Below are 57,671 nucleotides of genomic sequence, written 5' to 3' on the forward strand. Positions count from 1 at the left end.
CGGTATAAGGTGTCACCGTGAATTTACCAGCCTGGAAATCCAGCACAATTTTGTACATCCCATCTGCTGTCGGACCCGGGAAATTGCTGCTGAGGTTGAATCCGAAATCTCCGCCATCAGACAATCCGGGTTTGGTATTATCTGCCACAGAGAATTTATTATCCCAGCTTCCGTTTACCGGGAGTATCAGGTATTGTTTTCCTCCTTTCATGTTGAACACTCCGGCCCAGGTGGTTTCATCCAGGCGGGCGAACTCCTGGCTGGGTGCGGGCACCGGGTTGGTCCAGCCGCCTTCCGTAGCATCACCCACGATGAATAGTTTGCCGGATACCGGCAACGCCACTTTCGGAGGAACCTTGTAGGGCGTCATTTTCATGGCGATCACATTGGAGCCAAGCTGTTCATTATTGTTCGCGTAGGATGATGTCAGCCTTACTTCCATATCATATGGCACATTAAAGCTGAATCCCTTTGCGAGCAGGATCTCATTGATCTCTTTTGCAAGGAAAGAAGTGGACAATGCGCCACTAACAACGCGTGAGGCTGCGGTAGCGAAGTTCTTTCCCGCCTGGTCGATCTCGATCAGGTACTTATATTTAGCGGTATCAGTTGCATATTTCGGGCTGGACCAGTTAAGGGTCAAGGCAGTCGTCAGTGAGTCCGAAGGTGCCGGTGCAATGGTTGTGGCCGAAGCGGTTAGGACAGGCGCCGTTCCGTTAGCGTAAACCGGCAGGTCGTCTACTTTCTCGCAGGCTGTAAACAGGGTAGTCAACAGCGTGGCAAAAAAGAAAAGTTTTGAAAAATATTTCATGGCATCAATGCTTTTAAGTTGGATGGATTACTGTTTTACCACGGTGAATTTTCCACGCTGGAAATCGACTGTGATTTTATAGGTGCCTGCAGCTGCCGGGCCAGGTATGTCCTTGGCCTGCTCGCGGTTGAAATCACCACCGTTTGCCAGTCCGGGTACAGTATCATCAGGTACATTATATTTGGCCCATTCACCGTTTTTCGGAATCAGCAGATAGGCGCCTCCTCCTACCAGGTTGAGGGTGAGTTCATACAAAGTTTCACTCAGCTGGGTAAACTGCTGTGTTGGTACCGGAACGGGGTTGGTCCATCCGCCGGGTGTGGCGCTGCCCACAATAAACAGTGTGCCGGTGGCCGGAGGAGTAACCTTGGGGGGAATCGCATAAGGCGTCACCTTCATCTGGAGCGTGTTGGAATATAACAGAGCAGCGGAGCTACCCAGGGTAGATTTTATACGCGCTTCGATATTGTGTTCAATTTTAGGCAAAAGCACCAGTGTATTCAACAGGAGATCATTCAATTCCGACACTTTGAAGGTTTTGCTGAGGTCCTTGCTGATGGCAACAGAAGCTTTATTGGGATTGGTAAAATTCGAACCCACCGTATCTATCTCCAGCACATAGTTCACATCCTGGGAACTGATGCCTGTGGTGAATTGATAATTGGGGTTGGTCCAGCTGAATTTTAGCGCCTCCTTATCAGCATTGATAAAATCCAGCACAGGCGCTGCCGTGGATGCTGCCAGGACAGGTGCGGTACCGCCCTCGTAATATATTTTGTTCTCATCCTTCTTGCATGACCAGATAGCGGTCGTGGCAGCAAGTAAGAACATAATCCGGGTTAACAATTTCATATCTGAAATGATTTTGATGGTTAGCAATTAGAATCCGGTATTCTGACTCAGGTTCGGGTTGGCTGTTCTGTTGGCAGCCGGGATGGGGAACAGGTTATATTTACTGTCCACTGCGGTTCCGGAAGAAACCCCTCCCTTCCAGGGCCAGAGGTATGCACCTGTAGTGAGCATTCCATAGCGGATCAGGTCTGTCCTGCGGTGACCTTCCCAATACAGTTCCCTTCCTCTTTCATCAAGGATGGTCTGCAGCGTAAGGTCAGAAGCGTTCAGCCTGCCCACATCATTCGGACCATAGCTCTGACCATAGGCACGGAAACGGATTCTGTTCATATAGCCCAGTGCGGTGGTAATATCGCCACCACCACCCTGCAGATGGGCTTCCGCATAGATCAGGAACATCTCAGACAGACGGAAAACCGGGAAATCAACATCGGCAAAATCACGGTTCACATCATTGGTTGGCTGACCGTCTGAACGGATATTGATGTACTTACGTACATGCACACCCTGGCTGAACTCACTCACATTGGTAATATCAGCATTATTCAGGTTGGTGAACATCGCACGCCTGTCTGTAGCGCCGGTTTTATCAGCAAACAGGTTCACAAATGCCTTTGTTGTGCGATAACCATACCAGCCACCACCCACTCCATAATCATTGTGATCATCACCTGCAGCTGCATGCACAAAGAAGGTAGTATTGCCATAACTCTGTGTTTTCAGGCCATCACAATTGATCACATACATGAATTCATTGGCAGCTTTTTCATTATCGGCCATAAACACCTGGCGATAATCGGGATGCAGATCATACCCCGCATCGATCACCTTCTTGGCATAGGTCAGCGCGTCGGCATATCTCTCTGTTCCGGTATAGATTTTAGCATTCAGGTACATCCTGGCCAGCAGGGCCCAGGCAGCTCCCTGGTCAACCCGGCCATATTCCTGCGAACGGGCAGCGGCCAGTTCCGTATCGATTTCCTGCAACTCCTTTTCAATATAAATAAAGAGGTCACCGCGTTTGATTTCAACCGGCAGGTCTGTACCAATCTTATTCTCTTCCGTAATAAAAGTAGAGTAACCAAACAGGTCCATCATTACCCAGTAATTGAACGCACGAAGGAAGCGCACTTCCGCCCTGGTACGGGCAATTTCCTCAGCTGCAGCGCCGGTAATGCCACGGCCTGAAACTTTTTCGGCTGTAGATTCACGTAAGTACTCATTCGCAATGGTGATATTATACACCGGCCTGGCATACATACCCCTCAGGAACGGGTCATCACTGTTCCAGCGCAGGGCATGAAAATCATGGATGGTCTGGTCATTCCAGGAAACGATGGCCTCATCGGTGGGCAGTTCCTGCGCATTGAAAAATCCGCGGATAAAAGGAGACTGGGATCCTTCGTCAAGGCCCTGGATATCGGATTGTCCGGCAGGTCCCTGGTTACCGGTAGTAGCCATATTGCCATAAATCTTGGCCAATACGCTCTTATACCCCTCGGCTGTGGAATATACTGTTTCGGGCGTGAGGTCATTGGTTGGGAAGAGATCCAGTTTCTTGGAACAGGATGCTACCACCACCGCAGCCACTGCAACTATTGAGAGTTTTTTAATTATATTTTTCATACTGCAATCATTTGTGGATTAAAAGTCAATGTTCGCACCAATGGAGAAAATCCGGGGGCGGGGATAAATAGTATTATCAATACCCTCGTTCGATAATTCAGGATCCAGTCCCTTGTACTTGGTGATCACGAACACGTTCTGAACGCTGGCCGACAAGCGGAGGTTGGCCCTGTTATCGAGGATCTTGCCAACCGTATAACCCAGGTTTATATTATCCAGCCTGAGGAATGATGCGTTCTGCACGTAATAGTCCGACAGGTACTGGTTGTTATAAAACTTCGTATCAAAATAGTTGGTGGTAGTATTCTGGATAAAATTGATCGGGTTCTGGATATTGCGGAAGGATGCACGCTCGGAGTTAACGTTGCTGTAGGCATAGTTTCCGGCCATACCATGTGCAGCCAGTCCAACTGAAAACTTCCTGTAAGAAACCGAAGTGCTGAAACCGAAGAGGAAATCAGGCGCATACTGTTTATACAGGGAGCGGTCGGCCGCATCAATTTTACCATCGCGGTTCTGGTCTTCATACAAACCTTCAATCGGCAATCCGGTTTCCGGATCATATACCTGCTTGTAAACAAAGAAGGTATAAGGGCGATAACCCACCACATGTTTCTGGATGGTATTACCGGTACCGCCACTGATTCCACCCACATCTATTCCGGTGAAATTCGGATCCTCCTGCTTCAGCAGGTTGGTGATTTCCGATTTCTGGTAAGTAACGTTAAAGCCCAGGTCCCAGGTAAGATCCTTGGTACGAACCGGCACGGTATTAAGCACAAATTCAACACCCCTGTTTTCAATATTACCCACATTGGTGGTAAGCAGGTTCACAAAGTTCGAACCGGGGGCAACTGGAACCTGGCTGAGCAGGTCTTCTGTTTTCTTCATATAGAAGTCAACGGAACCAGACAAACGGTTATTGAAGAACCCGAAATCGAGGCCAATGTTATTGGTGGTGGTGGTCTCCCATTTGATATTGGGATCATAACCGGCAGGGCGCAGGTAACTATAGAACACATTACCGAACATGTATTGCGCGGTAGGCGTACTTCTTGAATACCTGGGCAGGTATCCATAATAGTCACCGATATCCTGCTGACCGGTGATACCCCAACTCGCACGCAGTTTCAGGTCATTCACCACATTGCTGTTGGCAAAGAAATCCTGGTTTATGCGCCATGCCAGCGCCACTGCAGGGAAATAACCGATGCGATTGTCCGGTGAGAACTTGGAGCTGGCGTCTCTCCTGATGGAGGCAGTCAGCAGGTACTTACCGGCAAGGGTGTAGTTGATGCGTCCCAGGTAAGATTCCAGCCGGTACCTTGGTTCATCGAATTTGAAATTCGGTGTGGTACCCGGAATGATTTTACCATCCTGGCCATAAGACGCGAAATTATTATTGTGAGACAGGAAGTCCTGGTAGCTATGACCGACCAGCACATCAAACTTGCTGTTGATGGCATCCAGTTCCTTTGAATAGAACAGCGACACATCTGCCAGCTGGTTGCGCTTCCACTGCTCATAATGCGTGAAGCGACCCTTGGTCTTGTAGTTGGTGGCAGACAACTGGTTGATATTATCATTACCCTGTCCGTCACTGTATTCAACACCCAGGTTTACCAGCACATGCAGGTCGGGGAAGAAATGCAGTTTGTAATCAGCCTGAACGTTTCCGATGAAGCGGAACACATTGGAAGTATTGCTGCGCAGTCCGAGCAAACCAACCGGGTTCCTGGTAGCCAGGTCAATCGGGTTCTGGTCTACCTGCAGCCACTCGAAATAATTACCAAACTTATTGTTGGAATAAACAGGCTTGGTAGGATCGAAAGTAACTGCGGCACCAATAGCGCCTTCGTCTGCGAAGTTGTTGGCAGTATTGGCGGTGCGGGCCGCGATGTTCAGGGAAAGGTGGTTGTCGAAGAACTTGGGACTCAGGTTCAGCGAGGTGGAGAAACGATCGAACTCATTTGTTTTCAGCACACCTTCCTGGTTCAGGTAACCCACAGAAAAACGATAGGGTATTTTCTTCACAGAACCACTAACACTGAAGTTGTTGTCAAAGCCTGTAGCATTCTGGTATATCTCGTCCTGCCAATTGGTATTGGCTGTGCCCAGCAGTTTAATATAACTTTCTGTACCCTGTGCCTTCACCAGAGTGCGGAGTTCATCAGCACTTAACACATCTACCTGGTCAGTCACCTGGCCAACAGACAGCATGGTGCTGAAATTGAATTTCGGCTTTCCGCTGCTGCCTTTTTTAGTGGTGATGATAATTACACCATTGGATGCCCTTGAACCATACAAAGCCGTAGCGGACGCATCTTTCAGTACGCTCATGCTTTCAATGTCATTCGGGTTGATGGTGTTCAGGATATTGTTGGAACCAGCAACACCACCGCCATCAGTTGGTACCCCGTCGATCACGATCAACGGGTCATTGTTGGCATTCAGGGAAGCCCCGCTTCGTACGCGGATCTTACTGCCGCCGCCGGCTGCACCACCACCTGTGGTAACCTGCAGACCAGCAACCTTACCCTGCAGCAACTGCTCGGGTGAGTTTTGCACACCTTTCTGAAATTCTTTTGGACCAATCGCTGTAACAGAGCCGGTAAGGTCTGATTTCCTTCTTGTTCCATAAGCCACCACTACCACTTCTCCCAGTGCTGCATTGTCGTTCACCAGCGTGATGTTGTAGGTATCGCTTTCTGTGATGGCAATTTCCTTCCCGGCATATCCCACAGAGGAAATTACCAGTGTTTTAGCGGAAGCAGGAACGGTAATGGAGAAGGTTCCATCCGTTCCGGTTTGCACACCAGCATTCGTGCCTTTAATAATTACAGAAGCCCCGATGAGCGGGTTCCCATCTCTGCTGTCTGTAATTTTTCCCGAAATGTTTCTGGTTTGTGCATAAACGCCCTGCTGCATTATTGTCATGAACAATAACGGCAAGGCAATCGTAAGCAGACGTTTCAAGGACATAATCAAAAATTGAGCGTTTATAATAGAAGAATCGTTTCCTGTCCTGTTATGTGTACTTTTTACATATTAATGATGTGTAAAAAGTACACAAACTTAGCTAGTTTTTTATAATGTTGTTAATAATCTGTAAACTTTTTTTGGTGGTCGTTCGGGTGTTTAAGCGGCAGGTGAAAGGGTGCGGGGATGGTTGTACAAAATCTCAACCTATCAAGACAGCCGGACGATCAGATATGCTGCTCTAGCTGACTTTTTTTGCCTTTTTTCCGAATTTGGCCTGGTTGAATTTGTACAGTTTACCGGGGCGGTGCGGCACATCTTCCTCATATTCATTGAGATCTATGAGCCAGTCCATCATGAAGAATTTTTTCCGGAAATTCCGCCTGTCCAGCTTGATGTTCAGGATGGCTTCATACAGGCTCTGCAGTTCGCGGAGGGAGAATTTCCTGGGGAGAAGATTGAACACTACCGGGTGATCCTCCACGATCTCACGCAGCCTTTCCAAGCAGGTGGTCAGGATCTCAAAGTGATCAAAGGCCATCTCTTTGATATCGTTAACCGGGTGCCAGTGTAATTCATTATCATTAAGCTTGAGCTGGTAATCCTTGATATTCACCAGCGAAAAATAGGTAGTGGTAATTACCCTTCCTGCAGGGTGGCGGTTCACTTTACCAAAAGTATGCACCTGTTCCAGGTACACATCATCGAGGCCGGTACGCTCTTTCAGGATGCGGTAAGACGCTGAATCAAGGTCTTCATCAGGGCGCACAAGATCTCCCAGCAGGGACCATTTTCCCTTATATTCCTTGATATTACACTTGATTACCAGTACTTTCAACTCACCATCTTCAAAACCAAAAATCACACAGTCTACGGAGAGGGCAATCCTGAAATAATCCTTGTCACTTAATTCACCCAGGTGGCTGAACCTCGAAATGTGCTTCATATCCGGCAATTTACTGAACCATCAGTTTTATTATCTTTCTTTTTCCATTTACCTGTAACTGCAGGAGGAAAATCCCTTTCTGCAGGCTTTCCGCCACACCGGGCCTCAATCTTGCCTGGTGCGCTCCCCTGCCCCTGTTCCCCTGCGGCATTTCATCGATTATCCTGCCGTTGATATCCATCAGGGTAAAATGCACCGCGCCGGCTTCCGGCAATTCATACCGGATCACCGAGCCCGAATTGACAGGGTTGGGATTCACCCGCAGCCGGTACACATCGCTGACTTCAATATCCCTGACAGGTGTTGGCGGGGTGCCGTTCAGGTTGCGGTTCAGGTAAACCCTGTATCCGCCGGCAGGCAAAGTTATCGTTTGCGCGCCACCGGTAGCCCCAATGGGTTCGCCGCTTATCAGGTCAAACCAGATGCCGGCCGAGGGGAAGCTTACCTGCATGGTTGACAGGCTGGTCCCGAAATTTCCTACCACAACCAGTTTGGAACTGTCGCTGGTAAGACGGAACCACTTCATGGCGCCGGTCAGGTCATGATCCACCGTTGCGCCGGCAAACAGGTCGTCGTAATATTCATTTTTACGCAGTTCCAGCATTGCCTTGTACACATTGCGCAGCTTCACGCGGCTGGCATTCGTGTAGTAATCCCACTTAATGGGTTTCTGGTCGGTGCGGCAACTGTTGTTGATCGTACCATTTCCGCAATAATTGATGCTGTAATCATACCCCAGCTCGCCAAATTGCCAGATCAGCTTGGGTCCGGGCATGGCTAGCAAAAACGCAGCTGCCATTTCATTCCTTTGCAGGGCCGTAGCCTCATCGCGGATATTGTAACCGCCGTTTGACGCTCCTTCATTTTTGCATTTCACCATGGAACGTTCTTCATCATGGCTTTCCATATAACTGATCAGGTGGGGTTTGTTCCAGTTGCGTACAGTATGCAGGGCTCCGCTGAAATTGGAATTGCTGACCTGCCCTTTTGCCGCTTCCGTGAAATTGTAATTCATGTTGCCCCATAGCATCATACCGTAGTCGGCCAGTTCGATTTCCTCATTGTTTACACCCAGGTGTTCCAGGATCACATAAGAACCCGGCGATTTCAGCTGCAGGCTGTCATAATAGGCTTTCCAGATGGCCACCCGGCTGGCATCATATGCCGACCATGCATTCACATCACAATTGCCGCCATTGTCATCGCAGGTTTTTTTCTGGGTGAATCCCTTCGACAAATCAAAGCGGAAGCCGTCCAGTTTGTATTCCTGCAGCCAGAACGCGCAGACATTGCTGAAAAACCTCTTGGTGTCGGCACTTTCATGATTCATGTCATAGCCCACATTGAATGCATGTCGGGCAACGGGATTGAACCAGGGATTATTGGCTGCCGGCTTGCCGCCCGCACCATCAAAATATAACTGCACCATGGGCGACAGTCCGAAAGAATGGTTCAGCACCATATCCATAATGACTGCAATCCCGTTCTTATGACACTCATCAATAAACGCTTTCAGTGTGTTTTTCGGGCCATAAAATTTATCTGCAGCGAAATAGTAGGAGGGATTGTAACCCCAGCTCAGGTTTCCTTCAAACTCGTTGAAAGGCATGAGGTGCAGGGCATTTACGCCAAGGGATTTGAAATACCCGATGGAATCCTTCAGTGTTTTCCAGTCATGCTTTTCAAGGAAATCACGCAACAACACTTCATAAATAACCAGTTTTTTCTGGTCGGGTCGCTGGAAATTTGTCACCTGCCAGTTGTAGGCTTCCTGCTTTGTCTGCAATACACTCACCACGCCACTTGTTTTACCCGTCGGGTAGGCCTTGAGGTTAGGATAGGTGGAAGCATCAATATACTGGTCATTCCAGGGATCCAGTACTTTCTCGCAATAGGGGTCGCCGATGCGCAGGCTGCCATCCACCAGGTACTGGTAGGCATATTCGGTACCCGCTGTCAATCCCGTGATCCGAAGCCAGAAATATTTTCCATCGGCCGTTTTATTCATCTGGTAAGCCGTGGTTTCTGTCCAGTTATTAAAATCGCCAATCAGGTTGACCCGGGCTTTCCCCGGCGCATACAATACAAGGGTGGCGGCCGTTCCGTCGTTCTCATAATTGATGCCTTCTTTCACCCCTGCCGGCAATGGGGAGACCGTAACAGGCGGTGCGATATATACTTTGAAACTGTCTCCCACCGTGGTGGCGCCATCATTGGAACTGGCAACAAAAACATTTTCACCAGTAGCCGTAATGGTAGCGGTTCCGGCAATACTTCCGGCATTGGCAGCGGTCTGTACAGTGGTCCCGTTCAGCTTTAGCGTGAGACTGGCATTTTTGGCCGAGACGGCTTCCAGGCTGATATTGCTGCCCACTCCTGCCGTTAACGGAAGCAGGAAAGGCGTATAACGCGGTTCAAACTCAGGCGAGGTGAAACGGATCGCATTGGCATTGGCGGGATAAATCTCCCAGTAAATATTCCCCTGGTCAACCCCCAGGTCAGAGGCCTTTCCTTCCAATGCGTTTCCGGATGGATTGTAGCTGCGGAAGACCATCGCGATCTTTTTGATGGTTTCGCCGGCAGGAACATTGTAGAAGGTCCGGAGATTGGTAATCCTGTACTCAAATTTATTATTGCCCAGCGCTGTCAGCTTATAAGCGGGCGTATTGCTGTTCCATGTCATGGGAACATATTTCCAATCGCCCGGACCGGTGCTTTTATCCGTGATCACACCGGTATGGATATACACATCGCCCGTATAGTTTTGCAGACCCTTATTGCCTTTGGCAGCGTCGAACAGGATGGTGACCTGGTCCCCTTCCTTTGGAAAAGCAGGACTAACTGTAATCAGTTGTGCAGAAACATTCAGGCACACCAAAATAAGAAGCAGCAGGAAGAAATTTTTTTTCATGGCAGCAGGCAATAATGTGTTAAAAATACACATTAAATGCATTTGTACAAATTTTGTTGTCGGGACTGCTCCTGTATACGGGTAAGCCGGCATTTTAGCGGCATTTGAATGCAATTTATAAGGTGCCTGTTCCGGCATTGCCACATGCTTTATTTTTACACCCGGACCGCAAGACTGCCGGTTCCCAAAACAACCTTATGTATACAGCTGAACAGACCAGGGAATTACAGAAAGATACGCAGCACTTTGTGAAATTACAGCCGGATATCCCGGCTTCCGAAATTGAAAAACTGCGGGAAGTATTGCGTTTTCATGAATACCGGTATTATATCCTCGATGAACCGCTGATTGCGGATTATGAGTACGACCAATTGTACAAGGCATTGGAGCGGATCGAGAAGGCAGACCCGGCCCTCATTACGCCAGACAGTCCCACACAGCGGGTAGCCAGTGGGCTGACGGCAGCTTTTCCGACCGTATCACACCTGGTGCCGATGTTGTCACTGGACAATTCCTATAATGCCGAAGACCTGGTGGACTGGGATCGACGGGTAAGGGAGGGCTCCGGTGTGCAGGAAGTGGAGTACAGCGTGGAACCAAAATTTGACGGGGCAAGTATTTCGCTGATCTATGAAGATGACCTGCTGGTGCGCGGGGCAACCAGGGGAGATGGTGTGCAGGGGGATGATATCACGACCAATATCCGCCAGATCCGCTCTGTACCGCTGTCCGCAAAGTTTTCAGACTATGGCATCCAGCAGATTGAGATCCGCGGGGAAGTGCTGCTGACCAAAAAACATTTCAAGGCCTTTAATGATAAACTGGCGGATCAGAACCTGCCGCCGCTGGCCAATCCCCGCAATGCAGCATCGGGGTCGCTTCGCCTCAAGGACCCGGAGGAAGTACGCCGCCGCAACCTGGAAGCATTTCTTTACCATGTCAGTTATCATATCGGCCGGGGACATACGAACCAGGCTCTTATGACTCATACCGGGAGCTTGAAAATGTTGTGGGATCTGGGTTTCAGGAGTCCGGAGAAGGAAATAAAAATATTTAAGGGGATTGAAGGAGTGATCAGATGGTGTCATGAGTTTGAGGCAGGGCGCGATGACCTTCCCTATGAAATTGACGGGATGGTGATAAAGGTGAACAGGATTGAATTGCAGGATAAACTGGGCATGACCACACACCACCCGCGCTGGGCCATTGCCTACAAATTCAAGGCAAGGCAGGCGACCAGCCGTTTGCGCGCGGTGGAATTCCAGGTGGGCCGCACCGGCGCCATTACACCCGTGGCCAAAATTGATCCGGTTCATATCGGTGGTGTGATGGTAAGTTCCATTTCGCTTTTCAATGAGGATGTGATCCGTGAAAAGGACCTGATGATTGGTGATATGGTGCTGGTGGAGCGTGCAGGAGATGTGATTCCCTACATTGTGAAATCGCTTCCCGAATTGCGTAACGGCGATGAACACCCGATCCATTTCCCGCATAAATGTCCGCAGTGCCATTCGAAACTATTCCGCGAGGAAGGGGAAGCCGTCTGGCGTTGCGTGAATATTGACTGTCCGGCCCAGGTAGTTGAGCGGATCATCCACTTTGTATCCAAGGATGCGATGGATATCAGGAGTTTCGGGGAAGCCAATGTGCGTAAATTCTATGAAATGGGCTTCCTGACAGATATTCCGTCGATTTACCGGCTGCCTTTTGACAAGATCCGGGGGCTGGAAGGTTTTGGGGAGAAATCCATCACCAACTTGTCTGGTGCCATTGAAAAATCACTCGGGCAGCCGCTTCACAGGCTGATTTTTGCCCTAGGGATCCGGTATGTGGGTGAGACTACCGCCAAAACCCTGGCCCAGTCTGTGGACCACCTGATGGACCTGGCAAAACTGGACCTTGAGGAACTGCAGCAACTGGAAGATGTGGGCATAAAAGTAGCTACCAGTATTCACCAGTTTTTCAGGAACGAATCCAACCTGAAACTGCTGGCGGAGCTGGAAGAACTGGGACTGAACCTGAAAAGCGAAAAGAAGGAAAAGCTGTCTGGCGGCTCTCTGGGAGGGCAAACCTTCCTGTTCACGGGAACGCTTAACCGATTAAAACGGAGTGAGGCGGAGGAGATGGTGGAGGCGCGTGGGGGAAAGATTCTGGGAGGTGTGAGCAGCAAGCTGAATTACCTGGTTGTAGGCGAAGACGCGGGTTCAAAACTGGAAAAAGCGAAGAAGATACCCCAGATCCATATTATCAGTGAGGAAGATTTTTTAAAATTGATCGGTAATGAATAAACGCATAATGTTTTTGTCGAATATCTTTTCGTAACTTTAGAAAAACAGGGAACGATGATTAAATCATTATCAGGCGAAGTTTGGAAGCCACTACAATTTCCGGGATGGAAACATCTTCGCAAACAATATGCATTGTCATCCAGTGGCCGTGTTGCCAGCTATTCAGAGTCTGTCAATGAAGATGGCAAGTTGCTGAACGGATCTCTAACAACGGGTTATAAGACCCTGAACCTGCACAGGCCGGGGAATAACGGTACTTTGTACATACACCGTGAGATTGCCCGTCTGTTTCTGAAGAAACCTTCGAACAAGCACAGGTATGTGATTCATATCAATCACAACAAGACCGACAATTCAGTTAAAAACCTGAAATGGGCCACCCTTGAGGAAATGATAGAGCACCAGCAGGGAAGTCCCGCCAAGGTTGCCTACAAAAAAGTGCAGGCCAACAGGGCTACCGGTCTGAAGTTGAATGCCACACAGGTGAAATCAATCAAAAAGACCCTGGGCAGTAAAAAACGTACATTAACCATCCGCCAGCTGGCTGAAAAGTACGGAGTCAGTGAAATGACCATGTACCGCATCAAGAGCGGCGAGAACTGGGGTAAAGTCAAAGTATAGGAAATTGAATTTAGGCGTCTTACGTTGGGGTATGGCGTCTGACGTTGGGGTATGGCGTCTGACGTTTGAGATCCGTGAATTCATTAATTCTAAACGTCAGACGCCTAAAATCTCTAAACGTCAGACGCCTAAAATCTCGCACGTCAGACGCCTTTTTCATTACCCAAACATTCTTGCTGGTAAACTGTTTTACCTTTACCACGCAAAACGAATACATGGCATATACCTCGCTGGAAGAATGTTTGATTGATCTCGAAAAAAACGGGCAACTGGTCAGGATCAAAGAAGAAGTAGACCCCTATCTTGAAATGGCGGCCATCCATTTACGGGCCTATGAAGCAGGAGGACCCGCCCTGCTCTTTGAGAAGGTGAAAGGCAGCCGCTTCAGGGCAGCATCCAATATATTCGGTACACTGGAAAGAAGCAGGTTCATCTTCAGGGATACACTGGCTTCAGTACAGCAATTGATCGAACTGAAAAACGACCCGGTAAAAGCCATTAAGAGTCCATTTAAAAATGCCGGTGCCGGCCTGGCAGCCATCAAGGCGTTGCCGCTGAAAAATCCTTTTAATAAGCCTGTATTACACCAGGAGATCAGGATCTCGGACATTCCCCAGATCCATCACTGGCCCATGGATGGCGGCGCATTTGTGACCCTGCCGCAGGTCTATACCGAAGATATTGATCAACCCGGCATCATGAAGGCCAACCTCGGCATGTACCGCATCCAGTTATCTGGCAACGATTACAGGCAGGATGCGGAGATCGGTCTGCATTACCAACTGCACCGGGGCATCGGGATACACCAAACCAAGGCCAATAAAAAGGGACTGCCACTGAAAGTAAGCGTGTTTGTGGGTGGACCTCCCTCCCATACCGTATCTGCGGTGATGCCTTTACCCGAAGGCATCAGTGAGATGACATTTGCCGGCGTGCTCGGCGGAAGACGCTTCAGGTACAGTTATGAAGACGGGTTCTGCATCAGCACCGAGGCCGATTTTGTGATCACGGGAGAAGTTTATCCGGGTGAAAACAAACCCGAGGGTCCATTCGGAGACCACCTTGGTTATTACAGCCTTACCCATCCTTTTCCATTGATGCGGGTACACAAAGTATATGCAAGAAAAAATGCCATCTGGCCCTTTACAGTGGTGGGAAGACCACCCCAGGAAGATACCAGTTTCGGCCAGTTGATACATGAAATGACCGGGGCAGCCATCCCGCAGGAAGTACCCGGACTCAAAGAAGTACATGCCGTAGATGCTGCGGGTGTTCACCCACTGCTACTGGCTGTAGGAAGTGAGCGCTACACACCCTATATGCCATCCAGACAACCGGCGGAACTGATTACCATTGCCAACCATGTATTGGGAACGGGGCAGCTCAGCCTCGCGAAATTTTTATTTATTGCTGCCGATGACGAAGGCAGGCTTAATACGCACCATGTTCAGGAATACCTGGAGTTTGTATTGCGCAGGATACACCTTGACCGCGATATCCATTTCCATACCAATACCACCATTGACACACTCGATTATTCGGGCACGGGACTGAATACCGGAAGCAAAGTGGTTTTCGCTGCCTATGGCGAGGTGATCCGTGATCTTTGCACCGAATTGCCCAATGCAATAACCGGATTGCAGGGAGTGGAAGATATTCGGTTAATCATGCCCGGTATAGCCGCCATACAGACAGGAAAATATCGCGATGAAAACACCACCCTGGCGGAGCTGGATCGCCTGAATGAACAGCTAAAAAACAAATTGGATGACCTGAAGGGTCTTCCCATGCTGGTTTGGTGTGATGACGCGGCATTCACAGCTGCCAGTCTCAGGAATTTTCTGTGGGTAACATTTACCCGCAGCAATCCTTCCCATGATATTCATGGTATCGAAAGTTTTATTTCGCATAAACATTGGGGTTGTAGAGGACCGGTGCTGATCGATGCCCGGATAAAACCGCATCACGCACCGCCGGTGGAAACAGACCCTGCGGTGGAAAAGAAAGTGGACAGACTGTTTGCCAAAGGGGGAAGCCTCTATGGTCAATGGTGAATGGTGAATGAAATTATAATTTATACAAGATATTGTTATGTTACAGTCTTCAACCATCAGCTTTTTAAGGGGGCTGAAAAAGAACAACAATAAACCCTGGTTTGATGAAAACCGGTCTAAATACGAAGCAGCAAAAAAGGACTTTGAAGCCCTGGTACAGGCTGTCATTGATGCATATGCGAAATATGACCTTTCCCTGGGTGGACTGAAGGCAAAGGAGTGCATGTTCCGGATCAACCGCGATGTCCGCTTCAGCAAGGACAAATCCCCCTACAAGACCAATTTCGGCGCCAGCATCAACGCCGGCGGAAAAAAATCCGTGAAAGCAGGTTACTATATCCATATTGAGCCGGGCGACAGTTTCGCCGGTGGGGGAATCTATATGCCCATGCCGCCTGAGCTCAGAAAAGTACGCCAGGAAATAGAATACAATCCGGATGAATTCAAGTCCATCGTTGAAAGCAGGAAATTCAAAACAGTATTCGGCCCCTTAATGGAAGGCGACGGAATGAAATTAAGCCGGGTGCCGCAGGGTTTCGACAAAGATTCACCAGTGGCCGGCTACCTTATGTTCAAAAGCTATGTAGCCGGCACATCCCTTCCCGATGAAACCCTTACGGAAAAGAAACTGGTCAAAACAATTACTGATTCATTTATAACCCTGCAACCGATGATTGAGTTTATTAACAGGAGTTTCGATTAACTGAATCAGCCAGCAAAAATATACGCACACCCTTTCTCATGCGCCCTTCCAAGTGCCCATACGCCGGATGGAACAGGCTGGATTCCCGGCAACAGTGCCGCCTTCCATTCTTTTTTAACATCATCCGCGTTCATGTTCATCTTGGAGGCTGCAGCCGCGCTGAATACCGTCATGGCCATGTCGCAGACACAAAACATAACACCGGCATCCTGCAGTTCATTGATACCAATCGAAACCTCTCCCACACCAGGAACCTTGAAAGCACCCGGACCGGGTTGCCAGAACGGATTTTGCGTTGCTGGCTGATGAGTTGCGGGATCCTTTGCGTCAAAGAGTTCGCCGAACTTATACTTTGACCAAACCTGGTTATCCATGGCATATCCAATAGCACTATGCCTCAATACCACCACCACGCCACAATCATTCTCGGGAGTACCCGTCATGGAATTGGTCAGTAAAAAAACCCTGGGCCATGCAAACGGATATATTTCATGCGGCTGGGTCACATCAAATACTACCCGATGTTTTCCTTTGATGTTGTTAAACCATAGGTCGGGATCATCAGAAGTAAATGGGACAATATTATCTGCTGCTGCCTGCAGGCTCATTGGAGTTGCAATACCGGTCATACTGATCGCAGCCACTCCGGTGGCCAGTGATCCCAAAAAATTTCGCCGGCCATTTTGCTGGAGGTTCTGATTCACTGACATAACAATTGATTTAAGTGAAGAAATTGAGTTGGTTATTAGAAAGAACCACATAAGTTACGAAATAAAATGCAGACTGGTAGCGGGTTTCAGCCCATCCGGATGTGCCGTTTGAATCACCTGATCTTTAAACAGAATGATCGGCCTGAAGTAAAAAACAATAAATTATAAAACTAAACTTGAGACTATGAAAAAGCTTCTGCCAGTTGCTTTACTGCTATTGGTATGCACATCAGCATTGTTGGCACAAACCAATTCATACAAAATCCTGTTCGACATTACAAGCAAGGACACTGCCGATCACCAGACAGTGATCAGGCATATCAGCGGAATGAGTAAAGCCTACCCGGATGCAGAACTGGAAGTGGTCATTTATGGCGGGGCATGGCCAATGGTGGTCAAAGAAAAATCAACAGTAACAGAATCGGTTCTATCCCTCTGCCGCAATCAAAACGTTCATTTCAAACTTTGTGAGGAAACCATGAAACGTCAGCGGATCGATAAGAACCTGTTGATACCTGGCGTGCAGACTGTACCGGATGCCATCATCGAACTGGTAACAAAGCAGGGACAAGGCTGGGGATATATTAAAGAATCGCATAAATAAGTTTGTGGTTTGAAGTCAGACAGGGATATCCGACTACAAACCACAAACAGCAAAATTTAAAGGAGACCTTTTGCCGCCAGGTACTCTGCTATCTGCACGGCATTCGTGGCAGCACCTTTGCGGAGGTTATCACTGACGATCCACATATTGAGCGTGTTGGGCTGCGATTCATCGCGACGAAGGCGGCCTACAAATACTTCATCTTTTTCATGCGCATCCCTGGGCATGGGGTATTGCGCATTCGCAGGATCATCCACCACTACCACACCGGGTGCAGCAGAAAGCAGGGAACGAACTTCAGCAAGGTCAAAATCACGCTCAAACTCAACGTTCACGCTTTCACTGTGACCACCCATTACAGGGATACGAACAGTTGTAGCAGTAACAAGAATGCTGTCATCGCGCATGATTTTTTTGGTTTCGTTCACCATTTTCATTTCCTCCTTGGTATAGCCATTATCGAGGAATACATCGATCTGCGGAATCACATTAAGGTCAATGGGATATTTGTAAGCCATCTCACCTTCCACTCCCTTGCGTTCATTCATGAGCTGGTCTACTGCCTTAACTCCGGTACCGGTCACACTCTGGTAGGTTGATACCACCACCCTTTTGATGCCGTACTTCTTGTGAAGAGGATTCAGGGCCACCACCATCTGAATGGTAGAACAGTTAGGGTTGGCAATGATCTTATCATTGGCGGTTAACACATCGGCATTGATTTCCGGTACCACCAGGGGTTTGGTGGGATCCATGCGCCAGGCAGAGGAGTTATCAATTACGGTGATCCCTGCCTCAGCAAATTTCGGAGCCCACTCCAGTGAAGTGCTTCCGCCGGCTGAAAACAGCGCCACATCGGGTTTTGCTGCAATAGCGTCTGTCATGCTTACCACCCTGAATTTTTTTCCCATGTACTCCACTTCCTTTCCAACTGATTTTTCAGAGGCTACGGGAACCAGTTCGGTTACGGGGAAATTACGTTCTGCCAGAACCTGTAACATTTTGGTGCCGACAAGACCGGTGGCACCGACAACTGCAACTTTCATTTTCGTTTGCTTGCTTTTGGTTTAAAAAAAAAAGCCTTCCACTTGGGGAAGGCTTAAGTCTATTATGAGTACATACACGACTATTACACACCTTCCTGGTTCAGGAGCTGTTTCTTAATCTTAATTGTATGTTTCGTCATTTTCATGGTGAACAAAATTACGGTCCCGGGTTTTTTCACCCAAATATTATTTGGGTATTGCATATAAATTTTTACCGGAGTAGTTTTCGGGAATGGTGAAGTCAGGACTTCTGTGTGTATTGTTGCTTTGTGCTGAAAGCCTTGCTGCGCAAAGGTTTTCCGTGGTTATTACCGAACTGATGGCGGATCCGGTTCCCTCAGTCGGATTACCTGCGGAAGAATATATAGAGCTAACGAATGTTAGTGGCCGGTTGATAGATCTTTCCCGCTGGCGACTCACCAATGGCAGGACCACCGGGCAATTTCCGGACAGTGTCTTTCTTTATCCCGACAGCATCCTGATCCTATGTGCCAACAGGGCCTACCCATATTTTCAACCCTATGGCCGCGTCATTATACTGGATCGATTTCCGGTGATCTCCAACAGCGGTGACACGCTGGTGTTACAGGATGCAAATCTTGAAACGGTTCATGCAGTAGCCTGGCATCCCTCCCTGCTACCCGAAGGGAAAAATGATGGCGGCTGGAGCCTCGAAATGGTAAATAAAAATTTGCCCTGCAGTTTCCGGCAAAACTGGAAAGCCAGTGAAAATACTTCAGGTGGAACACCGGGAAAGCCCAACAGCCTGGATACGGCAACCGCAGTGGTGACGGTTTCATTACTGGTTCATGCCCACTGCCCCGACCCCTACCGGGTGGTGCTGGAATTTGATGATGCCATCGATCCAAATGCCGCGGGCAATATAAGCCTCTATGAATCCGACCTCGCGCCGGTCATAGTTTCTGCGAAAGCGATTCCCCCGCTGTTTCACCAGGTCGAACTGCAACTTGCCGATTCCCTGAAAAAAGGAAACATTCACTGGCTCAGCGCCGCCAAAGTACCGGCCTGTGACCTTCACCCGTCGGGTGCCACCCGACGGGTGAAGGTGGGACTACCCGCTGAGCGTCCGGAAGGACTGGTCATCAATGAACTGATGAATAACCCGCCGGCAGGCGGGGCAGATTATGTTGAACTCTTTAATGCAGGCTCCGCGGCCGTCAACCTGCAACAACTGTCCTTCGGCAACCGCAACAGCAGGGGTGAGATCGCTTCCGTAAAACAGCTTGCAACAACTCCCCGTTACCTGTTTCCGGGAGATTATATTGCCCTGACCACAGATCCTGGCTGGCTGCAGCATCAATACCATACGATTGATCCGTTTGCACTGTTGCAGTCCGGCAGCCTCCCCTCCTGGCCTGACCAGCGGGGACATGTATTATTACTAAACCAGGATAACCAGGTCATGGATGAACTACCCTATGATGAAAGCTGGCATTTTGAACTCGTGCGCAATCAGGAAGGAGTGGCACTGGAGAGAACCGATCCCGCTAAAAATACCAGCGAACGGACCAACTGGCATTCTGCGGCTATGCATGCAGGTTATGGAACCCCCGGTTATAAAAATTCACAGTCACTGGAGGGTTCAGGTAAACCGGCAGCGGTATGGCTGGAAGCCCCCTATTTTTCGCCCGATGGTGATGGTCAGAATGAATCCTGCAATATACAGTACCGCTTTCCGGTACCCGGTTATGTTTGCAGCATCAGGATTTATGACCGCACAGGACAACCGGTGCGAAACCTTGTCAGCAATGGGCTTTGCGGCACAGCCGGACAGTTTGCCTGGGATGGCAGAAATGACGGTGGAAAGCTTTTACCCGCATCCATTTATATACTGGTAACGGAAACCTTTCACCTGTCGGGAAAAACAAAGCGTTACCGGATCCCGGTAACGCTTGCAAGACCATTCAGGTGATAATGTATAAGGTGCGATGGCCCGAACGATAGCGGTTTACCTTAACCGTTACCGTTAGAAAGTTTGATATCGAAATTCACCAGGTCAACGAATTGCTGAACCCTTTGTTCTATATCGGCATCAGATATTTCCTTCATGCGGGTGGTTCCGAATTTTTCCACACAGAAAGATGCCAGCGCGGAACCCTTGATGACGGCGTTTTTCATGTTCTCAAAAGAGATGTCCTTCGTTGCGGCGAGGTGACCGATGAAACCACCGGCGAAGGTATCGCCGGCACCGGTTGGATCAAATACGTCTTCCAGGGGGAGAGCGGGTGCAAAGAAAACATTGTCGCCGTGGAACAGCAGGGCACCATGTTCACCCTTTTTGATCACGATGTATTTGGGACCCATTTTACGGATCTCCTTAGCGGCTTTCACGAGGGAGAACTGTCCGCTCAGCTGGCGCGCTTCACTATCGTTCACCATCAGCACATCCACTTCCTTCAGCACGGCTTCCAGGTCTTCCATGGCGGTGTCCATCCAGAAGTTCATGGTATCCATGACAATCAGTTTAGGGCGTTGCTGCAGTTGTTTGATCACGCTCATCTGCAGGCTGGGCATCAGGTTACCGAGCATCAGGAATTCTGATCCCTGGTAGTTGTCGGGTACTACCGGCGAGAAATTGGCCAGCACATTCAACTGGGTGTCGAGGGTATCGCGGGAGTTCATATCCATGTGATATTTTCCCGCCCAGAAAAATGATTTCTCCTCCTGCTTAACCTGTACTCCGCTGAGTTGAACCCCACGGGCTTCCAGTGCATCCAGCTCTTCCTTCGGGAAGTCGTAGCCAATCACAGACAACTGGTTCACGGGACGCACAAAATTGGATGCTGCCCAGGCCACATAGGTGGCAGACCCACCGATGATCTTACCGCTCTTTCCAAAAGGAGTTTCAATGGCATCGAAAGCCATGGTTCCAACGACAATTAACGACATATTTGAGATTGTGGTTTGTAGATTCTGGTTTGGGTTTGTTCAAACCGGGGCAAAACTAGCCGATTTTTACATAAAGACCGCGGGAATTGGCGCATGACTTTTGTGCTAACGCTTGTTCGTTTGTATATTTGGGCTATGGCCAAGATCAAGAGCAAAACAAACGGCACCAAAAAAGAAGTGATAGTGGAAGCTGCCACCCGGCTTTTCCGGGAAAAGGGCTTCAAAGCTGCCTCCATGCGGGATCTCGCAGAGGCAGTGGGCGTAGAAGCTGCCAGTCTCTATAATCATATCCAGTCGAAGGAAGAGCTGTTACAGGAAATCTGCTTTAAGGTAGCGAATGAATTCAACCACCACCTCGATACCATTGACAGCAGCAATGTGAGCAGTATTGATAAGGTGCAGGCCATCCTGCGTTTCCACATCCGCCAGATGATTGAACGCTATGAACTGGTGATCGTGGCCGACCGCGACTGGAAGCACCTTTCCGATCCTTATCTCTCCAACTACCATAACCAGCGCCGCACCTATCGCAAGCGGCTGGCCGGACTCATCGAAAAGGGCATCGAAAAGGGCGAGATCAAGCCTGTGGATGCACCGACGGTGGTTTTGATCATGCTGCACGCGGTGAACGGCATTGAAAGCTGGCATCGCAGCAAGGAAAAGATCAGCGCCAGACAGCTCGAGGAGAATATGGTGCTCATCATGATCGAAGGCCTGAAAGCCTGATCCAATAAAGATTAGAAAAGATTTATGTCTATCCATTTCCATCCGCTGACCATCCTTGATATCCGGCGGGAAACCAGCGATTGCGTATCCATTGCCTTTGATATTCCGGACGCACTGAAAGATATTTTCCGGTTCCGCGAGGGACAAAATATTACCCTCCGCACTGTATTGAATGGCGAGGAACTGCGGCGATCCTACTCCGTTTGCAGTTCACCGCTGGAAGGAGAACTGAGGGTGGCGGTGAAGGCAGTTTCGGAGGGCCGGTTTTCCAGGTATGCCAACAGCCAGCTGAAAAAAGGTGATACACTGGAAGTCCTGCCCCCTACCGGGAAATTTTACACCCGGCTGGACCCATCCCACCGTAAAAAATATGTTGCCATTGCGGCAGGAAGCGGAATTACCCCAATCTTCTCCATCATTAAAACCGTGCTGGCCACAGAACCACACAGTGAATTCACGTTGGTTTTTGGCAACCGTAACCGGTCATCCATCATATTCCGGGAAGCCCTGGAAGCCCTGAAAAATAAATACATGGAGCGGTTCCGCCTGGTTCATGTGCTGAGCCGGGAGAGAACCGATGCGGAGATCAATCACGGTCGTATCGATGCGGCCAAATGTGAGGAACTGGGAGCAAAACTGATCGACTGGATGGATTCCGATCATTATTTCCTCTGCGGTCCGGAAGCCATGATCTTTTCCGTGCGGGACTACCTGCTGGGACTGGGGGTGGATGGCAGCAAAATCCATTTCGAACTGTTTACGAGTCCCGGCCAGGTGGCGGGTGCCACTGCCGGCAAGTCTGCTGTGGTGGCGGATTCCGGACCTGTTTCCCATATTACCATTAAACTGGATGGTGTTTCCTTTGATTTTGACCTGCCCTATAACAGCCACAGCATCCTCGATGGGGCCTTACAGCAGGGAGCGGACCTGCCCTATGCCTGCAAAGGCGGTGTTTGCTGTACCTGCCGCGCAAAACTGGTGAGCGGCGAAGTGGAAATGGATGTCAACTATGCCCTGGAGCCCGAAGAAGTGGCTGCAGGATATATCCTGACCTGCCAGAGCCATCCCAGATCGGGAAAGGTGGTGGTTGATTTTGATTTGAGGTGAAATCAAACTAACGACCGTTAGCGTTGTAATAGAATTTAGTTATTTTCGAGCCATGAATACCGAATCTGTTGCAGTAACGCCGGAGGAGCATTTCCAGGACAAGGTAAACCGGGAGGTGAAGATCGAGCCCAGGGACTGGATGCCGGAAAAATACCGCCAGACCCTGATCAGGCAGATCTCGCAGCATGCGCACAGCGAGATCGTGGGCATGTTGCCCGAAGGGAACTGGATCACCCGCGCGCCGTCATTGAGGCGGAAAGCCACCCTTATTGCCAAGGTACAGGATGAAGCCGGACATGGATTGTATTTGTACAGCGCAGCGGAAACCCTGGGTATCAGCCGGGCGGAAATGATTGACCAACTACACAGCGGCAAAGCGAAATATTCAAGCATCTTCAATTATCCAACTTTAAACTGGGCGGATATCGGCGCCATTGGCTGGCTGGTGGATGGAGCTGCCATCATGAACCAGGTGCCTTTGTGCCGGACTTCCTATGGACCTTATGCCCGCGCCATGGTGAGGATCTGCAAGGAAGAAAGTTTTCACCAGCGCCAGGGCTTTGAAATTTTGCTGACCCTCAGCAAAGGCACAGAAGCGCAGCGCCGCATGTGTCAGGATGCCATCAACCGCTGGTGGTGGCCCAGTATCATGATGTTTGGGCCTTCGGACGATGCATCCCCGCATACGGCCCAAAGCATGAAATGGAAGATCAAACGCATTTCAAATGATGAGCTTCGGCAGAAATTTGTGGATGTGATAGCGGAACAGGTAAAGATTCTCGGCATGACTTTGCCCGATGAGGCCCTGGCCTGGAATGAAGCGCGCGGCCATTATGATTTTGGGACCATCAACTGGGAAGAATTCTGGAATGTGATCAGCGGAAATGGCCCCTGCAACAGGGAGCGGATCGCCGCGAGGATCGCTGCACATGAAGAAGGGGCCTGGGTTCGGGAAGCAGCGAGTGCTTTTGCTGAAAAGCAGCGCCAGCGCAGTGGTGGGAAGGATGAAAAAGCGGTTGCATAGGTAGTGCACAGGAAGACAGAAAATCAACTGATATGAAACAATACTCGCGGATAATATTATACGGTGATTATGGCGACCGTGAAGTGGCCGGGAGTGGCGGGCAGGATGCAAGTCACCGGGACTGGCCATTGTGGGAGGTTTTCATCCGCAGCAAACAGGGGCTGGATCACAAACATGTGGGCAGCCTGCATGCGGCTGACGCAGCCATGGCCATTGAAAACGCCCGCGATGTGTATACGCGCCGGCAGGAAGGAGTCAGCATTTGGGTAGTGGAAAGCAGGTACATCCATGCTTCCAATCCCGATGAAGCCGAAAGCCTGTACGACCCTGCCAACGACAAAGTGTACCGGCATCCGACTTTTTATGACCTGCCGGATGAACTAACACACATGTAGATCCACCATTCGCACATTGACCCCATTGACCTCTTGACCCTAATGGCCCATTGACCTATTTAACCAAAAATGATTTCGGATAAATTCCTATACACGCTTTTCCTCGCCGACAACGCCCTGATCCTTGGGCATCGCAACAGTGAATGGACCGGCCATGGCCCGAACCTGGAACAGGATATTGCCATTTCGAATATTGCGCTGGACCTGGTTGGACAGGCCCGAAACCTATATCAGTACGCTGCTGAGCAATACAACAACTATCGGGATGAACTCTCGGGACTCATCACCTCCCCTGCCTTTAACCAGGTGCAGGGACCCATTGATGAGGATGACCTGGCCTACCTGCGCGATGTCAATGAATTCAGAAACAACTTGTTGGTGGAACAACCCAATGGCGACTGGGCGAAGACCATCCTGCGGCAGTTCCTGTTCAGCTGTTACCAGCAGTTATTGTACGAGCGTATGAAACAGAGCGCCGACCTGCAACTGGCGGCCATTGCGGAAAAATCACTCAAGGAAGTGTTATATCACGTGCGCTGGAGCGGTGAGTGGGTGATTCGGTTAGGAGATGGAACGGAGGAAAGTAAACGCAGGATGCAGGAAGCGATTGCTTCGCTTTGGAAGTTTACCGGTGAGTTGTTTATCGCTGCTTCCTTTGAGAAAGCGCTGGCTTCAGCGCCCACAGCACCTGCAGCATCCACGGGGGCGCCTGGTTCACCAATGGAAACCAGCCTGGCAGGATTGGTTCCCGCTCCGGAATCCTTAAAAGAAACCTGGCTGGAAAAAGTTGCCGGAACTTTTCGGCTGGCAACCCTCGACATGCCCGCCAATAGCTGGATGCAGCAGGGTGGCAAGGACTGTATCCATACCGAACACCTTGGATTCCTGTTAGCGGAAATGCAGTATTTGCAGCGCGCCTATCCGGGAAGTGAATGGTAAAACGGAGCCAGGTCTGTGCGGTGAAATGACATCATGAAAATGCAGGAGGCAAAGAACCATATTACAGATATCAGGGCCGTTGACGCGGCCACCCAACAGGTATGGCAATACCTGGAGGAAGTAACCGACCCTGAGGTACCGGTATTAACGGTGGTGGACCTGGGGATTATTCGCGGGGTGATCACAGACGGCAAATCTGCCGAAGTGACCATTACACCCACTTACACCGGCTGCCCGGCGATGGATATGATCAGCACCAATATCAGGATGGTGCTGGCATCACACGGATATGCGCCGGTAACGATAAAAACCATCCTCTCACCTGCATGGACAACCGAATGGATGACGGAAGCGGGGAAAGAAAAACTGAAAGCGTATGGTATTGCGCCCCCCAATCCGAAACAATCGGTTTGCACACCGGAATATTTCCATCGCGAAGAAGCCGTGCAATGTCCGCACTGCAATTCTTTCCATACCCATATGATCAGTGAATTTGGTTCCACCGCCTGCAAATCATTGTACCGGTGCGACGACTGCCAGGAACCGTTTGATTATTTCAAGTGCCATTAATTGATCCTGCCGTATCCCCTGCAGGTGCGGCATGCACCGGCCAATCCAATCGTACCGCGACCGCTGCAGGTTAAACATTTTGCCGTACCAGTTGAGCGGCCGTGCTCGTTCAGATTCACCCAGCCACGCCGGTAGCCATCTCCTTTACAGGATGGACAAGTCATGATATGACTACCCGAACCATTGCAGGTACCGCAGGTTTGTCCGGCTCCGCCGCCATTTCCCTGTACCGCTACTGAAGGCTTCCTTGCTGCATCGATACCCTCCACCATTTTTTTAAACTGGGTAACGTAATCCACCTCAGCAAAACTGCGGGACTTTACATCGAACTCCCCGATTTTAATTTCGCCTGAAACGGGCCTGTAGGTGCAGGCCAGCGCCTCAGTAGCATACCAGTGATTGCTTTCGAACCGGTTTCCATTGGCCATCGTGTACACTCCTTTGCCCCTGTATCCCTTCTCGTCAAAATCACCCTCGTAACTATCGCCATTGGGCAACCGAAGAAAGCCTTTCAGGTAAACCTCATCATTCAGCAGGCCGTCAAAAACATAACCGCCCTTTCTCACCCACAGTCCCTTCACCTTGCGGTTGCCCTCCATGATGCCCGTGAACACCGACTTTCCGCTGTCGCTCATTTCCGTGCAATTGCCGTGAAAGGAAAAGCCTTTCATTTCACCACTAACCGGGCCATATTCTTCAAAGCGATGGGTATACCACATGCCTTCCCCCTTACCATCTGGCAATCCATTTTTAAAAACCGCTTTCAACAACATGAACCAGGGGCGTTCACCCTGGAACTGGATGAAGGCTTCGCCCTTACCGTTTTTACAATCACCCTTTATGCAATAAATCCCTTCCTGGATTTTGGGAACATTCGGTTGTACCAGCCTGTTATTCTCGTAATAATCAAGGGTAAGGGTGCCATTGGCCCCGGTTTTTGGAAGGATCCCCCAGAGTTTACCATCCACAAAATAGATACTGCCTGTATGTTGATCATTCTTTTTGAAAGTCCATAGTCCATCCGGCTGGTGATGCTGCAGCCGTCCTTTATACTCAGACTGGTCGGCGGTTTTGACAACAACCTGACCGTCAAACCAGGAAGAATTTCCGGATTCCAGATTGCCGGAAATCGAGGCACCCCGGGAATAATAGATATACGAATTCATGCTGCGTTCCTCCAGGCAGGAATCGCCGTTCGGGAAATAATATTTGGTCGTAACACCTTGCATGGCATTGGTCAATACTGCACGGGTGCCGTCCTTAAATGTATAGGTACCGCTTTCCCAGTTGGTGTAAATCATATAGTTGAACCAGCCCTCCATTACCTCCCCATTGGCAAAAGTCAGTTTACCCCGCTGCAGGAAAACAGCTGGTTTTTTATTGATAGATTTCACCCTGACCATGCCATCAAATTTCATTCCGTCGCCAAAATCAATGGAAACAACTTTACCCTCTTTGAGTTTGCTGATGAAAGCCAGGTTGGGGTATACTTCATTCAGTGGCCTGGTAGGATACGCTTGCCTGACCGGAAGAACCGGCAGTTTCAGTTGGTAGAGGAATGACAGTCCGCTTCCTTCGGGCTCCTGTGCAGGCAGTGTAGTGGAGAACAGTAAACAGAAGGAGCAGCAACACCACAAAAACTGTAACCGCTTTATCAGGATCATTTTTTGAAACATATCAATAATTATTTGTCCACCAATTTTAAGTGCAGCCAGCAACCTAGATTTGCCGTAGCAATGGATCCAATTTGATTAAATTTAAAATAATTGCCTACCAATATGTCATCCATTTTATTTGAAACCAGGAATGCCGTTGGGTATATAACGCTCAACCGGCCGGAAAAATTGAATTCCTTCAACCGGGAAATGGCTTTGTTGCTGCAGGATGTGCTTGCACAATGCCAGTCGGATGAAGTGCGGTGTGTGTTCATCACCGGTGCCGGCAAGGGTTTCAGCGCGGGACAGGACCTGGCGGAGGTGGTGGATCCGGAGGGACCGGGCATGGCCAGAATCCTGTCGGAACATTATAATCCCATCGTGATGGCCATCCGCGACCTGCAAAAACCGGTGGTGGCGGCGGTGAACGGGGTGGCAGCAGGTGCCGGCGCCAATATTGCGCTGGGCTGTGATATTGTGGTGGCGGCGAGATCAGCTTCATTCATCCAGGCATTTTCAAAAATCGGGCTGATACCCGACAGTGGCGGAACCTTTTACCTGCCCCGGCTGATAGGGCATTCCAAAGCCAGCGCCCTGATGATGCTGGGCGACAGGATTGGTGCGGAGGAAGCGGAGCGACTGGGAATGATCTACCGGTATTTTGAAGATGAGCAGTTCATGACCGGGGCAGAAAAGATAGCCACCACCCTGGCAGCCATGCCAACTACCGGTCTGGCTTATACGAAGAAGGCATTGCAGTGGTCGTTCAACCATACACTGCCGGAGCAACTGATGAATGAAGACAAGCTGCAGCAAAGGGCCGCAGCTACACATGATTTCGGGGAAGGCGTGCAGGCCTTCCTGGAAAAAAGAGCACCCCAATTCAATGGAAAATAAGATGGAAACAAACAATCGGTCTGCCTTTGAAAAGGTGGTAGATCATATGATGCAGGAGGATGCTTTCAGCAGGTGGCTGGGGGTGACCGTACTGGAGGTAAAGGAAGGGTACAGCCGCATACGCATGACAATAAGGGATGAAATGGTGAACGGGTTTGGCATTGCGCATGGGGGTATCGCTTTTTCGCTGGCCGACAGTGCGTTTGCTTTTGCCTGTAATAACAGGAATAATTTGTCCGTGGCACTGGATGTCACCATTACGTTCACAAAGGCAGTGAAAATTGGTGATACGCTGACCGCGGAGGCGAAAGAAGTACACAATGGGCGCAGTACAGGTGTTTATCTCATCACCATCACCAACCAGGCGGGTGAACAGGTAGGGCTATTCAAAGGCACCTGCTTCCGCACCGGCAAGGCCTTGATCTGATCCCGGTTAGGTATTTATCTGATCCCGGTTAAGCGATGACCAGACCACGGCAAGGCGCTGATCAGGCCATAATTTTCATCCGCTTCCCCGGTTGGAGGTACCGTAAATCGTTTAGGAAATGCAGCGGAATTTCAGTAACTTAGGATAGTCCTAACGGTGAATTTGATCACATCAAAACCTGGTACAGTAAGGGTACTGCCGCTGTTATGAAAAAGATCACCTTCTGGGCATTTCAACATCCTGTTGCTGCCCGCACCCTGATGGTCATCCTGCAAATCATTTTAATTATCGTGATGATTGAACTGGCCGGACTTATATTAGAGTACGGTATCCAGATTCCTTTCTGGTTGTTCTGGCTGACCAGTTTTTTACTTGCAGTTGATTTTCTGATATTTTATTCCGGGAAAAGGAAATGGAAGCGAATGATCAACGGGAAATACCTGATCCGGAAAGCAAATGAGGCTTTTGTGGGAGCGGGCTTTGCTATGCTGGTGTTGATTTTCTTTAACCACAACCTGGCGGCAGCGGGAGTAAACGCTCCGGCATGGGGCAGTGCTTATGTACAGGAAACCGGCATGACACCCGGGAATCCGCGTTTAGCCAGTATTCGTTTAGCCAGTATTCCACTGCACACAATCAATACCAACATTGCAGCAACGACTGCCACTACTGATATATCATCAACCGCTCCTTTTGCCACGGGCATTTCAAAAAAGGAGCTCAGGAAACAACTCCGCTCGCAACTGAAGGAGCTTAGAAATGAGCTCGGGCAAAGCGATGAGAAGGATAAAGGCTGGAAAATCTTTCTTGCCATCTTCGTGGGAGTGATTCTGGTAGCCGGGCTGGCTGTACTTTCCTGCACCATCGCCTGCAACGGGGCGGAAGCGGCTGCATTATTGCTATTCCTGGGGGGCACCACCCTGATCGTTTTTGCCATCACCAGATGGGTACAGAAGATCAAAGGTACCGGGCGATATAAGAAAACAAACCCGCCGGCAGCGCCTAAGCCGGATCCCGCGATATCCTGAGAATATCTTTAGATTGCGATATGTTCTATTCATTCAAGGGATTTATTCCGGTGGTGCACCCTTCCTCTTTTGTGCATCCGCAGGCCTGCGTTACCGGCAATGTAATCATTGGCCGCGACTGTTATATCGGTCCCGGTGCAGCACTCCGCGGCGACTGGGGTGGCATTGTACTTGAAGACGGGTGCAACGTGCAGGAAAACTGTGTGGTACACATGTTCCCGGGGCTAACTGTAACTCTTAAGGCAGGTGCGCACATCGGTCACGGTGCCATCGTGCACGGCGCGCAAATCGGGCGCAATTGCCTGGTAGGCATGAATGCCGTGCTGATGGACCATGTGGAACTGGGCGATGAATCCATAGTAGGGGCATTGAGTTTTATCAGGGAAGGAGAAAAGATCCCCGCCCGAAGCCTGGTGGTGGGAAATCCTGCGCGGGTCATCAGGACTGTAACGGATGAGATGCTGGCCTGGAAAACCACTGGTACCGCCTTATACCAGGCATTGCCGGAGGAAATGCGGCAGTACGCAGAAGCCTGCGAACCGCTCAGCGAACTGCCTGCGGACCGCCCGGGGCAGGAGGTTCTCTTCGACACCTGGCAAAGGGTAAAAGCGGGCAAATAATCCCTTTATGGAAATAGGTTTACCTTCGCAGCTTAACAGCGTTTAACCGTGTCAGAGAAATCAAATTTTGTAGACCAGATCAGGATATTTTGCCGCAGCGGCCATGGCGGGGCAGGAAGCAAGCATTTCATGCGAACCAAATTCAACCCCAAGGCCGGTCCCGATGGCGGCGACGGCGGCCGGGGCGCGCACATCATCCTGCGCGGTAATAAAAACCTCTGGACACTATTGCACCTTCGTTACCACAAGAACATCCTGGCGGAAAACGGCGAGAGCGGCAGCGGGAACAACAGTTCCGGCCGCAGCGGGAAGGATATTTATGTCGATGTTCCCCTCGGAACCATTGCATACGACGAAGAAACGGGGGAGAAAGAAGCCGAGATCCTCGAAGACGGGCAGGAGATCATCCTGATGAAAGGAGGCCGCGGCGGATTGGGCAATGCCCGTTTTGCTACTCCCACTAACCAGGCTCCGGAACACGCGCAGCCAGGCGAAGAGGGAGAGGAAGGATTCAAGATCCTTGAGCTGAAAGTATTGGCTGATGTAGGATTGGTTGGATTTCCCAACGCGGGCAAATCCACCCTGCTGAGTGTGATGACTGCCGCCAAGCCCAAGATTGCCGACTATGCATTCACCACCATCAACCCGCAACTGGGAATGGTGGAATACCGGAACGGCAGGTCTTTCTGCATTGCCGACCTGCCCGGGATCATTGAGGGCGCGGCAGAGGGGAAAGGCCTGGGACACCGGTTCCTGCGTCATATAGAACGCAACTCCATTTTATTATTCCTGATCCCGGCCGACAGCAAGGACCATAGAAAAGAGTTTGACATCCTGCTCAATGAATTGAGGGAATACAATCCGGAAATGCTGGAAAAGGATTTCGTCATTGCCATCAGCAAGAGCGATATGTTGGATGATGAGCTGAAAGCAGCCATCAGTAAGGAATTGCCGGCGGATATACCGCACCTGTTTATTTCCTCACTCACGCAGCAGGGATTAACCGAACTGAAGGACCTGCTCTGGAAAGTACTCAACCAGTCGGAATAGGTGTCTGACATATGGTGTCTGACATCTGCGATTACATCAGGTGTCTGACATCTGCGATTACCGAATTCAGTAATCATAGATGTCAGACACTACATGTCAGACACCACATGTCAGACACCTAAGACATAAATTAACCGCCAATGAGAAACGGAATGGTTTTCTTCAGTGCTTCACTCAGGAAATATCCACTGATCCGGTTCCTCGCCAATGCGCTGGCCAGCATCTGGCTGTTTTTCCCGTCCATACTCTTTCTTGCGCTGGGACTGATCTGCTTTACCCAACTCGGACAGGGAAAGGATCTCCTGATCTCCTTCACAGAAACCTCCGGCAGTTTTGGCGGCATACTCTTATCGAAATTTATTTTCCTGGTGGCTATCACCTTCTGGGTCTATGTTAGCTGGTATTCTTCGCGCATGATCGCTTACATAAAAGGTTTCCAGCACCGGCTCCTGTGTAACCAGGTCAACCCAACCCTGGGTGATGCTGAATATGAAAAACTATTTGACATGGAACTCCGGTTCCTGCACCGGTTCCCCAGAATCATCGGTTATGCCTGCCTGTTGGTAATACTGATCAGCCTCTCATTACTGCTTACAAAAGGGGACTGGATCCGCGAACAACCCTTCCTGTTTCTGATTGGGGGCATGCTGGTATTATGGATCATTGACCGGCAGATGATTCGGCTCAGCAGTTATGGGCAGAGCGGCCGTCTGCTGAAGATCATGCTGATTACAGCAGCAGTTGTTATACCATTCTTACTGGTTCTATATACGGCAACTGGTTTATTCAGTAAAGCCGGCTTCATTATTCTGCTGGTATTGCTGGTGCTGGTGGTGTATATGTTATATATAAACCTGCGGCGGCACCGGATGGAAGAACTGGAAAGAAAGGCCACCAGGGTAACACGGGTTTCGGCCAGGGGCTGGCGCAGATGGATCAACAGACTGATGGACTGGCTTCATCTTCCCAGGGAAGAACGTGGATATTTTACTGTATTTAATATCGTTTGCGGAGTTGGATTGACGGCCTATACCGCGGCAATTTTTATGTTTCCGGCCAGCACAAGGTTTGGCCCCTTCCCGGTTATCTTACTGGCATTTGCGGTATTGCTGGGCTTCGGAAATGTCATCACGGCGCTCTCCTGCAAATTCAGGATCAACGTACACTTCTTCATCTTCATACTGGCTGCTTTTTTGCCTACCCCTGACCATCACAAGGTGCGCACCGGCTCATTGTCGGAACGTCGGGTACCCATCACCGTTTACCAGGACCGGCAACACCTTTCCGAATACATGAAGCACTGGTTGTATGAAAGACCGGAGATTGATTCCATGCAGCAATACCCCGTCTATTTTGTGTTGGCCAATGGCGGGGCATCGCGTTCTGCCTACTGGGTATCAACTGTATTGGGAAGATTGGAAGACGCTTCCATTGATGCCGGAGGTCCGAGATTCTCGCGGCAGCTATTCTGCCTTTCGGGCACGTCAGGCGGAGGTGTGGGCATTTCAACCTATTATGCGCAGTTGCTTCACCAGCAGGAAAAATCAGTGGTCGCAGGATTTGAAAATTCAGGGCGTTCATTTTTACGGCAGGACTTTCTTTCCTTTACACTGGCCAGGATGCTGGGGCCGGATTTCTTTAACTATATACCACTTCTCAACAAGCTGATTCCGGATGAAGACCGGGCGGAAGCGCTGGAACAGGCCATTGAAAGATCAACCGACAAAGCCTACTACCGGGTTGGGTTTGATTCCACCTGGTTCGATCAATGCCTAACACAGAAAGGTATTCCGCATCCTTTGCCGATCCTCCTGATCAATACTACGAGGGTGAAAGATGGAAGTCCGGGTGTGGTTTCCAATATCCAGTTATCCACCAACATCTTCAATCGCCGGGTAGATGTGGCGGGATTGCTACAGGCGGATAAAACCATTCGATTGAGCACGGCAGCCATCCTTGGCGCGAGGTTTCCGTACATGTCGCCGGCAGGCAGGATCGATCAGTACAAACACCCTTCGTCACCCGGTGGAACAGACACTGTTCGCGCCAACTATTTTGTCGATGGGGGCTATTTTGACAACTCGGGTGCCGGGGCGGTACAGGAAATGATCAGGGCATTGCTCCTAATTGGTGCGGACACGGAAGACCCGGTGATAAAGAGAAGGTTTGAAAAATTGTCACTGAAGGTTTTGCATATCACGAACAGTCCGCAGGGAACCATTCCCCTTCAGCCCATCGGACCATTTGTGAATGACCTGATGGCTCCCCTGCTCACCATTATCGGTGCTTATGACATGCAGACAACTGTTAACGACCGGCGCTTCATCACTTATATCAATGACCTCAAGGCAAAGGCCAGGGCAAAGGGATTGAAAGATGCGGAGTATATTCCCATACATCTTTACAATGATCCCGCTGTTGCAGGGGATACCATGTCGCGCGGACCCTATGCCATGAACTGGTTTATCTCAGACAGTGTCCGCAGACAGATGGACAGGAGGTTGCTCACACAACCCAGGCTGCAGCAACTGATCACGGACTTTTGATAGGTGTCTGACATGTGGTGTCTGACATCAGGTGTCTGACATCTATGATTGCTGAATCCGGCAGTCGCAGATGTCAGACACCACAGGCAGTCGCAGATGTCAGACACCACATGTCAGACACCTCGTACCCGGCGCCTCAGATCCTGACGGCAGTACCGCTGGCGATCACCATCAGCATGCTGCCGTTGGCGCCGATGGTTTCGAAATCAAGATCCACTCCCACCACCGCGTTGGCCCCTGCCAATCGGGCTTTCTCCATCAGTTCCTGCATGGCATAATCTTTGGCTTCCTGCAACACTCTTTCATAAGTGCCGGAACGGCCCCCGAAGAAGTCGCGTAATCCCGCGAAAATATCCTTGATCACATTGGCACCGATAATGGTTTCGGCGGTAACGATTCCCATGTATTGCTGGATGGGTTTGCCCTCGAGGGTGGGAGTTGTAGAAAGGATCATAATTCAGCTGGTTGTAAGGTTGATATAAATAATAGTCTATGGGAGATGAAAAAATGCCCTTGCGGGTTGCAATAGAGAATGAAAATACCGGAAAACCAGAGCCGATTTTGCAGTAGGTTTGTCCTGTAAATACCCTTGCATATGAAAAAAATATTTGCATCGATTGCGTTACTTGTAACAACGCTTCGCGGATTGGCAGATGAAGGCATGTGGCTGCCCATGCTACTGGGCAAACAGGTCTATGCCGACATGGTAAAAAAAGGATTGAAATTAAGTCCGGATCAATTGTACAGTATCAACAAGGCATCCATCAAGGACGCGATTGTGATATTTGGTCGCGGGTGTACCGGGGAAATCGTGAGCAGCCAGGGATTAATCTTCACCAATCACCATTGTGGTTATGATGTGATTGCCGGCGCCAGTACCATGCAGCACAATTACCTGAAAGATGGATTTTACGCGAAAACAAAACAGGAGGAAATTCCGGCACCGGGATTAAGTGTGCAGTTTTTGTTGAAGATAGAAGATGTGACCAGGAGGATCGATTCGCTTCTGGCCGGATCATCCGGTGCCGAGCGGGCGAATAGGCAGTCGGAGCTCATTGCGCAGATCAACGCGGAATATTCTGATGTTTCCAAAAACATAGAAGCCAGGATCAGTCCGGTATTCAAGGGCAATCAGTTCCTGGTATTTGTGTACCAGCGATACAATGATATCCGCCTGGTGGGCACACCTCCTGAAAGTATTGGTAAATATGGCGGCGATACCGACAACTGGGAATGGCCCCGTCATACCGGCGATTTTTCTGTGTTCAGGGTATATACCAATAAATTGAACCAGCCTGCCGGTTATTCTCCGGAGAACCAGCCAATGAAGCCCAAACATTTCCTGCCCGTTTCGATCAGGGGGGTGAAAGAGGGTGATTTCGCAATGATCTTCGGTTATCCCGGCGGCACCAATCGTTATGAAACATCCTATGGTGTGAAGTTGAAGACAGAAACAGAGAATCCTTCGCTGGTGGAACTCCGTGATATCCGCCTCAAATATATGCTGGAAGAAATGAAAAAGGATCCGGCTGTTAAGTTGAAACTGGCGAGTGATTTTGCCGGAATAGCGAACTATTGGAAATTTTACGACGGGGAAAGCAAGCAATTGCTGAAGTATAAAATCTATGAGAAGAAACTGCAGGAGGAAGCCGCATTCCGGCAGTGGGCAAAGGGCAAGCCTGAGTTTGAAAATATTTTCAGCGATTGGCAGAAAGCCTATACTGCCTGGAGCCCTTTTGCCAAACACCGGGTGTATATCAACGAGGGTATTTTGGGTTCTCCGCTGGCAGCATTTGCAGCCTCGCTGATGAATGTGGAAAGGCTTGCTGTCAGTACAGGTGCAAAAGCCGGTGACCTGCAAAAAGCGGTTGAGGATGCCAGTGAGCGGAGGCAGGAATTTTTAAAAGCCGCCGATCTTGCCAGTGATGAAAAGATTCTTGCTGCGACCGCCCGTATGTTCTATACAAATATTGACAGGAACCAGCATCCGATCGGATTTTTTGAGGGGCTTAAGGCCAATTACGGGGACCTGAAAGAAGAGGGCAGCTGGCGCAAATGGGCTGCGGATGTTTTCAGGAATACCGCGATTCTTAATGATGCCAAATGGGAATCATTTAAAAAAGCTCCCGCCAGCATCCAGGAAGATCCTGCATTTGCATATGTATCTGCTTTCATCAAAAACTTTACCAGCAAATACCTGCCATTTTTCCAGCAGTTCACCACGCAGAACAATGAACTGGGAAGGATGTACCTGAAAGGAGTCATGCAGATGAATCCGAAAAAAGTAATGTACCCTGATGCCACTTTCACCATGCGCACCAGTTATGGCAATGTGAAAAGCTATAGGCCCCGGGATGAAGTGAACTACCATTTTGTTACCACCATGAAAGGGGTGATGGAAAAATACAAAGCCGGCGATTATGAATTTGACCTGCCGGCGAAGCTGATGGAGCTGGCTGCGCGCAAGGATTACGGGCAGTATATCGACAAGCAAAGGAATGACCTGGTGGTTGGATTTATTACCACCAATGATATCACCGGCGGCAATTCCGGATCACCAGTCATTGATGGCAGCGGCAACCTGATCGGGCTGGCTTTTGACGGCAACTATGAGGCCCTCAGTCACAAGCTCGCCTTTGACAAGGACCTGAACCGTACCATCTGTGTGGATGTTCGTTATGTCCTCTGGTGCATCGACAAGCTCGGCGGCGCCAGGCATATCGTGGATGAATTGAAACTGGTACGGTAGGTTTGGGTGTCTGACATGTGGTGTCTGACATGTGGTGTCTGACATCTATATTTGCTGAATTCGGTAATCGCAGATGTCAGACACCACATGTCAATCGCAGATGTCAGACACCACATGTCAGACACCTAGGCATCCTTCCACCGCCACAGGTGCAGGCAGGCATAGGTGCGGTAGGGAGACCAGCGCGCGGAGAGCTGCAGCATTTTGGCCTTGAATTCCTTTTTGTTGCTGTCGTCGAGCTTGTAGAGTTTTTTCATGGCCATCTGGATACCCAGGTCGTCCACTGCAAAAACATCCTCCCGGCCCAGCGCAAACATCAGCAGCATCTCGGTGGTCCAGCGACCCACCCCCTTGATCTGTGTCAGGTGACTGATCACCTCCTCGTCGGACATCTTTTTCAGCTGCTTCCATTCCATCCCATGCTCCAACGCAAAGCGCGCCACATTTTGCACATAACTCACTTTGGCATTGGAGAGACCGATCCCGCGGAGGGTTTCATAAGGAGTGGCCAGTATCTGCTCGGGAGTCGGACTCTCATCCTCATACAAGGCGAGAAATCTTTTCCAGATCACCGCGGCTACCTTCGTAGATAATTGCTGGCTCATGATGGAGCCGCAGAGATGCAGGTATACCTGCTTTTTGGGCTTCAGCACCAGGGGCTCCTCCCCCAGTATTTTAGCCAGTTTCCGGTCTTTAGATAAGTGTTCGATATAGGACATACCCGAAAGTATGTAATAACTTTGCACGATGGAAAGAATCCTTCAGGCAACATCAGACGGCTCGCACACCATCGCCATTCCATCCATGGAGGTCACCTACCATTCCAAACACGGGGCCATCCAGGAATCCATGCATGTGTTCATCGAAGCTGGCTGGAAACAGAAGGTCACCCGCCCGGATGAATCCATCAATATCCTGGAAATTGGATTCGGAACAGGACTGAATGCCTTACTCACCCTCATGGAGGCCACCACACAAACCGTCTGGTATGAAAGCCTGGAGGCTTATCCCATTGACCTCCAAACTGCCGGACAGCTGAACTACTGTCAATTGCTACACAGGCCGGATCTGCAGCATACTTTCCTGGAAATGCATACCGGCGAATGGAACAAGCCCCTGGCCATTGCACCAAATTTTACCCTGTGCAAACGTCACACCAAATTGCAGGACTACCAGCAGCATGATAAAAAATTCGACCTTGTATATTTTGATGCCTTCGCACCCAAGGTGCAGCCCGAACTGTGGTCCACAGAAATTTTCCAGAAAATATTCAACCTGCTGAAACCCGGCGCCACACTGGTTACCTATTGCAGCAAAGGTGAAGTAAGAAGGGCATTGAAAGCTGCCGGGTTTATGGTAGAGAAAATCCCCGGCCCCCCCGGCAAAAGGGAAATGGTAAGAGCCAGGAAAGCGGCCACTACGAATGCCGGCCAATCCAGCGCCTGAATGCACCTACCCTGCCCCGGCTGACAATTTCATCCACGAGATCCGAATCGGTTTTAATAACCAGTTTCATGCGGTTGCTGGAAGATGGACGAATTTGTGAGATGGAAGAAATCCGCACAATTACACTGCGGTTAATGCGAAAAAACAGGGCGGGATCAAGTTCTTTTTCCAATACCTCCAGCGTTTGGTGTATAATATAACGGGCACCATCAACCGTAATAAGGTAAACAATCTTGTTATCTGCCTGGAAATAGGCAATATCATTAACATCTACCTGGAACATGCGGCGCCCGGAATGGACCAGGAATTTCTTTTTCCAGGAAGACTGCCATCCCAACACCATTTTATCAAGCCCGTCCAGGCATTTATCAGCACAGACATCAGGGTATAATAAACCCAGCAGCTTCTTAAGTTGCTGCGCCTCCCTGGATTTTCTGTCAGTGATAAGATTTCCCATAATCCGCCAATCCTATGGTGAAGTATTCTAACAAAACAACTGTGTGATCGTTCAAAAATAATGCCGCCACTGCCTGCAAATGCGACATAAATTTTTGCAGCAGGAAATATGTTGATGAATCGGGCGATCAGGCTGCGGAAGCGATTAAACAAAAACTGCCTGCACCCCCTGAAAGGTGCAGGCAGTAAGTATTTTACAAAATAACGCGGTCAATTACATGAATCACACCATTAGTGGTGGTAATGTCAAAAGTTGTTCCGGCGCCGGTAGTAACCACATTACTGAAAGGATTGGCTGAACCAGTCAGTTTCACACCGGCGGGAGAAGTATTCACCGTCAGTGTAGCACCAGCTTTAATAGTAGGGGCAGTGGCATTATTAACCAGGTCGCTGGCATAAACGTTGGTAGCGATCACATGCTGCGAAACAATTGCCAGTACGTCGGCGGCATCGGCGGCATTGATGGCTGCTTCATCGGCGAAACCTGCTGCCTGGAAAGCGGCATTGGTGGGAGCAAATACGGTGTATTTACCCGGATTGGAAACAGCATCTACCAGGCCGGCTTTCACAACGGCAGCAACCAGTATGGAAAACTGGGGATTACCAGTGGCAATTTCAGCAATCGTTTTGGTTGGTGGTGTCAGTACGCCATTGATCACATGGATCACGCCATTACTGGCTGCTACATCGGCCGTCTTCACCCGCACGCCATTCACAAAAACACCGTTTGCATTTTTGGAAGCAAACAGTAATTTACCACCGAGCGTGCGAACACTGTCGCTGGCTGGTACAGATGTGGAAGGAACTTTCGCACCAACCACATGGTAGGTCAGGATCGCAGCGAGATCAGCGGGCGCCAGGCTATTGACAACAGCAGCGGTGATGCCTGCAGCGCGGAAAGCATTGTTATCCGGTGCAAATACAGTGAGGTTACCGGGCTGTGTCAGGGCATCTGCGAGTCCCGCGCGGGTAACGGCAGCAGCCAGAATGGAGAAGTTCGTATCCGCCACAACAATATTGGTAATAGTAGGATCAACGGGAGCCGGACTATCATTGTCTTCCGAGCAGGAAATCATTACCATACTACCACACAGGGCGATTGCTGCCAGCTTCAGAGAAGTCATATACTTTTTCATGTTCATAGATTTTCATTTTGTAACAAGATGCAAGGGCAAAAGATGAACAAAGCGGAGTGAATGGTCAAAAAAACGGAGTGAATGGAAATAAATTAAATTAGCCGGATGTTTGGCATCCTGTTTTTTGCGGCCGTACTGATCGGCATTTATTTGTGGCGGAAAGAGAAGAGAACTGCAGCAAAAGCAGTGCAGATTCCGCCGGACCTGGCAGCTATCCTGGAAGGGGAAGTCAATTATTACCGGGGTTTGTCCGAGGCAGAAAAAACGAGGTTCCGGGAGGAACTGATTACCTTTTTACAACAGACACGTATAGACGCTGTAGGAACCGACATCACAGACACCGACCGGGTGCTGGTGGCAGCCAGTGCTGTTATTCCCATATTCGGGTTCCCGGAATGGCATTACCGCAACCTGACCGATGTGTTGATTTACGGGGATCACTTCAACGAGGAATTCCAGGCCGAAGGAAAGAACCGGCAATACATGGGTATGGTGGGATCGGGGTACATGAATGGAAAGATGCTGCTCAGCAAAACGGCGCTTCGTGAGGGGTTCAGCAACAAGACCGACAAATACAATACTGCCATACACGAATTCGTGCACCTGCTCGACAAAGCCGATGGTGCCATTGACGGCATACCCGAAGCACTGTTATCACGGCAGTACACCCTGCCCTGGCTGGACCTCGTACGCAGGAAAATGGAGGAGATCCTGAAAAACAAATCAGATATCAATCCCTATGGCGCCACCGACAAAACAGAATTTTTCGCCGTAGCGGCGGAGTACTTTTTTGAGCGGCCGGACCTGCTGAAAAGCAAGCATCCGAAACTGTATGAGATGATGGAGCTGATCTTCAGGCAGGACAATTTATAAGGCTGGCAAAAGCACCACCGTCAAACCTTTCGGGCCATGGGCGCCGATCACCAGCGACTGCTCGATGTCGGCAGTTTTGGATGGACCGGCGATGAATACCCCGAAACCTTCGCGATTTATCTGTACCCGCCTGTATGCCTCATGCATATCAGCCACCAGTTCATTTTCCCGGAGCACCAATACCAGTTGTTCGCAGATAAAGGGAAGTATCCGGTTACCCATGGCGGATTCATCCACCCAGATGGCGCCGTTCTCCGCCACACCGATGGAGCCGCGGATATAGGCAATTTTCACGGACTCGAGCAAACGCGGACTGTCAGGTACTTCATCCACCACACCGCCCTCTCCTGCCCTGTTGATGATAAAGCCGCCACTCGCTTTCTCAGTGCTGATAAGTTGCTGCAGTGCCTCCGTATTATCCAGGAACAATACCTCCCCACCCACAGCCTGAACAAATTGTTCAAAGGAAACCAGCAGATCCGGCGGCGGGGCAATACTGCTCCAATCCGGCAGCGACAAGGGTTTGGGGGCCGGTTTGCCATTGGCAACTGCTTTCAATATCTGATCCCGGTTATTCATGACCGTTGTTTTTTATACCAGTCCCGGAAACTTTCTTTCGGAGCCTGCGGCAGCTCCCGCTGTTTGTACCAGGGATTAAGGGATTTGTTTTTCAGCAGGAAGGGAAACCAGCGCATGATGAAACGCGCTGCGGAGCCGGCGAACCGGTATATGGCCGGGCGGGCCAGTACCCGGGACATAAAACGCATGCCTATTTTTTTGGAAGGCTCCATCAGTCCCTCTGCCGCGATGACCTGTCGCCATTTCCAGAGCTGTTCGTGGATATTGATCTTCACCGGGCACACATTGGTGCAGGAGCCGCAAAGTGTAGAAGCAAAGGGAAGGTCTGCGTGGGCCTTCATATCGAGATTGGGATTCAGGATGGAACCAATGGGCCCTGCTACGGCCGTATGGTAACTATGACCGCCGCTGCGACGATAGACCGGGCAGGTATTGAAGCAGGCCGCGCAGCGGATACATTTCAAGGAGTTACGGAAATCCTCGCGGCCCAACTGACGCGAACGACCATTGTCCACGATGATGATATGCAATTCCCGTCCGGCACGCGGGCGATGGAAATGGCTGGTATAAGTGGTGACCGGCTGTCCGGTGGCGCTACGGGCCAGCAGCCTTGTAAACAGTCCCAGGTGTTCTGCCTTCGGGATGATCTTTTCAATGCCCATGCAGGCGACATGAATCCTGGCGGCATGGGCCCCCATATCGGCATTGCCCTCGTTGGTGCAGACCACAAAACCGCCGGTTTCTGCCACGGCAAAATTAACGCCCGTGATGGCCAGATCAGCAGCCATGAATTTTTCACGCAGATGGATACGCGCTGCTTGCGTCAGGTATTGCGGATCGTTGTTGCCCTTTTCCGTACCCAGGTACTCGTGGAAGGTATCGCTCACCTCCTGTTTCTTCAGGTGGATGGCGGGCAGCACGATATGGCTGGGAGGCTCTTTCCGCAACTGCACGATCCTTTCACCCAGGTCGGTATCCACTACTTCGATACCCTGTTGCAGCAGATATTCATTAAGGTGGCATTCTTCGGTGAGCATGCTCTTGCTCTTTACGATACGGGTGATGCCATTGGTCCTGATGATCTCATGCAGGATGGAATTATGTGCTGCCGCGTCGGTGGCCCAGTGAACCTTTATGCCGTTGGCCAGGGCATTTTTCTCGAATTCTACCAGGTAGGCATCGAGGTTAGAGAGGGTATGGTCCTTGATATCGGAAGCCCATTGCCGGAGCTGTTCCCATTCGGGCAGTTGTCGGGCCGCATTATCGCGCTTCTGTCTCACCCACCAAAGCGTTTGATCGTGCCAATTAGTGCGGTTTTCGTCCTGATTAAAAATCGCAGCCAGCCGGGCATGTGAAGAATCCGCGCCCTTACCCGGATAGATTGGTGCACTCATGATCGGGCATTTAGGATTTCAGCAATATGCAGTATGCGAACCCTGCTGCCCTGGCGATTCAGGATGCCCTGCAGGTGCATCAGGCAGCTCATGTCCACGCCGGAGATGCAATCCACCTCGTTGGCCTCATGTTCGCGGATGCGGTCCCTCCCCATTTTCACACTAACGGCCTCTTCATAAACGCTGAAAGTGCCGCCGAAACCGCAACATTCGTCCACGCGCTGCGGCAGGATCAATTCAAGACCATCGACCATCTGCAGCAGGCGGGCGGGTTTTGAAAAATCCGGGGCCACCAGCTCTGACATGGAAGACAGGTGCAGTCCGCGTTGACCGTGGCAGGAATTATGCCAGCCAACTTTATATGGAAAACTGGCAGTAAGAGCCTGTACCTTTAGAATATCGGTGAGGAATTCTGTCAGTTCATACACCTGGTTTCGGATCCGGGCGGCTTCTGTGGGAGCATGCTGATCCGATAAATGTTCTTTTACATGCAGCACGCAACTACCTGAGGGTGATACAATAAAATCCAGTCCGGCAAAATTGCGGATGAAGTTCTTATCGCAACCGGCAGCCAGGGCGGCAAAGCCGCTGTTGGCCATCGGTTGGCCGCAGCAAGTCTGGTTGGTGGGAACCACTACGCGGCAGCCCAGTTTCTCCAGCAATTGCAGGGAGGCGATGGCCACCTGCGGAAAGAACTGGTCAATATAGCAGGGAACAAATAATCCCACAGTAAGCATGCAATACAGGTTTGTACGAAATTCAGTTAACCGGCTGTTGGCGGCTGTTTGAAAATTATCCAAAGCTGAAGGGAAATTATCCGAACATACACAGCGCCAAAAGCGGGATGAAGCTACACCAATGAAAGTTGACCGCCGTCATGGGCCATCCTGCCAGGGGGGCATAAAAAATAATAAGGTATTTACATCTGAAAATCGGATCAAATGAAATTTTTGACACTTGAGCCCTTTGTTCCCTCCGGCAGCAATTTTGAGGGCTCCAAAAGCCTGTTTTTGGAACTGGGATTTAACATCAGTTGGGACGGTGGGGATTACATAGGATTTGAAAGGGATGGATGCAGGTTTATTCTACAGAAATACGATAACAGTGGTTTTGCAGAAAATCTGATAATTAGTGTGGGAATCAGTGATGCCGATGAATTCTGGCAATACATAACTGACAGGAAACTGGAGGAACGATATGGTATCCGGACAGCTCCGCCCACCCGCCAACCTTATGGCAGGGAAGTGAATATCATTGACCTGGCGGGAGTATGCTGGCATTTTGTAGCACAGTAAGCAATGTGTGCCTGTTCCCCGTACAATAATTGACAAGAAGTAAATTTTTGGGTAGGTTTTACCGGGATAAAGGGTTGTTTGTTACAAAAATCAACAACTTTCGTACAGGTATTCAGCACGATTACGGCGGGGTGACGGAACTAATTTGGCCTGACCCAGGTTCCACAGGAAGGAACGGTGGACCCGAAATGCAGTATGAAGGACATGAAATTGGGTGAGAATGGTAAAGTTCTGTTGGTTGTCATACAAAAGAATTTGGGTGAAAATGCCAGTTGAGGCAAGCGGGTACGGGGAAAATCCCGGTCTTACATCCATTGTTAGAATCGGAATCAGTGCTTATATTGGCCAGATCAAATAACTAGGTCTGGCATGTGACCAAGGTGGCGAAGCTATGGCAGGTGGGGCGATGAAGATTGCGGAAGGAGGAACCGGGGCACCCCGATAAACCATGCGCTATCCAGATAGCGCATATCCACACCATTTCATTGCCGCAACAGTACAATCCGGAAACCGCAATAAAATCAAGATCATTTCCAAGAACTTGTGTATTTAATTACATTTGGCAAATACGCAAATAATAACGTTATGCGAAATGGCTTCGCTATCATGCTAACAACCTGTCGAACAATATTGGTGCAGCCGACTGAAAGTGCAGGGGTCTTTGGATGTAAATTGCAAAACAAATAGCCAGGTGGGCAGCATTCGGTTTAACATTTCTACCGTACCAAACACAGTAACGGGCGCACGATACCCCCGGATGGAAAGTGCTTAATTGTTGTGTTACACCGCGTGTTGCGTTTGCGGCATTTCCGTGGTTAGGCAAGGTGGGCGATAAGGAAACAGAGACAACCTATAGGACACAAAAACACCGCACTCCGCTACTACAATACCAAAGCGCGGTGTAAGGTGGGGTGCAAAAGAGCTGGAAACAAATCTTTGGACAATAGCTTCTGCAGTTACTCTGGAGGTGCAAAGGATACAACTGGGGTGAATTTCTGATGAATCGTTCAGCATGCTGTTAATGTATAGGCAGGGTCCAGTAACCGTTCGCATAACACGTGTATTTGTATTACCAGGGCGGGACAATTGAACTTCAGCTGTAGATCATTGATGAGCATTGGCCCAGGCTTGTCACGGTTTCAATTGGGCTTTTGGTTATAAATATGGACATTAGTAAATAATAAATCGGCTGAGCCGGGCGGGACGTTAGTAATGGCCCTGGCAATACAAATACGTCAACGTTAGCGGTCAGCTTAGAGCGAACCCAATAAACAAAAACACTTTGAGATATTTAATTCCTATTCTGACTTTCATACTTTTTTCATGTGGACTTTTAATTTTCTTTGGAACCATAAGATTTGGAATAGGAATTTATACACCTCTTTTGACCATTGCTACGCTGATTGGGTTTTTAACATTGCTTACTAACAAACATAAAGGGTTAACGATAAATTTCTTTGTTTCATTAGGTTGGCTTCTAAGATATTTTGAGCACGCCAGCTACTTACTACTTTATGACAGACAGAATGTTGGACGATGGCTTATTGTTACCATTCCAATAATATTAGCCGCCTTACTCTTTATTCTAACCTTCAAATCAAAACAAAATATTTTAGGCAAACCGTTTAGATGGAGAGTTGTTACTTTTTTAATTTTCGCTATTGCCTCAATTGGACTTATTTCATTTGTTAGAAAGCCGCATGTGGGCGAATTTAACTGTTGGTACTACTTTGACAATAAGAGTGATTATAAAATAACTTTTGCTGTAACACCTGATCACATTTGGGAAGCAACAAGCAATTCAGAAGAATTAAGAAACTTTATTTTAAAGAATGGAATAAGAGATGAATTTAGAGAAGGGATTTATTGTCCAGAAACCAAAGTCAAAATAGTGACAAGATTTAAAAAGATTGTAGCAATAAGAATAATAGGATTTCATAACACAACGACAAATGTTTATGCAAATTTGAAAAGTTCGATTGATATTGATATAAACAAAATAAAAGGTGACATGGATATTTTACAGCCTGACTTTACAGTAGGTGACTGACGAGAAAGAAAGCCGAACCGCTAACATGTGTATTTGAATTACCAGGGCGGGACAATTGAACTTCAACAGTAGATCATTGATGAGCATTAGTCCAGGCTTGTCACGGTTTCAATTAGGCCTTTGGTTATAAATATGGACATTAGTAAATAATTAATCGGCTGAGCCGGGCGGGACGTTAGTAATGGCCCTGGCAATACAAATACGTCAACGTTGTGGGCAAGCCCGTCCCCTATAATCAATCTTCACTTTCAATGATTGACGCTTACTTACTATTCAGAAACACCTGGCTTCTATTTAGATTCCCTCGTTTGTGGATTAAAAAATGGTTTTGGTGTAAATTATATATAAGGTGGGAGTTTCCTTTTAATTTTTTGACTGTACGAGAGGTTGAATTTGAAAGAATTCTAGCTATAAACTTATTAGAGAATTGGTATAAAAATCCAAATAAAAGAATTTTGGACAATGATATATTAGCAATTGTTAACGCGAGAGCAGTTAGTTTTGATTTAATTAAGCATGGATATATTAGGGAAGAGGTTCTTGAACTAATATTTGAGTCAATCAAAGATTGTGGGAAACATGCGTGGGAAATTTTAATTGAAGATTTGTCACGAACTTCAAAGCGCTCTAAACTTGGTAAACAAATAATTCGAAAATTTTTGATTCACCGCTATAAAAGAGTTAGGGAAACTGGACTATTAATTACTGAAGATGGAGGATTCACGACAGAACAAAAAATTGAATATTATGAAATAGGATTAGTTGATAACAGTAAAAGTGTAAGAATACGAAGTTTAGACATGGTTTGCAGATCTAATAGACGACTACGGCTGTGTATGTTTAATATTCTAAATGAAAGGCTAACTCAGGAAACAGACGCTGAGGTAATTAATGCTATTAAATATACTCTAGCGAAATAGGCCTGCCCACAACAAAAATATTGGCAAAAGCAGGGCGGGACGACGAAACTTCTACAGCAGATCAATGATGAAAATTAGTCCAAGCTTGTCACGGTTTTAATTGAGCTTTTGATTAGAAATATGAACTTTTGTAAATAATATATCGGCTGAGCCGGGCTGGACGTTAGTAATGGCCCTGCCTTCGCCAATACTTGAACGTTAGCTGATTCTCCGAATCCGAAATGAACATTCAAACACCCCAATAATACCCATGCATATGATAAAATTTATTTTGATAGCGGTAGTAATCAGTATATCGCAAGTTGTTTCGGCGCAAAAGGGGGCCAGTGTGCCCAAAGTGCGTGAGTTGATGGAGTTAAGTGGTTCGGGCAAATTGGGGGTACAGGTAATGAACCAGATGGTTAGTTCGTTCAAGAATCAATTGACTGAAGTCCCGGCCAGCTTTTGGGATGAGTTTATGAAGGAAGTAACAGGTGAGGAGTTGGTGGAATTGGTGGTACCCATATATGCGAAGCATTTTACAGATGCGGAAATAGACGAATTGATAAAATTTTACAAGACACCGGTAGGAAGGAAATTGATTGAAAAGTTACCGTTCATTACACAGGAATCTTATGCGGTAGGGGAAGCCTGGGGACAGAAGCTTGGGGAGAAAGTTATTGGGCGATTAAAGGAGAAAGGTTATCTGAAAGACGATCAGTAAGGGTGTGGTACAGCTAGTCCACTTCCACCCGCCATTTTCGCCCCCAAACATTGACGCATATGTGCTATCCCAATTGCGTATTCATTTCCCCGCAAAATCAATTCTATCCGCCCCACGAAATATTCTTTTATTCACAAAAACATTAGTTTCCGGCTATTCTATTGCGACAGTCCCTACTATGACAGACACAAGAAAACATCAAAAACCAACTTTCCTCATTGCGACAGTTTGGCTCATAAACGGACTTGTTTGTAAAGTGCTAAACGTTGTACCACGACACCAAGAAATTGTTGCAAGTATTTTGGGACACGACCATTCACGACTGTTGACAATTCTTATTGGAATTTCGGAGATGTTGATGGCGGCATGGATTTTAAGCGGCATCTGGACACGTATTAACGCTATAAGTCAAATTCTTGTTATTGCGACAATGAACACTTTGGAGTATTATCTTGTGCCTGACTTGTTGTTATGGGGAAAATTGAATTCACTTTGGGCTTTCTTGTTCATACTTTTAATTTATTACAACGAGTTTCACCTCAACAAAAAATTACAACCAGCCTAAATGCTTTCCTACCTTAAAAACCATCCATTTGCTGTTGAGGCTTATTTTGAAAGTTCACTTGTATTGACTTTTGCAGTTCCAAAAGAAGAAATTCAACATCTCATTCCCGACTGCTTGACATTAGACACATTTAACGAAAAATGGGCTTTTATTGCTGTGGCGATGGTTCAAACAAAAAGCTTACGACCAAAAGGTTTTCCAAAATTCATGGGCAATGATTTTTTTCTAATCGGTTATCGTGTTTTTGTTCGTTTCAGGAACAATGCAGGAAAATGTTTTAGAGGGCTATATATTCTCAAATCAGAAACTGACAAGAAGAAAATGGAATTTTTAGGCAACATTTTTACCCATTACAGCTACACGACAACTGACATTCAACAAGCAAAGTCAAACGGAACAACCGAAATCAATTCTGCCAAATCGGCTTTTAACATCAAGATTGAAAACACAAACAGCGTAAATATTTCTTTGCCTGATGGTTCGCCTTTCAATGATTGGAAAGAAGCCAGAAGGTTTGCAGGTCCTTTACCCTTCACTTTCACTTACAATCAATCGGACAATACAGTCTTAATTATTGAAGGAGTGAGAGAAAACTGGAAGCCAATTCCTGTAAAGGTTGTGGACTATCGCATTTCATTTATCGACCAACTGAATTTGAAAGAACCGAAACTTGCAAATGCTTTCATAATAAAAAATATTCCGTACTACTGGAAAAAAGGCAGATTTGAAAAATGGAAGTAGTAAGAAAACCATTTCAGGGAGTAGGAAACATTATTCGTTTCAATTGGCATTACTATGTTTTGTCAGCCATTGCAATAATTGCTTTGCTCTTAACAAGGGACTACCTACCTGCGGCACTTCGTGCCGCAGTCATAGTTTGCATTTTGCTTATCATCCTTGCAAACTTGGTTTCGCTTTTGGTTTCATATTTCATTTACGACCTTTCTTCACTTTACAAGTTCAACTGGCTTGACAATGTGCGAATTGGAAGTAAAATTATAAACATTAATGCTGGTTTTGACGAAACAAGCACCTTGCTTAAAACCAAGTATGCAGATGCCGAGTTGACAGTTTTAGATTTTTACAACCCTACAAAACACACCGAAGTTTCAATCAAAAGAGCAAGAAAAGCATATTCGCCTTTCCCAAACACGCTTAGGACGAGCACAACTCATTTGCCTTTGCAAGACAAGTCAGCCGACAATGTTTTTACAATTTTTTCGGCTCATGAAATTCGCAATAATGAAGAAAGAGTTGCTTTCTTTAAGGAATTAAATCGGGTACTTGCACCAGAAGGCCAAGTGATAGTAACCGAACATCTTCTTGACACCGCAAACTTTATAGCCTACAACATTGGATTTTTGCATTTCCATTCCAAATGGACTTGGTTACAAACTTTTAACAAAGCAGGATTTAAAGTTTTCAACGAAATAAAAATTACACCATTCATTTCTACTTTTATCCTTACTAAAAATGGTACTGCATCTTAAAATAGTTGGTCTGTTACTCATGCTATTGGCTTTACTTCATGTGATATTTCCACGATATTTCAAATGGAAAGTTGAACTTGGCGCCATAAGTCACATTAACAGGCAGATGATGTATGTACATACATTTTTTATCGCTTTTGGTGTATTTCTTATGGGACTACTTTGCTTGACATCAACTAATGAACTATTGACAACAATTCTCGGCAGACGGATTTCACTTGGACTTGCCATTTTCTGGTTGACACGTTTAATTATCCAGTTCTTTGGCTATTCATCGCTTCATTGGCGAGGAAAACAATTTGAAACAGCTGTTCACATTCTGTTTGCTGCATTGTGGACATATCTTAGCGGTGCATTCTTGCTGATATATATTTATAACGTGTGACGAAAGAAGAACAGTCGATAAAATGTTTTTGCTGCAATAGGTGCTGAAGAATAAACTTTCAACTAATTATCTTTAATCAACAGCAGGAAAAAAGTGAAGCTGCAGTTTTCCAAATTCACCTGCTGACAGCAACACCTTTGCCGTTGTACGTCACCCTATCTCGACACATCCAAATAATATCAATGACAATAAATGAAAAGAATCTTATTCCCACACATAGAAAAATGGTTACTCTTATTGATACCATTAGAAGCCATTGGCTTTTATTCCAGCTATTGGAGTAAGTTATTGTAATCGGCAAATAAGAATACAGAGTTTTTGGCAAATAAGGATACAGAGTTTTTGGCAACAAGGAATGCAGAACTTTTTCTTTCCCCGGCCGCGGCCGGGGAAAGAAAAAATGAGATTTGCCGGAAAACACATCCGGATTTATGAACTCATATGCGAAAAAACTCATGACTTATCATAAAGTACATCAACTGCGTCGGGAGGGACTGTCCATTGTCAGGATTAGTAAGACAAGGGACTTGACTGGCGGACGGTCAAAAAGTATCTCTCCCTGACCGAACTGGAATATGAGCAGTTCCTACAGCAGCAGGGAGAGCGTAAAAAGGAACTGGTTACCTACGAAAACTTTGTAAAGGCACGTTTAAGCAAATATCCGGGGACTTCGGCTGCACAAATGCACGACTGGCTTAAAGAACATTATGCTGATTTTCCGTTGGTTGACAGCAAGACGGTATTCAATTTTGTCTGCTGGGTGCGGCAGAAATGCCACCTTCAGAAGACCACTTCCCAGCGGGAATATGCCATGGTTCCGGAATGTGCCTATGGCGCCCAGGCACAGGTAGATTTTGGCGAATATATCCTCCGCAACAGCCAGGGCAGGTCGGTTAAATTGTATTTTTTTATCCTGACCCTCTCCCGGTCGCGCTATAAATATGCGTTTTTCACTACTTCCAAGTTTACTACTGAACTCTCCGTACAAGCCCACCAGCAGGCCTTTGCTTATCTTGAAGGTGTGCCTGAAACGGTGGTCTATGACCAGGACCGGCTGTTTTTGGTGAATGAAAACTACGGGGACCTGATCCTTACGGAGAAGTTCCGTAATTACACCCGGGCTGCTGGTTTTGCGCTGCATTTTTGCCGAAAATCGGATCCTGAAAGCAAAGGCAAGATTGAAAGCTCGGTAAGATACATCAAGCAAAACTTCCTCTATAACCGACCCTTTGATGATATTGACATGCTGAACCAGGAAGCACTGGCCTGGTTGTCCAGAACATGCCAATTATCTGCCGCATGCTGTTACGCGCAAGTCCCCGGCCGCGGAGTGGGCGATAGAGAAGGCTTATTTGCGGCCTGTCGTACCCGTTATAGTTGCACCTTCCGGTAACAACTGGTACACCGTGAGAAAGGATAACAGTATCTCCTACAAAGGGAACTTCTATTCCCTTCTCCTGGGAACCTATGCAGGCAAAGGGTCCCGGGTACGCGTGGTGGCTGAGCAGGGTCAATTACTAATCATGAACGAACAGGGTGTGGTGCTGTGCCGCCACCAGCTATCGGCTAGTAGAGGCCATAAAATCATCAACAATTATCACAAAAGGGATAAAGGAATCGGAGTCAGGGAGCTGATTCTGCAAGTCTGCAGCAGCCTGGAACAACCAGAACTGGGTAATACTTTTATTGAAGCGATCAGACAAGTCAAGCCCCGTTACCTCCGGGACCAGGTTGTGCTGTTCAGGGAGACCATGGAAGAATATCCCCGGCAGATCATTACCGAGGCACTTCAGTACTGTACTGCCCATGGACTTAGCAGTGCCGTTGACCTCAGGAGTGTGGCCGCGCATCTTCACCAACAACAAGCCGAGGCTGCCGAAACCGCCAGAATCATCCACATGAACCCCTTTAACGGCAAAATGCCTGGCGAAGCCTTTATACAGCCCGCTACCAGTTCAATTGCCGATTACCACGATATGTTTTAATGCAGAATCAATAATACAGAAACATGGAAACAAGACAACAAATCCGGCAATATTGCCAGCAGTTCCGGATGAATGGCATCCACTCGGAACTGGACGATCTGATCAGGGATGCTGAAAACGCCAACACCGGCTATCTGGAATTTACAGCACGGCTCCTGCTGGCGGAAACCGCCTATCGGGAACAAAACGACCTGGCCAACCGATTGCGGGCAGCCAAACTGCCACCCACCAGCGACCTGTCATTGTATGACCACAGCGTGGACAATGGTCTTACCAAATCGCGCATGAACCAGCTCAAAGAGCTTAACAGGCAGGATCAGGTCTAAAATATCATCCTGATGGGGCCATCCGGAACGGGCAAAACCTACCTGGCTGCAGGACTCTGTTCACAAGCTGTCAAACAAAGGCTACAAAGCCTACAAATCCAATGAGGCATACAAAAAAATCCAAATTTTAATATTTTCACATTGACAACAACAAAATATATTAGTTCCAAAAGCCCCGATACCGCTAACAAGGGCCTTGCATTACCAGGGCGGTACGTTTGGACTTCAACGGAACATTATTGATATGCATCGGAAATTTCCTGTCATGGTTTCAATTTGGCTTTTGAAAATAAACATGACCACTTGCAAATAATTTATAGCCCGACTGCTTTTTGCTTTATTGGATTTCATGGTGGACCATAATGCATGGACCCTATTCTGCACACCAAGGAGAATTGACAAATTTCATTCATCACCTGGAAGAACGCATTTATCATATCGACAGAGAAGACATTCACGAATACACCGACGGTTCAGATGACGGATTTTTATACTGCCGCAGAAGAGTTCGAACATTACTCACACCATAGCATGGAGACCTGTTCAACCAGAGCCATGTGGCAACTGTGACAAACGGCTGCTAAAATTGTACCGGAAACCTGCTCAAATACAATACAGCAGATACCCACTTGAAATTGTGTATTTTATTTACTATGTTGGAAGCCCAACTCTGCTACTATTATTAATTCAACTTATGACAAATCGATATTTGCTGACCATGATGTTCAGCCTTGTTATTCTGACATCCTGCGGAAAGGAAAACGAAACCGACAATTCAGTGAATAGTACGCTGGACAATGGATTGGTGGCCTATTATCCCTTAAACGGGGATGGCAATGATAAGAGTGGAAATGATTACCACCTAACCATAGTGGGAACTACCACCACCACGGATCGTTTTGGAGGCCCGAATTCAGCCTACAAGTTCAACGGGTCAACAGGTGATTATATGATCATTCCCAGCCTTCCCAAAGCAGATAACATGCGACAATTTACGGTCTCATTATGGATAAAACCTTCAAAAATCAACTATAACACGCCCATTTCGATCCGGCCAAAATTCACTACCGGCTGCACCAACTCAATCTCCCTGTCTTACGAAAATTCAAAATACATCCTGCGGGACAACGTGGTTTACTTCTCTTCTCCCAATACTTGCACCGCAAATGCATTTACTGAATCCCCCTCCGATCCAACCGGCCAATGGCATCACCTGGTATTGGTCCAAACCTACATCAAAGAAGAAAATGGGTTATTACCCCGATACAAATATGATCAATACTATGATGGCAAATTGTTTTCAATTGGTTCATCGGGTGTTAGCTCCAATCCGGCGGAAGTTTCATTTATCAACGGGGGGACCATTGGTGGAAATAATAACAGTGGGAATTACGCAGCCAATTATGAAATGTTCAACGGGGAAATTGATGAAGTAAGGATATATAACAGGGCACTAACTCCCGAAGAAGTCGGCCTGCTGTTTAATAAGAAATAGCAACATACTGAACTGCCTATTACATGCTCTAACTGAACCTGTCCCTGAAACTGCATGGCGCCAGGATACCAGTTAGGATACAATTCGCCCCGGGTGCGCAACACATTGGCATTGGTCCTGCTGATGCGAACAACTTTACATTAGGGATAATTAAAAAAAACCAACAGTAACCTTAAAAATAAACCAGGTAAAATTCCTCACAACATGAAAGAGAAAACAATTAATGACTCCGGATTTAAAATAGAAACATTCAGGCAGGCACAAACTGATATGTGTAACGGTTATGCAAATGGGGCAATTGGTGTAATAGTTTCAGGACTTATCTGGCTGACCGCAGCAATTATAGCATACCAATTTTCCTCAAAACAAGCCATTTTGATGCTCCTTTTGGGAGGTATGTTCATCTTTCCTATCAGTGTATTACTTAACAAGCTAATTGGACTAAGTGGAACACATGCAAAGGGCAATCAGTTGGGAACCTTGGCTATGGAAGGAACAATTTTTATGATAATGTGTCTACCCCTTGCATATGGGCTTTCATCGCAAAAAACAGAATGGTTTTTTCAAGCTATGCTGCTAATTATTGGCGGAAGATATGTAACATTTGCAACTCTTTATGGCACCAGGCTTTATTGGGTTTTAGGTGCAGTTTTAGGAATTTCAGCATGCTTGTTATTTTATTTTAAATTCCAGTCATTAAGTTCTTTGCTAACAGGCTCATTTATTGAATTATCATTCGGACTTTTTATGTTTATATCCTTTCGCAAAAACAAATTGCACATAGATAAAAATACCAAATAAAAAACTGCCAGTCACCTACAGGGGCCTGCTCCGAAACCCTGGATTGCATCAATCCTGTTATCGGAAGGAGGTCAAAGCAAACCCCCTGACGCAAACAACCTCTATTTTGACGGTTTTATACCTTGCCGGGTTTGTTATTAAACGATAGGTTTGAACCAAATAATACAATCATGGCACTTATCAATCCATACATAAATTTCAACGGAAACGCCGAAGAGGCATTCAATTTTTACAAATCAGTATTTGGTGGAGAGTTTGCAAAGATCATGCGTCTCAAAGATATATCGAGTCCTGAATTTCCAGTAGCAGAAAATGAAGTAAATAAAATAATGCTCATTGCCCTGCCTATTGGCAAAAATATTTTAATGGGCAATGACGTTCCAGAAAGTATGGGCCAGGTAAATGAAAACGAAAACAGATCTAAAATATCTGTCAGCGCGGAAAGTCGGGAAGAAGCCGACAGGTTATTTAACGGACTTTCAGCTGGCGGAAATATTGAAGTACCGATTGGCGACAGTCCATGGGGATCCTATTTTGGGATGTTCAGAGACAAATTCGGTATTGAATGGATGGTGGATTTCGATCCAAATTATAACGGAAAAATATAAACGAATAAAAAAACGATCGTCAAAGAAATTTATTAACAAAAGTCTGGCAGTACTCTCCACATTATCAGGAAACAGCATTTTCTGTCGGGCGGGATAAACCCTGGAAATTTCCATGGTCATATAAATCCCTGACCGTAGGCGAAAATGTATAGAATCCTCGCTACTATATGTATAATACTAGTTTTTAATCCAAAAGGTTCGATCGATGATTTATCTTTAATAAATCGATTCGAAACAACTCCGGAATTTATTGCATAAAAGCAAGGTGACTAACTTTTTTTTCATGACAATTTATAATAATGAAAAGAGCCTATATACCTTTCTTACTTCTCCTCCCTTTGACAGGTTTTTCACAAACAGATACTTCCTTTGTACATTTCAGAAACCCCACTTCAGTATCACCGGCAAAAGGATACTCCCATTCAGTTGAAGTAGATTTAGGCAATAGTAAAATGATTGTCATATCGGGACAGATAGCACTTGACAATAAAGGAAACCTGATCGGCAAAAACAATCTGGCCGAACAAACAGAGCAGGTTTTTACCAATATAAATAACATCGTAACAGAAAGTGGTGGCACCATGGATAATGTGATAAAGATTGGCATCTTTATGACTGACATAACACAAGTGCAGGTTATGAGAGATGTGAGAAACAAATTTTTCAATCACCTAAAACCACCCACAAGTACATTAGTCCAGGTGTGTAAACTAGTGAGGGACGATTTATTAATAGAAATCGAAGCGACAGCCATAATTCCTAAAAAAGATAAATAGAAACAACTTGAAACAGCGAGCCTGTTTTTCCCTTCTATTGATACTGGTATTCAACATAACTGGTATTGGTCAGTCTGCCGAAAGAATTTTCTATTCGACATTTAGCCCCCAGGATTGGGATATTTATATTTCAAAAAACGGCGGAAAAACAATTGAAAGGTTTACCAACCACCCTTCCCTGGATTATGATGCTGTTATCAGTCCAGATGGGAAATACGTGGTGTATACTTCTGAAAGATCCGGCTTACCGCAGCTATATGTACAGCCCATTGAAGGAAACCAATCCCCTGCCCTGTTGATTATAAGCAATTCCTTCCAGGATCAGGCAGCTTTCTCACCAGACGGCAGTCAACTGGCATTTGTAGCTTCCCATGAAGGTAATTCTGATATATATATCATCCCATTTCTGCCAGACTCCACTCAGGATATTTCAACAGCCTCCAACCTGACCAATGATCCGGGTGGTGACTTCCGGCCTGCGTTTTCACCTGATGGAAAACAGGTTGCCTTTAGCAGCGACCGCGGGCATGAAATTGTTCCGCATCCGCAATTTCCATTTGCCAGGCAGCGAATAGGCGATATTTATTCGGTAGATATTTCAGGTAAGAATTTGAAACGACTCACCGATTCCGATTCCTGGGACGGCAGCCCGTTATGGTCGGCAGATGGAACGAAAATCGTTTTTTACAGTGGCCGAACCGGTAAAAATTCCATTTTTGAAATGAATACAGATGGAACCAGTCAAAAACAACTCATTGAGTTTCCTGGTCCGGCTGTTTCCCCGAAATACTTGCCCAATGGAAATATAGTCTTTACTACCTGGAACAGCGAACAGGATTTTAAAATCATGCAGGCAGACAAAGCCACCCAAGAAATCACCCCTTTGTTTTCAAACAGTCCGGATTTGATGTTCCATGCAGATATTCATCCCAATGGCCTGATGGTATTCCACGGCGGAAATTATCCGGAAACTCAAAGACAGCAGGGGAAATTCGGCTTTGATGGCAATGTGTTGGCGAAACTCACCAGCTCACTATTCTTCGCTGATCAGCAAATAGAAGCATTCGGGGTACGCAGGGCATTTGTAGCACCGCCTCAGATTGGAAACAACCTTTTGTTCTACGATGCAGGTGATATACAAAGTTTTTTTGAGTACCTCAAGCCATTGGGTTTTAGTGTTTTCTGGCTCCCTATTCTGGTTATTGTTATGTTTCTATCAGGCCTCATTCTGGGGGTCAGGAACAGAAAGAAAACCCCCTTCTGGAAATATTTGCTTTTTAGTATACTGACAGTGGTAGCTGGAATTGCCACCGGCGGACTTTTCCTGTTTGTGGACGTCATCAATCCCATGCCTGTAAGCACCATTCGTTGGACAATGGGCTTGCTGACAGTTGTGTTGATTGTGCTGGGTTGGTGGCAGTACAAGAGAACTACCAGGTTAAAAGAAACCGGAAAAGAAACCTACAGGATATCCAAATTATACAACAACCTTTTTTATGGTCTGGCTGCATTTTCATTCCTCTGTGCGGTTTTCATTAACCATTTTGTCAACTCCACCATACATTTTTACCAGGTTGATTATGCAACGGAAGAA

Annotated in this window: 52 protein-coding genes and 1 pseudogene (2 of these 53 cut by a window edge); 36 read left to right on the forward strand and 17 right to left on the reverse strand. The window is 47.8% G+C overall.

The window, feature by feature from the left end; genetic code table 11:
* The 6 genes from BC349_RS12360 to BC349_RS12385 form a co-directional block, all read right to left on the reverse strand.
* Nucleotides 1-811, reverse strand: the 5' portion of a protein-coding gene (locus BC349_RS12360; protein ID WP_187257075.1) for a SusE domain-containing protein. It extends 335 nt beyond the left edge of the window; 811 of the gene's 1,146 nt are visible here — the first part of the coding sequence; the start codon lies at nucleotides 809-811; its stop codon lies beyond the left edge, outside the window.
* Nucleotides 812-838: 27 nt separating this feature from the next.
* Nucleotides 839-1,663 (reverse strand): SusE domain-containing protein, encoded by an 825-nt coding sequence (locus BC349_RS12365; RefSeq protein WP_187257076.1) that lies wholly within the window; start codon nucleotides 1,661-1,663, stop codon nucleotides 839-841.
* A gap of 27 nt (nucleotides 1,664-1,690) precedes the next feature.
* Nucleotides 1,691-3,289, reverse strand: coding sequence for a RagB/SusD family nutrient uptake outer membrane protein (locus tag BC349_RS12370; protein WP_187257077.1), 1,599 nt, complete (start codon nucleotides 3,287-3,289; stop codon nucleotides 1,691-1,693).
* A gap of 18 nt (nucleotides 3,290-3,307) precedes the next feature.
* Nucleotides 3,308-6,271, reverse strand: coding sequence for a SusC/RagA family TonB-linked outer membrane protein (locus BC349_RS12375; protein ID WP_187257078.1), 2,964 nt, complete (start codon nucleotides 6,269-6,271; stop codon nucleotides 3,308-3,310).
* Nucleotides 6,272-6,509: 238 nt separating this feature from the next.
* Nucleotides 6,510-7,214: an NUDIX hydrolase gene (locus tag BC349_RS12380; RefSeq protein ID WP_187257079.1), complete on the reverse strand. Its 705-nt coding sequence runs from the start codon at nucleotides 7,212-7,214 to the stop codon at nucleotides 6,510-6,512.
* A 10-nt stretch (nucleotides 7,215-7,224) separates the two neighbouring features.
* Nucleotides 7,225-10,158 carry an alpha-amylase family glycosyl hydrolase gene (locus BC349_RS12385; protein WP_187257080.1) on the reverse strand — a complete coding sequence of 978 codons (2,934 nt, stop codon included), beginning with the start codon at nucleotides 10,156-10,158 and terminating at the stop codon, nucleotides 7,225-7,227.
* A gap of 164 nt (nucleotides 10,159-10,322) precedes the next feature.
* Between BC349_RS12385 and ligA the strand changes: the two genes are divergently transcribed.
* The 4 genes from ligA to BC349_RS12405 all read left to right on the forward strand — a co-directional run bounded on the left by ligA (nucleotide 10,323) and on the right by BC349_RS12405 (nucleotide 15,791).
* A complete protein-coding gene (gene ligA, locus BC349_RS12390; RefSeq protein WP_187257081.1) occupies nucleotides 10,323-12,413 on the forward strand; it encodes an NAD-dependent DNA ligase LigA in 2,091 nt (696 codons plus the stop codon).
* Nucleotides 12,414-12,467: 54 nt separating this feature from the next.
* Nucleotides 12,468-13,034 (forward strand): NUMOD4 domain-containing protein, encoded by a 567-nt coding sequence (locus BC349_RS12395; RefSeq protein WP_187257082.1) that lies wholly within the window; start codon nucleotides 12,468-12,470, stop codon nucleotides 13,032-13,034.
* 215 nt (nucleotides 13,035-13,249) lie between these two features.
* Nucleotides 13,250-15,088, forward strand: coding sequence for a UbiD family decarboxylase (locus tag BC349_RS12400; protein ID WP_187257083.1), 1,839 nt, complete (start codon nucleotides 13,250-13,252; stop codon nucleotides 15,086-15,088).
* Between the two features lie 37 nt (nucleotides 15,089-15,125).
* Nucleotides 15,126-15,791: a DUF2461 domain-containing protein gene (locus BC349_RS12405; RefSeq protein WP_187257084.1), complete on the forward strand. Its 666-nt coding sequence runs from the start codon at nucleotides 15,126-15,128 to the stop codon at nucleotides 15,789-15,791.
* 5 nt (nucleotides 15,792-15,796) lie between these two features.
* Here BC349_RS12405 and BC349_RS12410 read toward each other — a convergent pair whose 3' ends face one another.
* Nucleotides 15,797-16,501 carry a hypothetical protein gene (locus BC349_RS12410; RefSeq protein ID WP_187257085.1) on the reverse strand — a complete coding sequence of 235 codons (705 nt, stop codon included), beginning with the start codon at nucleotides 16,499-16,501 and terminating at the stop codon, nucleotides 15,797-15,799.
* Between the two features lie 184 nt (nucleotides 16,502-16,685).
* On the opposite strand from BC349_RS12410, the gene BC349_RS12415 reads away from it, so the two are divergent.
* Nucleotides 16,686-17,105 (forward strand): DsrE family protein, encoded by a 420-nt coding sequence (locus tag BC349_RS12415; protein ID WP_187257086.1) that lies wholly within the window; start codon nucleotides 16,686-16,688, stop codon nucleotides 17,103-17,105.
* A gap of 56 nt (nucleotides 17,106-17,161) precedes the next feature.
* Here BC349_RS12415 and BC349_RS12420 read toward each other — a convergent pair whose 3' ends face one another.
* Entirely contained in the window at nucleotides 17,162-18,151 is a 990-nt protein-coding gene (locus tag BC349_RS12420) for an aspartate-semialdehyde dehydrogenase (protein WP_187257087.1), read from the reverse strand.
* 232 nt (nucleotides 18,152-18,383) lie between these two features.
* Between BC349_RS12420 and BC349_RS12425 the strand changes: the two genes are divergently transcribed.
* Nucleotides 18,384-20,084 (forward strand): lamin tail domain-containing protein, encoded by a 1,701-nt coding sequence (locus tag BC349_RS12425; protein ID WP_187257088.1) that lies wholly within the window; start codon nucleotides 18,384-18,386, stop codon nucleotides 20,082-20,084.
* Nucleotides 20,085-20,125: 41 nt separating this feature from the next.
* Here BC349_RS12425 and BC349_RS12430 read toward each other — a convergent pair whose 3' ends face one another.
* On the reverse strand, nucleotides 20,126-21,061 hold the full coding sequence (locus BC349_RS12430) for a PfkB family carbohydrate kinase (protein ID WP_187257089.1): 936 nt from the start codon (nucleotides 21,059-21,061) through the stop codon (nucleotides 20,126-20,128).
* A 135-nt stretch (nucleotides 21,062-21,196) separates the two neighbouring features.
* Between BC349_RS12430 and BC349_RS12435 the strand changes: the two genes are divergently transcribed.
* From BC349_RS12435 to paaD, 6 genes are all read left to right on the forward strand, one after another.
* Nucleotides 21,197-21,787 (forward strand): TetR/AcrR family transcriptional regulator, encoded by a 591-nt coding sequence (locus tag BC349_RS12435; protein WP_187257090.1) that lies wholly within the window; start codon nucleotides 21,197-21,199, stop codon nucleotides 21,785-21,787.
* 24 nt (nucleotides 21,788-21,811) lie between these two features.
* Nucleotides 21,812-22,894, forward strand: a complete 1,083-nt coding sequence (gene paaE, locus BC349_RS12440) for a 1,2-phenylacetyl-CoA epoxidase subunit PaaE (protein WP_187257091.1) — start codon at nucleotides 21,812-21,814, stop codon at nucleotides 22,892-22,894.
* 52 nt (nucleotides 22,895-22,946) lie between these two features.
* Nucleotides 22,947-23,918 carry a 1,2-phenylacetyl-CoA epoxidase subunit PaaA gene (paaA, locus tag BC349_RS12445; RefSeq protein ID WP_187257092.1) on the forward strand — a complete coding sequence of 324 codons (972 nt, stop codon included), beginning with the start codon at nucleotides 22,947-22,949 and terminating at the stop codon, nucleotides 23,916-23,918.
* A gap of 32 nt (nucleotides 23,919-23,950) precedes the next feature.
* The gene (gene paaB / locus BC349_RS12450) at nucleotides 23,951-24,313 is read left to right on the forward strand and encodes a 1,2-phenylacetyl-CoA epoxidase subunit PaaB (protein WP_187257093.1); all 363 of its coding nucleotides are present in this window, start codon (nucleotides 23,951-23,953) and stop codon (nucleotides 24,311-24,313) included.
* Between the two features lie 69 nt (nucleotides 24,314-24,382).
* Entirely contained in the window at nucleotides 24,383-25,252 is an 870-nt protein-coding gene (gene paaC, locus BC349_RS12455) for a 1,2-phenylacetyl-CoA epoxidase subunit PaaC (RefSeq protein WP_187257094.1), read from the forward strand.
* 33 nt (nucleotides 25,253-25,285) lie between these two features.
* The gene (gene paaD / locus BC349_RS12460; RefSeq protein ID WP_187257095.1) at nucleotides 25,286-25,822 is read left to right on the forward strand and encodes a 1,2-phenylacetyl-CoA epoxidase subunit PaaD; all 537 of its coding nucleotides are present in this window, start codon (nucleotides 25,286-25,288) and stop codon (nucleotides 25,820-25,822) included.
* On the opposite strand, the gene BC349_RS12465 is transcribed toward paaD, so the two are convergent.
* Nucleotides 25,819-27,498, reverse strand: coding sequence for a hypothetical protein (locus BC349_RS12465; RefSeq protein ID WP_187257096.1), 1,680 nt, complete (start codon nucleotides 27,496-27,498; stop codon nucleotides 25,819-25,821). The genes paaD and BC349_RS12465 overlap by 4 nt on opposite strands.
* A 102-nt stretch (nucleotides 27,499-27,600) precedes the next feature.
* On the opposite strand from BC349_RS12465, the gene BC349_RS12470 reads away from it, so the two are divergent.
* From BC349_RS12470 to BC349_RS12495, 6 genes are all read left to right on the forward strand, one after another.
* On the forward strand, nucleotides 27,601-28,374 hold the full coding sequence (locus tag BC349_RS12470; RefSeq protein WP_187257097.1) for an enoyl-CoA hydratase-related protein: 774 nt from the start codon (nucleotides 27,601-27,603) through the stop codon (nucleotides 28,372-28,374).
* A 1-nt stretch (nucleotide 28,375) separates the two neighbouring features.
* The gene (paaI, locus tag BC349_RS12475; protein ID WP_187257098.1) at nucleotides 28,376-28,801 is read left to right on the forward strand and encodes a hydroxyphenylacetyl-CoA thioesterase PaaI; all 426 of its coding nucleotides are present in this window, start codon (nucleotides 28,376-28,378) and stop codon (nucleotides 28,799-28,801) included.
* A 206-nt stretch (nucleotides 28,802-29,007) separates the two neighbouring features.
* The gene (locus BC349_RS12480; protein ID WP_187257099.1) at nucleotides 29,008-29,829 is read left to right on the forward strand and encodes a hypothetical protein; all 822 of its coding nucleotides are present in this window, start codon (nucleotides 29,008-29,010) and stop codon (nucleotides 29,827-29,829) included.
* A 20-nt stretch (nucleotides 29,830-29,849) separates the two neighbouring features.
* A complete protein-coding gene (locus BC349_RS12485) occupies nucleotides 29,850-30,449 on the forward strand; it encodes an acyltransferase (RefSeq protein ID WP_187257100.1) in 600 nt (199 codons plus the stop codon).
* Between the two features lie 48 nt (nucleotides 30,450-30,497).
* Nucleotides 30,498-31,499, forward strand: a complete 1,002-nt coding sequence (obgE, locus tag BC349_RS12490) for a GTPase ObgE (RefSeq protein WP_187257101.1) — start codon at nucleotides 30,498-30,500, stop codon at nucleotides 31,497-31,499.
* A gap of 140 nt (nucleotides 31,500-31,639) precedes the next feature.
* Nucleotides 31,640-34,045 carry a hypothetical protein gene (locus BC349_RS12495; protein ID WP_187257102.1) on the forward strand — a complete coding sequence of 802 codons (2,406 nt, stop codon included), beginning with the start codon at nucleotides 31,640-31,642 and terminating at the stop codon, nucleotides 34,043-34,045.
* Between the two features lie 136 nt (nucleotides 34,046-34,181).
* Here BC349_RS12495 and BC349_RS12500 read toward each other — a convergent pair whose 3' ends face one another.
* Complete coding sequence (locus BC349_RS12500) at nucleotides 34,182-34,499, reverse strand: heavy metal-binding domain-containing protein (RefSeq protein ID WP_187257103.1); 318 nt, start codon at nucleotides 34,497-34,499, stop codon at nucleotides 34,182-34,184.
* 141 nt (nucleotides 34,500-34,640) lie between these two features.
* Between BC349_RS12500 and BC349_RS12505 the strand changes: the two genes are divergently transcribed.
* Nucleotides 34,641-36,794, forward strand: a complete 2,154-nt coding sequence (locus BC349_RS12505; RefSeq protein WP_187257104.1) for a S46 family peptidase — start codon at nucleotides 34,641-34,643, stop codon at nucleotides 36,792-36,794.
* A 125-nt stretch (nucleotides 36,795-36,919) separates the two neighbouring features.
* On the opposite strand, the gene BC349_RS12510 is transcribed toward BC349_RS12505, so the two are convergent.
* Complete coding sequence (locus BC349_RS12510; RefSeq protein WP_187257105.1) at nucleotides 36,920-37,513, reverse strand: DNA-3-methyladenine glycosylase family protein; 594 nt, start codon at nucleotides 37,511-37,513, stop codon at nucleotides 36,920-36,922.
* 28 nt (nucleotides 37,514-37,541) lie between these two features.
* Between BC349_RS12510 and mnmC2 the strand changes: the two genes are divergently transcribed.
* Entirely contained in the window at nucleotides 37,542-38,240 is a 699-nt protein-coding gene (gene mnmC2 / locus BC349_RS12515; RefSeq protein WP_187257106.1) for a tRNA (5-methylaminomethyl-2-thiouridine)(34)-methyltransferase MnmC2, read from the forward strand.
* On the opposite strand, the gene BC349_RS12520 is transcribed toward mnmC2, so the two are convergent.
* The gene (locus BC349_RS12520) at nucleotides 38,212-38,697 is read right to left on the reverse strand and encodes a LytR/AlgR family response regulator transcription factor (protein ID WP_187257107.1); all 486 of its coding nucleotides are present in this window, start codon (nucleotides 38,695-38,697) and stop codon (nucleotides 38,212-38,214) included. The two genes, mnmC2 and BC349_RS12520, sit on opposite strands and share 29 nt — an antisense overlap.
* Nucleotides 38,698-38,890: 193 nt before the next feature.
* Nucleotides 38,891-39,832: a fasciclin domain-containing protein gene (locus tag BC349_RS12525; RefSeq protein ID WP_187257108.1), complete on the reverse strand. Its 942-nt coding sequence runs from the start codon at nucleotides 39,830-39,832 to the stop codon at nucleotides 38,891-38,893.
* Between the two features lie 105 nt (nucleotides 39,833-39,937).
* Between BC349_RS12525 and BC349_RS12530 the strand changes: the two genes are divergently transcribed.
* Complete coding sequence (locus BC349_RS12530; RefSeq protein WP_187257109.1) at nucleotides 39,938-40,705, forward strand: M90 family metallopeptidase; 768 nt, start codon at nucleotides 39,938-39,940, stop codon at nucleotides 40,703-40,705.
* On the opposite strand, the gene BC349_RS12535 is transcribed toward BC349_RS12530, so the two are convergent.
* The 3 genes from BC349_RS12535 to BC349_RS12545 are packed head-to-tail and all read right to left on the reverse strand — an operon-like array spanning nucleotide 40,700 to nucleotide 43,415.
* The gene (locus BC349_RS12535; protein WP_187257110.1) at nucleotides 40,700-41,284 is read right to left on the reverse strand and encodes a LutC/YkgG family protein; all 585 of its coding nucleotides are present in this window, start codon (nucleotides 41,282-41,284) and stop codon (nucleotides 40,700-40,702) included. The two genes, BC349_RS12530 and BC349_RS12535, sit on opposite strands and share 6 nt — an antisense overlap.
* Nucleotides 41,281-42,678 carry a lactate utilization protein B gene (locus BC349_RS12540; RefSeq protein ID WP_187257111.1) on the reverse strand — a complete coding sequence of 466 codons (1,398 nt, stop codon included), beginning with the start codon at nucleotides 42,676-42,678 and terminating at the stop codon, nucleotides 41,281-41,283. The genes BC349_RS12535 and BC349_RS12540 overlap by 4 nt, the downstream gene beginning before the upstream one ends.
* Nucleotides 42,675-43,415, reverse strand: a complete 741-nt coding sequence (locus BC349_RS12545; protein ID WP_187257112.1) for a (Fe-S)-binding protein — start codon at nucleotides 43,413-43,415, stop codon at nucleotides 42,675-42,677. The genes BC349_RS12540 and BC349_RS12545 overlap by 4 nt, the downstream gene beginning before the upstream one ends.
* 204 nt (nucleotides 43,416-43,619) lie before the next feature.
* Between BC349_RS12545 and BC349_RS12550 the strand changes: the two genes are divergently transcribed.
* From BC349_RS12550 to BC349_RS12625, 15 genes and pseudogenes are all read left to right on the forward strand, one after another.
* Nucleotides 43,620-43,973, forward strand: a complete 354-nt coding sequence (locus tag BC349_RS12550; protein ID WP_187257113.1) for a VOC family protein — start codon at nucleotides 43,620-43,622, stop codon at nucleotides 43,971-43,973.
* A gap of 1,282 nt (nucleotides 43,974-45,255) precedes the next feature.
* Nucleotides 45,256-46,023, forward strand: coding sequence for an ABC transporter permease (locus BC349_RS12555; protein ID WP_187257114.1), 768 nt, complete (start codon nucleotides 45,256-45,258; stop codon nucleotides 46,021-46,023).
* Nucleotides 46,024-46,274: 251 nt separating this feature from the next.
* A complete protein-coding gene (locus BC349_RS12560; protein ID WP_187257115.1) occupies nucleotides 46,275-46,943 on the forward strand; it encodes a hypothetical protein in 669 nt (222 codons plus the stop codon).
* A gap of 256 nt (nucleotides 46,944-47,199) precedes the next feature.
* Nucleotides 47,200-47,646 (forward strand): DUF2059 domain-containing protein, encoded by a 447-nt coding sequence (locus tag BC349_RS12565; RefSeq protein ID WP_187257116.1) that lies wholly within the window; start codon nucleotides 47,200-47,202, stop codon nucleotides 47,644-47,646.
* A 178-nt stretch (nucleotides 47,647-47,824) separates the two neighbouring features.
* Complete coding sequence (locus BC349_RS12570; protein WP_187257117.1) at nucleotides 47,825-48,211, forward strand: DoxX-like family protein; 387 nt, start codon at nucleotides 47,825-47,827, stop codon at nucleotides 48,209-48,211.
* A complete protein-coding gene (locus BC349_RS12575; protein WP_187257118.1) occupies nucleotides 48,212-48,952 on the forward strand; it encodes a DUF2071 domain-containing protein in 741 nt (246 codons plus the stop codon).
* Nucleotides 48,943-49,701, forward strand: a complete 759-nt coding sequence (locus BC349_RS12580; RefSeq protein WP_187257119.1) for a class I SAM-dependent methyltransferase — start codon at nucleotides 48,943-48,945, stop codon at nucleotides 49,699-49,701. The genes BC349_RS12575 and BC349_RS12580 overlap by 10 nt, the downstream gene beginning before the upstream one ends.
* Before the next feature lie 1,067 nt (nucleotides 49,702-50,768).
* Nucleotides 50,769-51,479 (forward strand): DDE-type integrase/transposase/recombinase, encoded by a 711-nt coding sequence (locus BC349_RS12585; RefSeq protein ID WP_187257120.1) that lies wholly within the window; start codon nucleotides 50,769-50,771, stop codon nucleotides 51,477-51,479.
* A 13-nt stretch (nucleotides 51,480-51,492) separates the two neighbouring features.
* A complete protein-coding gene (locus BC349_RS12590; protein WP_187257121.1) occupies nucleotides 51,493-52,071 on the forward strand; it encodes a hypothetical protein in 579 nt (192 codons plus the stop codon).
* 68 nt (nucleotides 52,072-52,139) lie between these two features.
* Nucleotides 52,140-52,502: pseudogene (locus tag BC349_RS12595) on the forward strand (ATP-binding protein).
* A gap of 589 nt (nucleotides 52,503-53,091) precedes the next feature.
* Nucleotides 53,092-53,892 carry a LamG domain-containing protein gene (locus BC349_RS12605; RefSeq protein WP_187257124.1) on the forward strand — a complete coding sequence of 267 codons (801 nt, stop codon included), beginning with the start codon at nucleotides 53,092-53,094 and terminating at the stop codon, nucleotides 53,890-53,892.
* A 204-nt stretch (nucleotides 53,893-54,096) separates the two neighbouring features.
* Entirely contained in the window at nucleotides 54,097-54,693 is a 597-nt protein-coding gene (locus BC349_RS12610; RefSeq protein ID WP_187257125.1) for a DUF7010 family protein, read from the forward strand.
* 170 nt (nucleotides 54,694-54,863) lie between these two features.
* A complete protein-coding gene (locus BC349_RS12615) occupies nucleotides 54,864-55,301 on the forward strand; it encodes a VOC family protein (protein ID WP_187257126.1) in 438 nt (145 codons plus the stop codon).
* A 299-nt stretch (nucleotides 55,302-55,600) separates the two neighbouring features.
* Complete coding sequence (locus tag BC349_RS12620; RefSeq protein WP_187257127.1) at nucleotides 55,601-56,077, forward strand: RidA family protein; 477 nt, start codon at nucleotides 55,601-55,603, stop codon at nucleotides 56,075-56,077.
* Nucleotides 56,078-56,084: 7 nt separating this feature from the next.
* A protein-coding gene (locus BC349_RS12625) for a PD40 domain-containing protein (RefSeq protein ID WP_187257128.1) crosses the window boundary here: on the forward strand, nucleotides 56,085-57,671 show its 5' portion. It continues 699 nt past the right edge of the window; the window shows 1,587 of its 2,286 coding nt (coding positions 1-1,587); it begins with the start codon at nucleotides 56,085-56,087; the stop codon falls past the right edge of the window.

This window comes from Flavihumibacter stibioxidans (genome assembly GCF_014332695.1).
Lineage (GTDB): Bacteria > Bacteroidota > Bacteroidia > Chitinophagales > Chitinophagaceae > Flavihumibacter > Flavihumibacter stibioxidans.

Bases quoted from the DNA above. Each gene is read 5' to 3' on its own strand.
- BC349_RS12365 (WP_187257076.1), bottom strand. From the start codon at position 1,663: ATGAAATTGTTAACCCGGATTATGTTCTTACTTGCTGCCACGACCGCT.
- BC349_RS12370 (WP_187257077.1), bottom strand. From the start codon at position 3,289: ATGAAAAATATAATTAAAAAACTCTCAATAGTTGCAGTGGCTGCGGTG.
- BC349_RS12375 (WP_187257078.1), bottom strand. From the start codon at position 6,271: ATGTCCTTGAAACGTCTGCTTACGATTGCCTTGCCGTTATTGTTCATG.
- BC349_RS12380 (WP_187257079.1), bottom strand. From the start codon at position 7,214: ATGAAGCACATTTCGAGGTTCAGCCACCTGGGTGAATTAAGTGACAAG.
- BC349_RS12385 (WP_187257080.1), bottom strand. From the start codon at position 10,158: ATGTGTATTTTTAACACATTATTGCCTGCTGCCATGAAAAAAAATTTC.
- ligA (WP_187257081.1), top strand. From the start codon at position 10,323: ATGTATACAGCTGAACAGACCAGGGAATTACAGAAAGATACGCAGCAC.
- BC349_RS12395 (WP_187257082.1), top strand. From the start codon at position 12,468: ATGATTAAATCATTATCAGGCGAAGTTTGGAAGCCACTACAATTTCCG.
- BC349_RS12400 (WP_187257083.1), top strand. From the start codon at position 13,250: ATGGCATATACCTCGCTGGAAGAATGTTTGATTGATCTCGAAAAAAAC.
- BC349_RS12405 (WP_187257084.1), top strand. From the start codon at position 15,126: ATGTTACAGTCTTCAACCATCAGCTTTTTAAGGGGGCTGAAAAAGAAC.
- BC349_RS12410 (WP_187257085.1), bottom strand. From the start codon at position 16,501: ATGTCAGTGAATCAGAACCTCCAGCAAAATGGCCGGCGAAATTTTTTG.
- BC349_RS12415 (WP_187257086.1), top strand. From the start codon at position 16,686: ATGAAAAAGCTTCTGCCAGTTGCTTTACTGCTATTGGTATGCACATCA.
- BC349_RS12420 (WP_187257087.1), bottom strand. From the start codon at position 18,151: ATGAAAGTTGCAGTTGTCGGTGCCACCGGTCTTGTCGGCACCAAAATG.
- BC349_RS12425 (WP_187257088.1), top strand. From the start codon at position 18,384: ATGGTGAAGTCAGGACTTCTGTGTGTATTGTTGCTTTGTGCTGAAAGC.
- BC349_RS12430 (WP_187257089.1), bottom strand. From the start codon at position 21,061: ATGTCGTTAATTGTCGTTGGAACCATGGCTTTCGATGCCATTGAAACT.
- BC349_RS12435 (WP_187257090.1), top strand. From the start codon at position 21,197: ATGGCCAAGATCAAGAGCAAAACAAACGGCACCAAAAAAGAAGTGATA.
- paaE (WP_187257091.1), top strand. From the start codon at position 21,812: ATGTCTATCCATTTCCATCCGCTGACCATCCTTGATATCCGGCGGGAA.
- paaA (WP_187257092.1), top strand. From the start codon at position 22,947: ATGAATACCGAATCTGTTGCAGTAACGCCGGAGGAGCATTTCCAGGAC.
- paaB (WP_187257093.1), top strand. From the start codon at position 23,951: ATGAAACAATACTCGCGGATAATATTATACGGTGATTATGGCGACCGT.
- paaC (WP_187257094.1), top strand. From the start codon at position 24,383: ATGATTTCGGATAAATTCCTATACACGCTTTTCCTCGCCGACAACGCC.
- paaD (WP_187257095.1), top strand. From the start codon at position 25,286: ATGAAAATGCAGGAGGCAAAGAACCATATTACAGATATCAGGGCCGTT.
- BC349_RS12465 (WP_187257096.1), bottom strand. From the start codon at position 27,498: ATGTTTCAAAAAATGATCCTGATAAAGCGGTTACAGTTTTTGTGGTGT.
- BC349_RS12470 (WP_187257097.1), top strand. From the start codon at position 27,601: ATGTCATCCATTTTATTTGAAACCAGGAATGCCGTTGGGTATATAACG.
- paaI (WP_187257098.1), top strand. From the start codon at position 28,376: ATGGAAACAAACAATCGGTCTGCCTTTGAAAAGGTGGTAGATCATATG.
- BC349_RS12480 (WP_187257099.1), top strand. From the start codon at position 29,008: ATGAAAAAGATCACCTTCTGGGCATTTCAACATCCTGTTGCTGCCCGC.
- BC349_RS12485 (WP_187257100.1), top strand. From the start codon at position 29,850: ATGTTCTATTCATTCAAGGGATTTATTCCGGTGGTGCACCCTTCCTCT.
- BC349_RS12495 (WP_187257102.1), top strand. From the start codon at position 31,640: ATGAGAAACGGAATGGTTTTCTTCAGTGCTTCACTCAGGAAATATCCA.
- BC349_RS12500 (WP_187257103.1), bottom strand. From the start codon at position 34,499: ATGATCCTTTCTACAACTCCCACCCTCGAGGGCAAACCCATCCAGCAA.
- BC349_RS12505 (WP_187257104.1), top strand. From the start codon at position 34,641: ATGAAAAAAATATTTGCATCGATTGCGTTACTTGTAACAACGCTTCGC.
- BC349_RS12510 (WP_187257105.1), bottom strand. From the start codon at position 37,513: ATGTCCTATATCGAACACTTATCTAAAGACCGGAAACTGGCTAAAATA.
- mnmC2 (WP_187257106.1), top strand. From the start codon at position 37,542: ATGGAAAGAATCCTTCAGGCAACATCAGACGGCTCGCACACCATCGCC.
- BC349_RS12520 (WP_187257107.1), bottom strand. From the start codon at position 38,697: ATGGGAAATCTTATCACTGACAGAAAATCCAGGGAGGCGCAGCAACTT.
- BC349_RS12525 (WP_187257108.1), bottom strand. From the start codon at position 39,832: ATGAAAAAGTATATGACTTCTCTGAAGCTGGCAGCAATCGCCCTGTGT.
- BC349_RS12530 (WP_187257109.1), top strand. From the start codon at position 39,938: ATGTTTGGCATCCTGTTTTTTGCGGCCGTACTGATCGGCATTTATTTG.
- BC349_RS12535 (WP_187257110.1), bottom strand. From the start codon at position 41,284: ATGAATAACCGGGATCAGATATTGAAAGCAGTTGCCAATGGCAAACCG.
- BC349_RS12540 (WP_187257111.1), bottom strand. From the start codon at position 42,678: ATGAGTGCACCAATCTATCCGGGTAAGGGCGCGGATTCTTCACATGCC.
- BC349_RS12545 (WP_187257112.1), bottom strand. From the start codon at position 43,415: ATGCTTACTGTGGGATTATTTGTTCCCTGCTATATTGACCAGTTCTTT.
- BC349_RS12550 (WP_187257113.1), top strand. From the start codon at position 43,620: ATGAAATTTTTGACACTTGAGCCCTTTGTTCCCTCCGGCAGCAATTTT.
- BC349_RS12560 (WP_187257115.1), top strand. From the start codon at position 46,275: ATGATTGACGCTTACTTACTATTCAGAAACACCTGGCTTCTATTTAGA.
- BC349_RS12565 (WP_187257116.1), top strand. From the start codon at position 47,200: ATGATAAAATTTATTTTGATAGCGGTAGTAATCAGTATATCGCAAGTT.
- BC349_RS12570 (WP_187257117.1), top strand. From the start codon at position 47,825: ATGACAGACACAAGAAAACATCAAAAACCAACTTTCCTCATTGCGACA.
- BC349_RS12575 (WP_187257118.1), top strand. From the start codon at position 48,212: ATGCTTTCCTACCTTAAAAACCATCCATTTGCTGTTGAGGCTTATTTT.
- BC349_RS12580 (WP_187257119.1), top strand. From the start codon at position 48,943: ATGGAAGTAGTAAGAAAACCATTTCAGGGAGTAGGAAACATTATTCGT.
- BC349_RS12585 (WP_187257120.1), top strand. From the start codon at position 50,769: ATGCACGACTGGCTTAAAGAACATTATGCTGATTTTCCGTTGGTTGAC.
- BC349_RS12605 (WP_187257124.1), top strand. From the start codon at position 53,092: ATGACAAATCGATATTTGCTGACCATGATGTTCAGCCTTGTTATTCTG.
- BC349_RS12610 (WP_187257125.1), top strand. From the start codon at position 54,097: ATGAAAGAGAAAACAATTAATGACTCCGGATTTAAAATAGAAACATTC.
- BC349_RS12615 (WP_187257126.1), top strand. From the start codon at position 54,864: ATGGCACTTATCAATCCATACATAAATTTCAACGGAAACGCCGAAGAG.
- BC349_RS12620 (WP_187257127.1), top strand. From the start codon at position 55,601: ATGAAAAGAGCCTATATACCTTTCTTACTTCTCCTCCCTTTGACAGGT.